We start from the raw sequence: 48,421 nt of genomic DNA, 5'->3' as shown, positions 1-48,421 counted from the left end.
GAAGCTGCCCCTACTGTGCTCTGCTCCGCAAGCTCCGCAGTGTCGCACAGCGGGGGCCCGCCCGGGTTTGGCTGTCCGAGCGAAGTCGGCGCAGCAAGAGGCAGCCTGGTGGTCGCGAGCCCGGAATGATCCGCGGAACACGCCCTAGAGGCGTGCGTACATGCCGGGGCCGATGGGCAGTCCGCCGAAGTAGAACACCGCGAAGACGGCGACCCACATCACCAGGAAGACCAGGGAGAAGGGCAGACAGCGCGCGATCACGGTGCCGATGCCCGCTCTGGGCTCGTAGGACTTGAGGAAGCCGAGGACGATGATCACGTACGGGTTGAGCGGCGAGAGCACGCTGGAGGTGGAGTCGCCGATCCGGTAGGCGGCCTGCACGAACCCGGGTTCGTAGCCCAGGAGGGCGAACATCGGCACGAACACCACGGCGAACAGGGCCCACTGGGCGGAGCCGGAGATGATGAGGAAGTTGATCAGCCAGGCCAGCAGGACGAAGCAGAGGATGGCGCCGAACCCGGTGAACCCGGTGGCCTCCAGGGTCTGCGCGCCCTTGATGGCGATCCACGTGGACAGGCCGGTCCAGTTGAACAGCTCCAGGAACTGCGCCATGACGAAGGCCAGGACGATGAAGCCCGACATCTCCTTGACCGTGTGCCCCATCATCCGCGCCACGTCGGCGCCGCCCCGGATCGCCCGGGTGGAGACACCGTAGGCGACGCCGGGCACGGCCAGGGTGAGGAAGACGAGGAAGACCACCGAGCCGAGCAGCGGGGAGGTGGGGAGGAAGACGCCGTCCTCGTTGCGCATGGGCGAGCCCGCGGGGAGCGTGACCGCCAGGACCGCGATCACCGTGGTCACCAGGGAGATCCCGGCCCAGCGCAGCCCTGCTCGCTCGCTCGCGGTGAGCTCGGAGTCCATCTTCAGGTCGGGACGGTCCTCGCCCTCCCCGCTGACGGCGGCATTCGCTCCCGTCTGTTCACGGCTGACCCCCCGGCGTTCCAGAGCGGGTTCGAGGACGCGGTCGATGAGGAGACCGGCCACGGCGCTGAGCACGACCGCGATGGTGAACGTGAGGAAGTGGTTGGAGATCGGGCTGACGTGGGTGGTGCCCAGGCTCTCCACCGACGCGGCGGCGGTGTTGGTGATGCCGGACAGCAGGGCGTCGGTGCTCGTGATGAAGGGGCTACAGCTGAACGCGGCCATGGCGGCGGCGAAGGAGCCCAGCAGCCCGGCGACGGGGTGTCGTCCCGCCGCCTTGAAGACCATCGCGGCCAACGGGGGGATGACCACCATCGCGGCGTCGCTCATGATGCTGCCCGAGACGGCGACCAGGGCGGCCACGTAGGGGAGCATCCACTTCGGCGCGCCGCCGAAGGCCCGGCGGACCAGGGTGTTGAGCAGGCCGGTCCGCTGGGCGATCCCGACGCCGAGCAGGATGGTCAACACCACGCCCAGCGGCGGGAACCCGATGAAGTTGGGAACCAGGTGGGTGGTGAACCAGGTGAGGCCCCCCGCGGTGAAGAACCCCCGGATCGGCTGGACGCCCTCCTCGCTTCCGGGCACCTCGTAGGTGGCGCCCATCGCCGAGAGGACCGAGGAGGCCACGGCGACCACGGCGAAGAGCAGGAGGAAGAGGACGAAGGGGTCGGGGATCTTGTTGCCGAGACGCTCGATGGTGTCGAGGCCGCGGGTGAGGAGTCCGGGGCGCGCCTCGACGGCGCCGCTCCGCTTCGATCGCGGGGTGCTCATGGGTCACCTCTGGTGGTGGAGGGAGGGGTGGGGCGGGGACCATGGAGGCCGGGTCAGGACGCGGCGCCCGGTCGGCGACCGGTGGTGTCCTTGTGGACCACGCCGTCCTTGATGACGACGGTGACGTTGTCGGGGTCACCGGGCAGGGTGATGTCGGCGAGGGGGTCGCCCGAGCAGACGACGACGTCCGCGCGCTTGCCGGGTTCGAGGGTGCCGATCTCGTCACCGAGACCGAGCAGCGCCGCCGCGTCGCGGGTGCCCGCGAGGAGTGCTCCCATGGGACTCAGCCCGTGTTCCACCAGGAGCGCCAGTTCCCGCAGGTTGCGACCGTGCGGACAGATGCCCGCGTCGGTGCCCAGGGCCACGCGGACCCCCGCCCGCAGAGCGGCGGTGATGTTCTCGCTCAGGTGCTCCTGGAGTCGGAGCTTCTTGGCGACCGCGTAGTCGGCGGACCTCGCCGGGTCGGGCGGGGTGGTGGCGGTGGACAGGGTGGGCACCAGGTAGGCGCCGCGCTCCAGCATGAGTTCGACGCCCTCGTCGTCGATCTCGTACCCGTGCTCCACGCTGGTGACCCCCGCGGTGAGGGCGTTGCGGACGCTGCGGGCGCTCTGCGCGTGGGCGGCCACGGGGATGTCGTGGCTGGCGGCCTCGCGCACGATCACGGACATCTCCTCGATGTTGAGCCCGTCGTGCCAGGGTGTGTCCTGGGGGCTCCACACCCCGCCGCTGGCCATCACCTTGATGACCCCGGCGCCCTTGCGCATGACCTCGCGGGTGGCGCGCAGGGCCTCGGCGGGACCGTCGGTGTTGATCGAGACGGCGCCGTCGGGGCCCAGGACCGTGCCGTAGTCGAAGCCGCAGCAGGTGCGGAAGTCGCCGTGCCCGCCGGTGGGGCCGAGCGCCCGGTAGGCGGTGGTCACACGGGGGCCGGGGACGATGCCCTCGTCGACGGCCCGCACCACGGCCTGGTCGAGACCGGCCAGGTCGCGGACGCTGGTGACCCCGGCGTCGAGGGTGGCGCGCAGGCGCGGGATCGCGGTGAAGTACCCGTAGTGCGGCGGCTGGTCGATCAGGTCGGCCGGGTTCATGCCGTCGCCGGACATGGTCATGTGCACGTGCGTGTCGACGAAGCCCGGCAGGATCGTGCCCCCTGCGGCGTCGACCACCCGGTGCGGTCCGCCGATCAGCGGTGCCCGGTCGGCGGGGCCGACCCAGTCCACCCGGCCTCCACGCAGGACCACCGCTCCGTCGGGCAGGGGCGCGGACCCCGTCCCGTCGATCAGGCTCCCGTTCCGGACCACGACGGTCCTGTCAGCAGGGGTCATCGACGCCACCTTCCTCCCGGCGCCGGGCCCGGGCCCACGGTGGGGTGTCCGGGCGCGACGGCGCGTGAACCAACGGGGAACTCGCAGCTCAGGGCCGCGTTTCTGATCTTGCGGAAACCTACGCGGATGCTCCGGTAACCTTCGGGAATCGCCGGAAATCCCTACTGAGGAGGTGGATTCTGCCGGAATCGAGCATGCCCAACGAGTTCGACCTGACTCTGATCAACGCCCTCCAGTTGGCGCCCCGGGCCACCTGGGCCGAGCTCGGGCCGGTCCTGGACGCGGACCCGACCACGCTCGCCCGCCGGTGGAGGCGCCTGGAGGAGGAGGGACTGGCGCGCATCGCCGCGTTTCCGCGCCGCCGGGTGATGGCCCGTCGGAACCTCAGCTATGTGGAGTTGAGCTGCCGCAACGGATCAGTGGAACGGGTCGCCGCGGCCCTGGCCGAGGACCGTGACACCCTGAGCATCCAGTTCGTGGCCGGGTCGCACCAGCTCATGCTCACCGTGGTGCCGGGCGCCGGGCTGGCGGACTACCTGCTGAACTGGGTGGGCGCTATCCCCGACGTGGTCTCCTACCGGGTCCACGTGGTCACCGAGGTGCCCCGGGAGGCCTACCTGTGGCAGGTTCGGGCCCTCTCCCCCGGCCAACGGCGCCGGTTGCGGGCGCTGTCACCCGCTCTGCGCGACCCGGCGGGCAACGAACGCGTCACCGAACTCGACCAGGCCATCGTGGACCTGCTGTGCGCCGACGCCCGACTCGGCTACCAGGCCATCGCCGAGCGCCTCGACGTCGCGCCCACCACCGCGGCGCGGAGGATCAACCGGCTGCTGCGGGACGGCCTCCTCGGGCTGCGCTGCGACATCTCCCGCGCGCACATGGGGTGGCCCAGCGCCGCCACCCTGTGGGGTACGGTCGACCCCCAGGTGCTGGACGGCGTGCCCGACCTGGGAGAACGCATTCCCGAGGTACGGCTGTGCACGACCATCGCGGGCCCGGAGAACACCCTGTTCATCCTGTGGCTGCGCGACGCGCCCGACCTCACCCGGGTGGAGCGCCGACTGTTGGAGGAGCTGCCGGGGCTGCGTATCGCCGACCGGCGGATGACGCTGCGCACGTTCAAGTTCATGGGCGGCGTGACCGACGCCGAACAGCGTTTCGTGCGCTCGGTGCCGGTCCAGCTGCGCTCCCCGACAGACCCCTAGGCGGCGGGAAGGACGTCCAGCGCCACCAGGAGCTCGCGGCCCAGCGACTCGCGCAGCTCCGCGTCCTCCTCGTCCTCGACCTCCAGACGCAGCGCGAACGTGTGCAGCTCCGCGTCGCGCTCGACCCAGCCCACCCACCAACCGGGCACGGGGTCCACGTCCACACCCAGGCCGGTGCGGCCGAACAACTGGTGGCGCGGCCCCTCCTCGACCAGCAGCAGATCCCGCAGGGCCCGCTGGTGCTCCACGTCGACGGGCAGCTCCTCGCGGGCCAGCTCGGCGACGAAGGTCGCCTGCTCCAGGGCGGAGATCTCCAGGGGGCCCTCCAACCAGAACCGGTCCATCGCCCCCTCATCGCCGATGTTGCGGTTGCCGTAGTCGAAGCGGTCCACCCAGGTGGACATCCGCTCGTAACCGATCCGGTCCGCGACCTCCTGGTGTACCGGGACGTCGGAGGTGGGCAGGGCCTCGCGCAGACTCAGCTCGTCGCCGGACTCGGGGGCGATCACCTCGTCCACGTCGGACACCTCGCCGGTCTGGAGGGCGATCAGCGTGTTCGGGAGCTTGAAGGTCGACGCGGGGACGGCGCGCTCGCCCGCGGCGTCCGGGTTCACCACCACGGCGGACCGGGCACCGGCGTCGAAGAGCACGAACGTCCCCTCCACCCCGGCCTCGGCGAAGACGGCCTCCAGGTCCTCGCGCTCCACGGTCTGCACGTCGCCCAGCTCGATCGGGTTGCCGACCGTGCCCTGCGCGGGCTCCGGATCGTCCGCGCCACCGCAGGCCGCCCCGCCGAGCAGGGTGATCACGCAACCGGCGGCTCCGAGGACGAAGCGGCCGGAGGCGCGCCCGGCCCTGCCGGGAGCGTGTTCGGTGTCGGTACGCACTCGTCTCCTCCACGGGCTGTCCGAACGGGGTCCACCCTCAAAGCTAGATGATGCCCGGAGGTCACACACCCGGGTTCGCGAGGTCGCGCGGGCGTGTCGGCGGCTCGGGCTCCGCGCGCCCGGGCGGGCCCCGGCGGTCGTCCACAACCGCCCGGGTTGTCGTGGGCCTCCGATGTCGCCGCTGCTAGGCTGAGGCTGTCGCAGACCCCGTACGGGAGAGTGTCCGCGTATCCAGCGTGGGCCGCCGAAGGAGCAATCCCTCCCCGAAGACAACCTCTCAGGCACAGCGGACCGTACGGGCGAGACCACTCTGGAAAGCAGGGACGCGTTCCCTCGCCGAAGGTGCAAACCACGCCGAGCGCGCGGTGAAGCTCTCAGGCACCCATGACAGAGGGGGAGGATGGCAACGCCTTACGCACGACACCCATCCTCTCGGGAGTGCCCATGTCAGAGACCGCGCCGCGCCTCACCGCGCTGCACAAGATCCACGAAGAGGCCGGGGCGACCCTCGTCGACTTCGCCGGATGGCTGATGCCGCTCCGCTACGACAGCGAGACCGCCGAGCACACGGCCGTCCGTGAGGCCGCCGGACTCTTCGACCTCTCCCACATGGGCGAGATCCGGCTGAGCGGACCGCAGGCCGCCGAGGCGCTCGACCACGCCCTGGTCGGCTTCCTGTCCAAGGTCAAGGTGGGTCGCGCCCGCTACACTATGATCACCGCCGAGAACGGCGGCGTGCTGGACGACCTCATCGTCTACCGGCTCGGCGAGCAGGAGTACCTGGTCGTGGCCAACGCGGCCAACGTGTCCGTGGTGGCCCAGGCCCTGGTCGAGCGCGCCTGCGGCTTCGACGTCGAGGTCACCGACGAGTCCGCCGACTACTCGCTGATCGCGGTCCAGGGTCCGCGCGCCGTCGAGGTCCTCGCTCCCCTCACCGACGCCAACCTCGACGACATCCGCTACTACGCCGGGTACGAGCACACCGTGGCCGGGGTTCCCGTCCTGCTCGCCCGCACCGGCTACACCGGCGAGGACGGCTTCGAGATCTTCGTCCGCCCCGCCGAACGGGCCCCCGAGGTCTGGGCCGCGCTCATGGCCGAGGGCGCCCCGCTCGGGCTGGTCCCGGCCGGGCTCTCCTCCCGCGACACCCTCCGTATGGAGGCCGGGATGCCGCTCTACGGCCAGGAGCTCTCCGCCGAGCTCACCCCCTTCGACGCCGGCCTGGGCCGCGTGGTCAAGCTCGACAAGCCGGGCGACTTCGTGGGCCGCGCGGCGCTGGAGGAGGCCTCGCGCACCTCGCGCGGCCGCCGACTGATCGGGCTCGCCTCCCGTGGCCGCCGCCCGCTCCGCAAGGGCATGGACGTGCTGCGCGACGGCACCGTCATCGGAGTCACCACCAGTGGCGCCCCCTCCCCCACCCTGGGCCGCCCCATCGCCATGGCCTACGTGGACGGCGACCTCGACACCGCGACCGGCGCGTTCACCGTGGACGTGCGCGGACGGGGCGAGGCCGTCGACGTGGTCGAACTGCCGTTCTACCAACGGCAGTCGTAGGAAGCGGGGCCGCCGGAGCGCGGCCCCGAGGACCTGCACGCACCGCGCGGCCGACGCCCCACGAGGGACCGGCACGGACGGGGCGTGGCCAGGCGTAGGCCGGGCCGGGTCGCCGTACGGGCGCACGGCAGACAAATGGAACACCTCCAAGGAGAGTTGAAGTGAGCGTTCCCACGGAGCTGGGTTACACCGCCAAACACGAGTGGATCGCGGTCAGGGACGGGATCGCCACCGTCGGCATCACGGCGTTCGCCGCCGAGTCGCTGGGCGACATCGTCTTCGTCGAGACCCCCTCGGTCGGCGACGAGGTCACCGCGGGGGAGACCGCGGGCGAGGTGGAGTCCACCAAGTCCGTGAGCGACATCTACTCCCCCGTCACCGGAGAGGTCGTGGAGGTCAACGAGGCGCTCGAGGACGCCCCCGAGACCATCAACTCCGAGCCCTTCGAGGGCGGCTGGCTGTTCCGGGTGCGTGTCTCCGAGGAGCCCGCGGACCTGCTCTCCGCCGAGGAGTACACCAAGCTGACCGAAGGCGAGAACTAGCATGACCAGCGACAACCTGCTCAACCAGACCCTCGGCGAGCTGGACCCCGAGGTGGCGGCCGCCGTCGACGCCGAACTGGCGCGCCAACGCGACACCCTGGAGATGATCGCCTCCGAGAACTTCGCCCCCCAGGCGGTCCTGGAGGCCCAGGGCACCGTCCTGACCAACAAGTACGCCGAGGGCTACCCCGGCCGCCGCTACTACGGCGGCTGCGAGCACGTCGACGTCGTCGAGCAGCTGGCGATCGACCGCGCCAAGGAGCTGTTCGGCGCCGAGCACGCCAACGTGCAGCCGCACTCGGGCGCCCAGGCCAACACGGCCGTGTACTTCGCGCTGCTCAAGCCGGGCGACACCATCCTGGGCCTGGACCTGGCCCACGGCGGGCACCTGACCCACGGCATGCGGATCAACTACTCCGGCAAGATCCTCAACGCCGTCGCCTACCACGTGCGCGACGAGGACGGCACCGTCGACTACGACGAGGTCGCCGCCCTGGCCAAGGAGCACCAGCCGAAGATGATCGTCGCGGGCTGGTCGGCCTACCCGCGCCAGCTCGACTTCGCGCGGTTCCGCCAGATCGCCGACGAGGTCGGCGCGCTGCTCATGGTCGACATGGCGCACTTCGCCGGTCTGGTCGCGGCCGGGCTGCACCCCAACCCGGTGCCGTTCGCCGACGTGGTCACCACCACGACCCACAAGACCCTCGGCGGCCCGCGCGGCGGCATGATCCTGTCCAAGGCCGAGCTGGGCAAGAAGATCAACTCGGCGGTCTTCCCCGGTATGCAGGGCGGCCCGCTGGAGCACGTGATCGCGGCCAAGGCGGTCTCGTTCAAGGTCGCCGCGAGCGAGGAGTTCGCCGAGCGCCAGCGCCGCACGGTGGCGGGTGCCCGCATCCTCGCGGAGCGGCTCACCCAGACGGACGCGGCCGGGGTCGGGGTCAAGGTCCTGACGGGCGGCACCGACGTCCACCTGGTGCTGGTCGACCTGGTCGACTCCCAGCTCAACGGTCAGGAGGCCGAGGACCGGCTGCACGAGGTCGGCATCACCGTCAACCGCAACGCCGTCCCGAACGACCCCCGGCCTCCCATGGTGACCTCGGGTCTGCGGATCGGTACCCCGGCCCTGGCCACGCGCGGGTTCGACGAGGGTGACTTCGCCGAGGTCGCCGACGTCATCGCCGAGGCGCTCAAGCCGGAGTTCGACGCGGCCGCCCTGCGCGACCGGGTCAGCGCGCTGGCCGCCAAGCGCCCGCTCTACCCGAACCTGTAGCAGCCCCGCCGTGTGGGCCGCCCGGGCCCACACGGCGCCGGTCACCACGGCCCCACCCCTGTGCTCAACGAGGAGGACAGCCATGGCCATCAGCGTCTTCGACCTGTTCAAGATCGGTATCGGACCGTCGAGTTCCCACACCGTCGGCCCGATGAAGGCGGCCCGGACGTTCGTGTCCGGACTGCGTTCCGAGGAACTCCTGGCGCGCGTGACCCGCGTGCGGGCGGAGCTGTACGGCTCTTTGGCGCTCACCGGCAAGGGGCACGGCAGCGACACCGCCGTCATCCTGGGGCTGATGGGGCACACGCCCGAGGCGGTGGACGTGGACGCCGTCCCCCGCCTGGTGGACGGCGTCAGGTCCGACCGGAGGCTGTTCCTGGGCGGACCCGACGGTCCCCCGGTGGACTTCGACCCGGCGGTGGACGTCGACTTCCGCCGCAGGGAGAGCCTTCCCGACCACCCGAACGGCATGCGCTTCGTCGCGATGGACGACGCGGGCGCCGAGGTGGCCGCGAAGGTGTACTACTCGGTGGGCGGCGGCTTCGTCGTGGACGAGCGGGCGGCGGGCGCCGACCGCATCAAGGCCGACGACACCGTCCTTCCCCACCCCTTCTCCTCCGCCGAGGAACTGCTGGAGCTGTGTGACCGAACCGGCATGTCGATCAGCGCGCTGATGCTCGCCAACGAGCGGGCCTTCGGTCGTACCCAGGCCGAGATCCGGGCCGAGCTGCTGGAGATCTGGGCCGCGATGCGCCAGTGCGTGCGGCGTGGCGTGTCGACCGAGGGAAGCCTCCCCGGCGGTCTGAAGGTGCCCCGTCGTGCCCACCGGCTCTACCGGCAGCTGGGCGGCAACTGCGACGAACACGGCCTACTCGCCCCCACCCACGTGGACCCGGACCCGATGCGCGGCAGCGACTGGATCACGCTGTACGCGCTGGCCGTCAACGAGGAGAACGCCGCGGGCGGTCGCGTGGTGACCGCGCCGACCAACGGCGCCGCCGGGATCGTCCCGGCCGTCCTGCACTACTACCTGCACTTCAGCCCCGGCGCGGGCGACGACGGCGTGGTGCGCTTCCTGCTGACGGCGGCGGCCATCGGCATACTGTTCAAGCAGAACGCGTCGATCTCCGGCGCGGAGGTGGGTTGCCAGGGCGAGGTGGGTTCGGCCTCCTCGATGGCGGCCGCCGGTCTGGCCGAGGTCCTCGGCGGCTCCCCGGCCCAGGTGGAGAACGCGGCCGAGATCGCCATGGAGCACAACCTGGGCCTGACCTGCGATCCCATCGGCGGTCTGGTCCAGATCCCCTGTATCGAACGCAACGCGCTCGCCTCGGTGAAGGCGATCAGTGCCACCCGGATGGCGCTGCGGGGCGACGGCAGCCACTTCGTGAGCCTGGACAAGGTCATCAGGACCATGCGCGACACGGGCCGCGACATGCACGACAAGTACAAGGAGACCAGTCGCGGCGGACTCGCCGTCAACGTCATCGAGTGCTGACCGGTGTCCCCGAACCCGAGCCGTGTGTGACGCGTCAGAGGGGACGACGCCCCGGCGAGGAAGGCACCACGTGAATCCGAGCGAACGCTTCGCACGTCTGCATGACGGAGTCCGGTTCTCCATCGAGAACACCGACAACGCCTATTACCTGCCGCCGCTGGTGCACCGGGAACTCCGGGGGTGGGTGCTCCGCGAAGGGCGGAGCAGGCGCGAGAGCGTCGACTCGTGCGACACCCCCGGCGACCTGGACGGGGCGACCGGTGGTCTGGTCGAACTGGCCGACACCTACCGGAAGCTGTGCAGGGAGCTCTTCTACGGCCTGGAACTGATGACGGGCACGCACTTCGCCATGGTGTCTCGGGACGCGGCGGACCCGCCGTCGGCGTCGGCGAGTGCCGGTCCGGCCTGATCGAGTGAGCCCACACACACCGAACCATGCCGGGAATGTACCGATTCGCCCCCAGGTTGTACGAGGTGCACGGTCGGCGACCGGGCTCGAGCTCCCACCCGCTCGCCCGCGCTGGCCGTCACCCCGGGTCTGGTGGCTTGAGCTCAGCTCGCCGCCAGACCCGCCCCTTCTGGCCGGTTCCGGCCACGCACGTCCCAGGCCGGTCACCGGTAACGAGGGGCGCGTTTTCCCGGAAACACCGCTTTCCAACCGCCCTATCGGAGAAATGCGGCAGCATTCTCACCACCACTCCCGGAACCCAGCGAATTCACCGCATTCCCCGGTGGGATAGGTTTCGCCCGTGACCCCCACCATCGCCACACCCGCCGTTCGCGCGCTCGCCGTCATGGCGGCGCTGACCCTGTCGCTCTCCGCCTGCGGCCTTCTCGGATCGGACGAACCGGACCCGACGGAGACCGAGGAGGGCGCAACGGCCGAGGAGGCGCCGGACTCCGAGGAGGGTGCGCCCGCGAAGGAGGGCGCCCGGGGTTCGGGCCCCCTGGACGCGCCGGGCATCCTCACCGCCGCGTGCCAGCCCGAGTCCGGGTGGCTGGAGTTCACCCTCTACTCCACCGAGGACGCCCAGGAGCTCGCGCACGCCCGGTTCGACACCGACGGGGTCGTCCACGCCGAGTCCGACGACCTCTCCCACGGCCGTGCGGCCGATCCGCGCGGCGTCACCCTGGAGACCTCGTGTGACGAGGGACCGCCCTCCCTGTTCCCGGAGCGACGGCTCGTCCTGGGCACCTTCGAGGAGGAGGTCGACGGCGTCGCCCTCGCGGGGTTCGGGGTCATGGCCGAGGACGGCACGTTCACCGCGCTCAGCCCGGACCCGGAGGAGGCCGGGTCCGAAGGCCCGCCCGCCTACCAGCACCCCGTGGCCGACCCCGAGCGGGACCGGATCGTCTTCGTGGAGGAGACCGACGAGGGCGAGGGCTCCGTCCAGGCCCTGGACCTGGCGAGCGGGGAGGTCACCGACCTCGGCACCTGCGGAAGGCACAGGCCCTGCGAGAACCTGACGGTCCTGCCGGGACTCGACCGGGCCGCCATCGACGACGGGCAGAGCGCGCCCACGGCCGTGGTCTTCGACGGCTCGACCGTGGTCCGGGGCGACCCCCTCGGCCTCTCCTTCTTCGACATCGGGGACCAGGCCGACAGCGCGCTGGTGGACCTGACCCTCAACTTCGTCAACCGGGACCGCACGACCGAGGTGGAGGTGGACGCCACCGGCACCGTCCACGCGGTCGACGCCACCACGCTTCTGTTCGACGACGGCGCGCTGAGCGTCCTGGCCATCACCGAGGCCGCGCTCTCCGACTACGAGGAGGAGAACGCGAGCACCCCCCGGAACCTGTGGGAGTCCCTGCCCGCCGACCGGACGCTGATCTCCGAGGACGGTTGGGAGAACTCCTCACTCGCGCTCTCTCCCGAGGGCGCGGAGCTCCTCTTCCACGCGACACCGCCCGCCGGCTCCGCGGGCTGGTACACGGTACCCGTGGACGGCTCCGGGGCACCGGAGGAACGTGCGGACCTTCCGGGAGACATCTCGACGATCATCAGCTGGAGGTAGCCCGCCATCCCACGCCTGAACGACGCGGCCTCTCCCACGACGGACGCAGTTCGCCCGAATTCACACCATTCATGATTGGTACGCATTTCCCGTGTCTCCGCTCACCCTTTCCCCCGCCGTCCGATGGTTGGCCCCCGCCACCGCGCTGGCGTTCCTGCTCTCCGCCTGTGGCTCCGACGCCGATGGCTCCTCCCCCGCCGAGAACGAGGGCGACATCTCCGGTGAGGAAGGGACCGAAGAAACTCCGGACCGGCCCTCCATCACCGAATCGGGCCTGTTCACCAGCGAGTGCGACGGCAACGAAAGAGTCTTCACGCTCTACTCCGCCGACGACGGCACCGAGATCACGAGCCTGAGGTTCTCCAGCGAACGGTCCTCCGCGGCCACCTCCGAGGCACTCGGTCACGGGCGCGCCCCCGAGATCGAGCACCTCGAATCGGACCAGAACATCACCGGCTGCGGCGGACAGCTCATCTCGGTGTCCCCGCACGAGCACCTGCTTCTGCGCTCCTACCAGGAGGTCGTCAACGGCAACACCGTGGACGTCTTCGGTGTGATCTCCGAGGAGGGGGCCGTCACCACGCTCTCACCCGAGCAGGAGGTCTCCGACTTCGGGACCCCGGTCACCTACCGCGACCCCATCTACGACCCGGTGAACGAGCGCATCGTCTTCGTGGAGTACGACACGGCCTCCGACGAGGGCACGGTCCAGGCCATGGACCTGCGCGGCGGGCAGGTGAGCGACCTCGGCAGTTGTGAGGGGGTCAACGACTGCGGGCAGATCGCCGTCCTCCCCGAAAGCGGCACCGTGGTCATGGGCGGGCTGGCCCGTTCCTTCTCGCCCGAGGCCGAGTCCGGCGCGGAGAGCGCGGTGGTCGTGGAGTCACCGAACGGCGAGAGGCTGCTCCACGCGAACTACACCAGCGGCTCGACCAGGCTGTCCTTCTACAGCATGGAGGACGCCCTGGCCGAGAACCCCGACATCGTCGTCGGAGACTTCGACGCCGAGTACAAACTGGACCTGGAAGTGGTCGGCGAACCGCGGTTCATCGACGACGACACCCTGCTCCTGAGGAGCAACGAACTCGCGGTGTGGGAGTTCACCGAGGAACTGTTGGCGGAACACGACTACTCCGAGGAGGGGCGGGACCTGATCAACCCGAACTACGTGCCGGTCGAGGAGGCCCTCGTGCCCGAAGGTCCCCGCCGCAACGAGAGCGCCTTCCTCTCCCCCGACCGTTCCGAGATCCTCTTCTACTCCGCGCCGCAGACGGGCGCGGGCAGCTGGTACCGGGTACCCGCCGACGGTTCGGCGGAGCCCGAGGAGGCGTTCGTGCTCGCCGACCCCGACGTCGTGATCAGAACCTGGCAGTAGTCGGGCACCCGTAGGGCCGGGACCCCGGTCGTACCCGTGAGGGGGCGGCGCCGAAGCGCCGCCCCCTCACTGTCCTCGTGGTGCCTCAGGCCAGGCTGCGCCGGGGGTTCTTCGCGGGGGCCGTCATCGACATCCGGATGACGGCGGGCACCTGGTCGAGTTCCAGGGCTCCGCGCAGGTTCGCGATCGCCTCCGACCGCACCCGTCGCCACACCCCGGCCACGTCGGCGTCGTCCTCCAGGGTCAGCGCCAGTCGCAGGTGTGGCCGGTCGCCCGACTCCGTGAGGCGGGCACGGGCGCGGCGCACTCCGGGGTAGTCGGAGACCTCCTGCTCCAGGGCGCCCCGAGCCGCGCCCTCGGTCATCTCCACGTGGCCCGAGTCGTCGTGGTCCAGGTGGAGGCGGCCCACGGTGTCGTTCATGCCCTGCACCAACAGCCATCTCAGGGCCAGGAACCCCGCGACGAAGGCGACGGCGACGGCCGCGTAGGGCACCCACCTCTGCGCGAGCACCTCGTTCACTCGGTCCCCGAGCAACGGGGTGGCGGCCAGTTCGCCGCCGAGGAGCCCCTGCCCCGCGGCGAGGGCGGCCAGCCCCGCCGCCAGCAGGACGACCCCCACGATCACCAGGCCCAGGCGGTTGCCCCGGGCGGACCTTCGCGACCTGTCGCGCACCATGGTCAGCTCTCCGCGTAGCGAACGTGTGTGGCGATCCGCATGCTGCGCAGCGGAGCCAGCTCCTCCAGTCGGTGCTCCACCGCCGAGGTGACCTCGGCGGGCATGCCGTCGGACTCGCGCATACCGGTGCGCACGTGCACCCGGAGCCGGTTGCCTCGGACGACCACGTGCACGTGGTCGACCCCGCTCACGTCCTGGGCGGCCGCCGCCACGGCCCGGCGCAACGCCGGGCGGGTCAGGCCGACCACCAGCGCCGGGTCGTCGGTGCGCAGCGCGGTCCAGCGGCTCCTCCCCGGAGCCAGCGCCACCACGATCAGGGCGAGCCCGATCAGTGCCAGGACCGCCGAGGCGATCTGCACGGAGGGTTCCGACCACGTCGTCGCGGCGGCGTAGTCGGTGGCCTGGCCGACCGGGATCAGCCGCAGCGGATTGCCCGCGAGCGCCGCGATGACCTCGGCGGCGGCGACCACGGCCACCACCAGGATCACCAGACCGGTGAGGACGGCGGGCCAGGACCTGCGCGGTCGGAACGTGTGGACGGCGACCCGTTTGGCGTGGCGGTCGATCCCCTGGCTCGGACGGCCGAGCGCCTCTTCCACGGTGGTCATGTCAGCGCACCAGCTCCGCGATCTCGATGTCGATGTGGTGGACCCGCTTACCGGTGATGTGCTCCACCCGTTCCTTGACGTGGGCGCGCACCTCCCGGGCGACCTGGCGCGCGGGCCTGGGGTAGCGCACCCCCACCCGCAGGCGAAGGAGGACGACCTCCCCGCTCACGCGGGCGCGGGCCGCCCTGGACCGCGCCGCCCGCGCCCCGGTGACCTCGGCGACGGCCCTGGCCGCCACCCGTTCGATGACCGCGCCGGGAATCTCCGTGCGACCACCGGGGTCCCGTCCACGGACGTGCCCGGCGGCCTCCCCCACGGGGACGGGTCCCCGCTGACGGGGGACCGTGTCGCTGCGAACCCCGACCACGACCTCACCCCTGTCTACGCCGACCGCCGTGTGAACATCTCGGCGAGGTCGATCTCACCCTCCATCGCCCGCCCCGCGACGAACCCGACGAGGCCGAGGACCAGGACCAGCGCGAAGGCGGGGAACCCGCCGAACGCCGCCGCGAGCCCGAGTACCGTCCCGTAGGACAGTCCAACGATGGGCCACATGGCTACCCCCTCAATTCAGAACGCGCTGTATGTGCGTCTAGCCGGCGGTGCGTGTGTCGTCGCCGAGACCGGCGACCACGTCCTCCACGGACACGTGGACGGCGCGGCCGCCGGCCAGCGGGGCCAGGCCCCGGCGGATCTCGGCCGCGACCTCCGGCAGCGGACGCCCGTAGCGCAGCACCACGCCGACCTCGACGTGGTCGCCCCGCACCGCCACCCCCCGGACCCGGCCACCCGGAACGGCGGTACTCAGGGTGCCGAAGGAGCCGGAGGACAGTTCCACGACGTCGGAGAAGCGCAGCGCGCCCTCCGCGAGGGCCCGTGCGGTCACGCCGGGGTCGTCGCCGCCGGACACGGCTACTGGACCCTGGGTTCGGAGTCGCCCCTGTCGGCGGACTCGTCGTCCTCGGGCAGGTGGATGTCGTCCACCCGGATGTTGATCTCGGTGACCTCCAGGCCCGTCATCCGCTCGACCGCCTGGGTGACGTTTCGCCGCACCGCTGTGGCGAGGTCCTGGATGGCGGCCCCGTACTCCACCACCAGGTCGATGTCGACGGCGGCCTGGCGCTCCCCGACCTCGACGGACACGCCCTGCGCCACCGAACCCGAGGAGCTTCCCCCGCTCACGGCGTCGCGTACCGCACCGACCATGCGGGCGGCCCCGCCGCCCATGGCGTGGACGCCGCCGATCTCGCGTGCCGCCATTCCGGCGATCTTGGCCACGACGCCGTCGGCGATCTGGGTGTGGCCCTGTTCGTTCCTGCTGGTGCTCTCGCGCCCGCCCTTGGCCTCGCGGGCGCTCGGTACCGCCGAATCGGTCTTCATGTCCGACACTGGTCCCCCTCCGCAGTGCGACGAAGCGTCCTGGACGCCCCTACTTCTTCTTGAAGACGCCCTTGATCTTCTCTTCGGCGGACTCGAACGCGCCCTCGGCCTTGTCCTTGAGCTCCTCGGCCTTGCCCTTGGCCTTGTCCGCGGCGTCCTTGGCCCCGGCCTTGGCCTGGTCGGCCTTGCCCTCGGCCTCGGTGCCCTTGTCGCCGGTCACCTTGCCGAAGGCTTCCTTGCCCTTGCCGGCGGCGTCGTCGAAGTGCTTGCCCATGGATTCCCCCCGATCAGAGCCGATACGGCTCAGGGTTGACGGTCCGAAACCCGCGGCGCTCCAAGCCGGAGCGACCGGAACGGTTTCGACCTCATCACACCCTATACGCACTCTATGTAGCCAACAAGACACTTAGAGCCATGAATTGCAGGTGGAACGGGTCATGGTCACACCATCCCTGCCCCAAAGCCACCTCCGGAACCCCGTGGTAGCCAGAAAAACGTCAGGGGCACCGTGGGTGCCCCTGACGTCCGAAATCGCGTCGTCCCGTTCCGACACGCGCTGTCGGGCCGGGCCGCGCCTACCCGAAGACGACCGTCTTGTCCCCGTTGAGCAGAACCCGACGCTGGGCGTGCCAGTTCACGGCGCGCGCCAGCGCCACCGACTCCAGGTCCCGGCCGATCGCGGTGAGCTGTTCCGGGCTGTGGGTGTGGTCGACCCGGGACACCTCCTGCTCGATGATCGGCCCCTCGTCGAGGTCGGCCGTGACGTAGTGGGCGGTGGCGCCGATCAGCTTCACCCCTCGTGCGTGCGCCTGGTGATAGGGGCGGGCGCCCTTGAAGCTCGGCAGGAACGAGTGGTGGATGTTGATGACGCGGCCGGACATCTTGGTGCACAGCCGCTCCGAGAGCACCTGCATGTAGCGGGCCAGCACCACCAGGTCCACGTCGTAACGGTCGACCAGCTCCAGGACGCGCGCCTCCTGTTCCCCCTTGGTCTCGGGAGTAACCGGCAGGTGGTGGAAGTCCACACCGTAGGAGTCGGCCAGGAAGCCCAGGTCCGGGTGGTTGGAGACCACCGCGGCGATGTCGATGTCCAGCAGGCCGCTGCGCTGTCGGTAGAGGAGGTCGTTCAGGCAGTGCCCGAAGCGGGACACCATCACGAGCATCCGCGGGCGCACGTCCCGCGCCTGGAGGTCCCACTCCACGAACGCGCCGCCGGGACCGCCGCCGAACCCGTGGGCGAGAGCCGAGAAGGCCCCGCGCAGGGTGTCCTCCGCGGTGGCCCCCGCCGGTCCCGCCTCGGCGACGAACTGCGTCCGGAGGAAGAAACGGCCGGTGAAGTGGTCGCCGTACTGCTGACTCTCGGTGATGTTGCAGCCGTGGTCGGCCAGCAGGTTGGCCACCGCCGCGACGATGCCCCGGCTGTCGGGGCAGGAGAGGGTCAGGACGTACTCGCGCTCGTTCATGAAAGGAAACAACTCCCGGGGTCGACCGGCTGATCAGCCGTGACGCCCCAGGATATCCAGCACGCGCATCCCCCGGCGCCGCTCTCCGGGTATCCCGCGTCACCCGGACCGGACCCCGGCGGCACCGAATCCGGACCTCCAGGCAATATGAAACACATTCATGTTCTGGCATCCTCAGGAACATGACGAGACTGCGTGAGAAGTACGAGGCCGCGACACGCGACATCCAGGCCCCCTTCGCCATGGTCGACCTGGCCGCCTTCCGCGCCAACGCCGCCGACCTGACCCGCCGGGCCCACGGCCGCCCCGTCCGGGTGGCCAGCAAGTCCGTGCGCTCCCGGGCCCTGCTGCGCACCGCCCTGGACCTGCCCGGGTACGCGGGCGTCATGGCCTTCACCCTCCCCGAGGCGCTGTGGCTGGCCACCGCCGACACCCGCCCCCTCAGCGACGACATCCTGGTCGCCTACCCCACGGCCGACACCGACGCCCTCGCCGAGCTGGCCGTCTCACCCGCGGCGTCGCGCGTCATCACCCTCATGGTCGACGAACCCGCCCACCTCGACCTCATCCGCGCCGCCGTCGCCCGTGCCGACCGCGCCCGCGACGCTCCCCCGATCCGGGTCTGCCTCGACATCGACACCAGTTGGCAGCCGCTCGGCTCCGCCCTGCGCGTGGGCGCCTACCGCTCCCCCGTCCGCACCCCGGCGCAGGCGGCGGCGCTGGCCCGTGCCGTCGTCCGCTCCCCCGAGCTGGAACTGGACGGCCTCATGGCCTATGAGGGGCAGATCGCCGGAGTGGGCGACGCGCCCCCCGGACGCCCCCTGTACGGGCGCGTCCTGCGCACCGTGCAGCGCCGCTCCGCGATCGAGCTGGCCAGACGTAGAGCGGCCATCACCCGCGCCGTCCGCGAGGTCGCCGACGTCCGCTTCGTCAACGGGGGCGGCACCGGAAGCCTGCACACCACCGGTCGCGAACGCGCGGTCACCGAACTGGCCGCCGGGTCCGGGCTCTACCAACCGCACCTGTTCGACCAGTACCGGTCCTTCCGAGGCCGCCCCGCCGCCCTGTTCGCCCTGCCGGTCGTACGCCGCCCGGCCCCGAACGTGGCCACCGTCCTGGGCGGCGGCTACCCGGCGTCCGGGCCCGCGGACGCCCACCGGCCGCCCGTGCCGTACCTGCCCGAGGGCCTCTCCTACAGCTCCGCCGAAGGAGCGGGCGAGGTCCAGACACCGCTGATCGGCGACGCGGCGCGCGGGCTCCGTGTGGGCGACCGCGTGTGGATGCGCCACGCCAAGGCCGGGGAGCTGTGCGAACGCTTCGACACCCTCCACCTCATCGACTCCGACACCGGCACCTACGAGGGGGCCGTCCCCACCTACCGGGGCGAGGGCCGCGCCTTCCTCTGAACCCCGGAAGACGACGGCGGGGCCCGTGCGAGCTCTCGCACGGGCCCCGGTTCCGCTCGGGTGGACGACGGCCTATCGGCGCCTGCGCCGGACCGCCCAGGCGACGACGCCCACGGCGACGACCGCACCCACGCCGGCCATGAGGATGAACGCCTCGGGCGGCAGCTGGCCCCGCGACTGGTAGGTGGTCACCACCTTGTCGTCGCCCTTGAGCACGATGCTGCCCTCCTCGGGCCGCACGAGGTGGCTTTCCACGCGCACGGCGCCGCCGCCGAACACGAGGGCACGCGCCTCGTCGAGGATTCGGGTACCCCGGTCCTTGGCCCTGTCGATCTGGCGCCGCGCGATGTTGGCCGGGTGGGCCTGGACCCCGAGCTCCTCCAGAGTCTCGGCGAGCCGACGCTGCTCACGGGTGATCTCGGCCTGGATCTGGGCGGGGGTCTGGCGCGGTTCGGTCTCGTGTCCCGTCATAGGGTGCCTCTCTTCACTGGCGCGCGGTCGTCTGAGAGTCCGAGTCCGAGCCGGTGTCCCGACCCTGTTCCTCCGCGCCGTCGGACGGACCGGAGAATCTCAGGGCGCCATCGATTCCGTCGACCACGCGGAAGAAGTCCCGCGTGGACAACCACAGTTTATAGATGATGGCGATCTCGAAGGCGAGCAGCAAAACGCCGACGAACGCCGTGATCCAGCCGATCACCGGCGGGCCGACGAGCACGGCCGCGACCGGCGCCACCACGAAGACCGCCATCTGGAACTCGATCCCGCCCACCAGGTGGGTACGGACCCGGCGGGCGTTGAGCGCCGACCAGAACCGCTGGTACCAGGGGAAACGTGTACGGAACTCCTGGTGCAGGTCCACCTTGGGCAGGGTGAGGTCGGGCTGTTTGCCCGCCGTTCGCTGGTTGCGGGCCTCGCGCTCGTTCTGGCTGCGCAGGATCTGCTCCAGCACGCCGATACCGTGCCGCAGCACCGCCTGCTCGCCGCCGTCGCTCATGGTGCGGCCACCGCCGCCGGTCGCGCTGCCCGTGGCGTCGCCCTCCGGCTCGAGCATGGACAGGGTGGCGCGGGCCCGCTCCAGCGCCGCCGCCAGGTGCGAGCGCATCTCCCGGCGGACCTTGTACACCTGGAGCGCGTTCAGGTAGCGCAGCATGTCGAGGAAGACCACGGCCAGCGCGAGCCAGACGAAGGCCACGTGCCCGGTCTCCCGGTACTGGCCGCCCATGAGCGCGACCACGCACACCAGGACCCGGAACCGGTCCGAGACGTAGTCCATCCACGCGCCGAACAGCGACTCCGAACCGGTGAGGCGGGCGAGCTTGCCGTCCGCGCAGTCCACGAGGAAGCACGCGTAGTACAGCGCCGCGCCCAGGAGCAGCAGCTGCCAGTAGCCGAACGCGAAGCACACGGCCGCGCCCAGTCCGAGGAAGAGGGCGACGACGGTGAGCTGGTTGGGGGTGACCGAGGTACGGTTCGCGACCACACGCACGAGCCGGACCGCGACCGGGTCGGCCAGGTACACCGTCAACCAGGAGTCGCGCTCCTTGAGGGTACGAGCCCTGACCTCGTCGAGTGTGTATCCAGGCATCGTGACGAACTACTCCCAAAGCGAAGCGGATGTGCCCGGTCCGTGGCCGCCGGACGCGCGACCGGGTCGCGGGCGGCCCGCGCACGCTGCGCCACGTCCCAGAGGACGGCCAACCTATAGCACACGGCCCACAATAGGTGATCGAATCGTTGGTCGATCCCAAAGCGGATGAACCGAACCGGAATCGCAACCGAAGTCCCCGCGCGCCGACGACCTGGGGCGACGGACCGGCTCTCCCGCCGTGCGGGCGCATCTCGTACTGTGAGGCGTGAAACGGAGCGGACCGCCGAACGCGGACCGCCAGCAGTAGACAGGAAGACACAACGTGAGCGAACCCATCCGCCTCGAGCCCGGCGACCAGGCCCCCGACTTCACCCTCAGCGACGCCGACGGCCAGCCCGTCACCCTGAGCAAGGTCCTCGCCGACACCGGCAAGAGCGTCGTCCTGTACTTCTACCCGGCCGCCATGACGCCCGGGTGCACCACGCAGGCCTGCGACTTCCGCGACAACGTCGCCGAGTTCGCCGCCGCGGGCTTCACCGTGCTGGGCGTCTCCCCGGACGAGCCCGAGAAGCTCGCCGAGTTCCGCCGACAGGAGAGCCTGACGTTCACCCTGGTGGGCGACCCCGAGAAGGACACCCTGCGCGCCTACGGGGCCTTCGGGGAGAAGAAGAACTACGGCCGCGTCGTCCAGGGCGTCATCCGCTCCACCGTCATCGTGGGCGCCGACGGCAGGGTCCAGAAGGCGTTCTACAACGTGAAGGCCACGGGCCACGTGGACCGGATCAAGAGGGAACTGGGCGTCTGACCCCCTCGGCCGCCCGGTCCCGTGGCCACGGGACCGGGCGGCCGGTCGGGTCCCCGATCCCGGTAGAGTGGCCCCGTCGGGGCCGTAGTCCAACTGGCAGGAGACGGCAGCTTTAGGTGCTGTACAGTGCGGGTTCGAATCCCGCCGGCCCCACCCCTCGTACCATCGCCGAACCCCGTCCCGCGTTCTCGCGGGGCGGGGTTTCGTCGTGTGCGGCCCCCGGTCGTGCGGGCTCAGGACGTCCAGGGGTGACGCGTCGTCACCGGTTCGGGAGCGGGCGGCGCCCCCGGCGCGGGCCCGTCGTCCGGTCGGGGCGCGGGACCGATCCGCAGGACGCGCGTACGCTCGCCGATCCGAACGCTGGCGAACGCGCCCCGTTCCGGCACCTCGTCGGGGACCTCGACGAGGTGGGTCCCGGCCGGAAGCTCGCCCTCGCTCACGGTGATACTGCGGGGAACCGGTTCGGACGGCGTGTACTCGGCCCAGTGCCCGGTGACGACGACGCGGGCCGATCGGGAGAGCGTCATGCCCAGGGTTCGGGTGTGCGGTTCGTGGGCGATCCCCGGGGCCGTGCCGTGGGTGTGTTCCTCGACCTGGGCGACCAGCAGGGACCCGATGCCGCCCAGCCCGCTGAGGAACCGCGTACGCGGGTTGGTGCCGGCGATCGCCGCTTCCAGCCGCGCACGGAGATCGTGCGGCACCTGGCCGCCGAAGAGCACGAGGTCGAGGTCGGTCGCGTCGTAGTCGTCCAGCACCCGGTCGAACCGGTTCGTCGCGTTGGCTCCGTAGCCCCGCGCCCGGAGCGTCGCGACGGCCTCCCGCATCGGTCGGGCTCCGCGTCCCACGATGAGTGTCCGCGGTCTGGTCACGTGCGTCATCGGCCGTCCTCAATGTTGGCAATACCAATGTTGGTCGGGCCAACATACACGGGAGTCCGGTCCGACACCAGGTACGTAGGATGGCGGGGTGAGCGACTACGGAGACCCCGACCGCACCCCGGACCGGCTCAGGGACCGTCCGAGCTGGCTGCTCGGGCGCGCGGCCTCCCGGTCCCACGCGCTGCTGCGCGAGGGCTTCGCCGAACACGGCGGCGGACTACGCGGCTACCACTACCGGCTGCTCGCCGCGCTCGACCAGTGGGGACCGGCGAGCCAGGCCGAACTCGGGCGCGACACGGGTATCGACCGCAGCGACGTCACGGCCGCGCTGTCCGAACTGGAGGCGCTCGGGCTCGTCGAACGCGAGGTGGACCCCGCCCACCGCAGGCGCAAGATCGTCTCGATGACGGCCGCCGGAACCGAACGGCTGGAGCGCCTCGACTCCGTGCTCGACGGAATCCAGGAGTCGTTGCTCGCACCCCTGACACCCGCGCAGCGCCGGCAGCTCCTACCCATCCTGGAACGCCTCGCCCATCGGTGAGGGGCGGCCGGGCGCGTGCCCGGGCACCACCGGGGGAGGCACCGGACGACGCGAACGCCACCGCATCTGTGTGAGCCCGCAGGACGGGACCGCGCGCGGGCGTCCACGGCGGACCGAGTGCCTACAGGCCGAACAGAGCCCACACGACCAGGGCCAACAGGGCGACCACACCCAGCCCCACGGCGGCCGCCACGGTCAGGTGGCTGCGCTCGGAGTGCTTGCCCGACGTGGTCAGCCCCAGCGTCTCCGTGGACTCACGGATCGACAGCATGATCGAGTTGACCGCCTCCGGGCTGTTGCGCAGCCGCTCACTGATGGACTCCGCCAACACGTGCGCGCCCGCGCGGAAGTGCTCCCGCGCCGACTCGCGCTCCTCGGGAACCCCGCCCTCCTCCTGAAGCGCGGCCGCGGACGCCTGCTCCGACCCGACGTGCTCGGGCGACCAGGGGGCCAGCGCGGCGATCCGCAGCATCTTGGCGGCATTCTCCGCGCTCAACCGCTCACTCGGCTCCACCCGCAGCATCCCGGCCAGCACCGGGGCGAGCGGACCGGCGTTGGCGGCCTCCTTGGGCTCGTCCAACGGCTCCTGGCGCAGGATCTTGATGTAGCCCTTGCGGTCGTAGGGCGGATAGCCCTCCACCGCCGCGTACAGGGTGGCGCCCAGGGACCAGATGTCGGACTCGGGGCCGACCGGGCCCGCCTTGGCCCGCTCCGGCGGGATGTAGGCGGGCGAACCGATGATGCGCCCGGACGCGCTCAGCGCGGATTCGCCGTTCCAGGCGGCCAGGCCGAAGTCGGTGAGCACCACCCGCCCGGCCTCGCTGATCATCACGTTGTCGGGCTTGACGTCGCGGTGCACGATGCCCTCGTTGTGGGCGACCTTGAGCGCGTCGATCAGCTGGAGCCCGATCTCGGCCACACGCTGGTACGGCAGCGGCCCGCCCACCTGGATGATCTCCTCCAGGGTGGAGGCCTCCAGCAGCTCCATGACGATCCACGGCCGCTCGTCCTCGTCGACGACGTCCAGGACGGTGACCAGGCTCGGGTGGGTCAGGCGTCCGGCGACCCGGGCCTCGCGCGTGGTCCGCTGGACCAGGGACTCGCGCTCGGAACGGCTCAGGTCGGAGGGCAGGCGCAGCTCCTTGACCGCCACCTCGCGCTTGATGACCAGGTCGGTGGCGCGCCACACGGTACCGACACCGCCGCGGGCGATCTCGGAGGTCAGCTGGTAGCGCCCCTTGAGCAGCCGACCACCGCCCTCAGGCTCAGCCACGGCCGCCTCGGGGAGCGCGGGGTCCGGCGACGCCTGGGGCCGCTCGGTGTGCGGGTTTTCTAGGGAGGACACGGTTATCCACGGGTCCATTCACCGGCCACGGTGGCCTCCTGCGGAGCATTGCGGTCGCTGTCACCACTTAGGTGCACGGATCACTCGTTATACCAGCATGACGCCGGGGCCACGCCGCTGGTTGTCTGATGGCTGACACATAGGTTCGGTTTCGTTATGTCCGGCAGAGAGCCACACATGCCATGACGAGGCTCTCCTTGCCAATCCTTGACCCGGGCGACGTGACGTGCGCGACCGCGCGCGTCGCGCCGCCCCGCGGATCAGCTCCAGAGGGTCTCGGGGGCCCGCACCTCGACCGGCCCGACACCGGTCTTCACCAGCGGTTCACGCAGGCTCTCGGCGTCGCCGACCACCACGACCACGGACTCCTCAGGACGAAGGTACTCGACGGCGGCGGAGTTGAGGGCCTCGGCCGTGAGCTTCTCGTACCCGGCGCGCACGCGGTCCACGTTGTCGTCGGGGAGGTCGTGCACGACCATGTCGACCAGGGCACCGGCCATGGCCCGGGCGGTGGAGTAGGTGACCGGCAGACCCACGGTGTTGGACTCGCGCACCGCCGCCAGCTCGTCCTCGGTGACACCCTGGTCGCGCAGCTTGCGGACCTGCTCCAGGGAGGACGTCACCGAGTGCGCGGTGGTCCCGGCCTCCACCTGGGTGCTCATGAAGAACACACCGCTGTCGCGGCGCAGGTCGAAACGGCTCCCCGCGCCGTAGGTGTAACCCAGGCGCTCGCGCAGTTCCATGTTGAGGCGTGAGGTGAACATGCCGCCCAGGATCTCGCCGATGCCCTCGGCGCGCGGCAGGTCCACCTGCGAGCGCGACGGTGCCCGGTGCGCGATGACCAGGGCCGACTGCACGGAGCCGGGCCGGTCCACGATGAGCACGCGCGGCACCTCTCCGGGCGGCGGCGCGGGCTCGGTGTCGCGGCGCTCGGGCGCGGGAGCGGCGTCACCGAAGACGATGCGGCCCAGTTCCTCCAGGTCGACGTTGGCCAGGTCTCCGACGACCACGAGGGTGCCGGCCACCGAGGCGATGGAGTCGGCGTGGAACCGCGCCACGGTCTCGGGGGTGATGTCGGCCAGTTTCACCGGCCCGCCCGCGAGCGGCGTGGCGTAGCGGCCGCTGAACAGCTGACCGCCGAGGGAGCGCATGGCCAGGGTCGAGGCGGAGGAGGCGTCCAGCCAGAAGCGTTCCAGCAACTGCTCGCGACGGCGCACGACGTCGTCGGGGGCGAGTGCCGGGCGGCGTACGGCGTCCGCGAACAGGTGGACGGCGTCGCCGAGGCGGTTGGTCGGCGCGTCCAGGCCGGTGATGAAGCCGTCCCAGTTGACGCGGGCGACCCACTCGGCGCCGTGGCGCTCCAGGGCGGGGGCCAGGGAGCTGTTGCCACCCGGGCCGTCCTCCAGGGCCTCGCTGGTCAGGGCGCTGACGCCCATGGCGTCCAGCGGCTCCACCGCACCGCCGAAGGGGTGCACGAGACGGAGCGAGGCCAACCGTTGGCCGGGGACGTCGAGGGCGACGACGGTGCCGCCGCCCACGGTGATCCGCTGGGGCTTGGGAAAGGTGAAGGACGCGGGGGCACCGAGGTCCGGACGGTTCTGCTGCATGCTGAGGCTCTTTCTGCGGCGGGTCGGGAACGGGGCGGCTACGCCTGCGCGGCGTGGGCCGCGGCGTCGGCCTCGGCCTCCGCCTGGAGCGTCTCGGCGGAGGTCTCGGGTTCGGGGTCGAACCGGACCACCAGCATGTTGTCGTCGACGAGCAGCCGCTCGGCGGCCGCGCGGACCTCTTCGGCGGTGATGTCGGACCAGCGCTCGGGCCAGGTGAAGGCGAGCTCGGGGTCTCCAAGGAGCTGGGTGCAGCTGCCGATGGTGTCGGCCAGGCCGGAGGGGCTGGCGATGGTGTGCAGGTGTTCCCGTTCCAGGACGGCGCGGGCCCGGTCGAGCTCCTCGTCGGTGATGCCGTCGGCCAGCTTGGCGACCTCCTCGCGGATGGCCTGCTCCAGGACGTCGCCCTCCACCCCCTCGCGGGCCAGCATGTTCACCAGCAGGAGGCTGTCGGTGTAGCGGAAGGCCAGGATGTCGGCGGAGCCGCCGCCGTCGTCGGCGGCGATGGGCCGCTCCACCACCAGCGAGCGGTACAGGCGGCTGCCCTGGCCCTGGCCGAGGACCGCCGCCGCCAGCTGGGCGGCGTCGTGGTCGCGTTCGCCGTAGGAGGGGACCCGGAAGCCGATGAACACCCCGGCGGCCGGGACGGTCTCGGTGACCGCGTCCCGTACGGGGCCGCCCAGGGGGGCGCGCAGCGCGGGGTCGGGCGTCGAGGGGATCTCCTCGCGGGCGGGGATACCGCCGAAGTACGTCTGGACCCGCGCCAGGACGTCTGCCGCCTCCAGGTCGCTGACGATGGTCAGCACGCAGTTGTCGGGGCCGTAGTGCGCCTTGTGGAAGGACTTGACGTAGTCCAGGTCGGCGGCGTCGAGGTCGGCCATGGAGCCGATGGTGGAGTGGTGGTAGGGGTGGCCCTCGGGGTAGGCCAGGCGCAGGATGCGCTCCAGGGCCGTGCCGTAGGGCTGGTTGTCGTAGCGCTGACGGCGCTCGTTCTTGACCACGTCGCGCTGGTTGTCGAGGACCTCCTGGGTCATGCCCTCGCGCAGGGTCGCCAGGCGGTCCGCCTCCAGCCACAGGACGGTGTCCAGGGCGTGGGTGGGGACCGTCTCGTAGTAGTTGGTGCGGTCGGTGGAGGTGGAGGCGTTGATGTCGCCGCCCAGCCGCTCCACCACGTCGAAGTGCTCGCCCTTGGTGACGTTCCCGCTGCCCTGGAACATCAGGTGCTCGAACAGGTGCGCGAACCCGGTACGGCCGGTCACCTCGTGCCGCGAGCCCACCCCGTACCAGAGGTTGACCGAGGCGACCTGCCCGGTGGAGGCCGGAGCCGTCACCAGGCGCAGCCCGTTGTCCAGCGTGTACTGCTCGACCCGTCCCGCAGCTCCCATGGTGGTCACCTGCGCATGCACCCCATCAAGTTCCGTTGACTGCTTCACCGGACACGACCCTATGTCCTCGGGACCCTCTGGGGACACTCGGTTGGAGCAATCCACATACACGCGTCTGTCGACCGGCCCGGTCACCGGACCCGCGCCGAAGGTGCTGCCCGTTCGGCGCCGGAGGTGCGGCCCGTTCGGCGCCGGAGGTTCCTCCGCGAGGGCGCCGGACCGGACCGAAGCGCGGCGCGGATGCCAGAAGGCGCCTGGGCCGCTAGCTACTGCGGTACTCCGTCGTGTCCATCGACGCGGCGATCTCGTCGTAGACGGCGCTGTACTGGGCGTCGACGGACCACACGTAGAGGAGGACGTCGCTCTCGGGGAGGAACCACATACGCACCTCGAAGGTGTCGTTGTTGTCGCAGGTGACCGACCAGATGGAGTAGTGGGACTTGCGTTCGTCGGCGTGCTCGAAGACGCTTCCGGCCCCGGTCTGGAGGCTGGCTCCGGAGACTCCGATGTTGCCGGAGGCGGCGGTGTTGAGGCTGCGGCAGCTGTCGGTGTCGTCCGCCCAGCCGTTGTCGTCGTTGAAGGACTCGTCCTTCTTCGGCCAGCCCTGGGGGTGCTTGTCGGCCTGTTTGGGGACGAGTTGGATGGACCCGTAGGCGCAGGAGCTCTGGCCGGGCGGGGTCATGCACAGCTGGGCGCCGTCGTTCTGCACGTCCCAGTCGTCGGGGGTGTCGATCCGCACGCCCATCACGTCGGCGCTCCCGAAGCCCTCGGGACCGGGGGGTTCGATCGCGGGCATCATGCCGCTCTCGCCGCGCTCCAGCTCGATCTCTCCGGTGGCCTCGTCGGAACCGCAGGCGGTGAGCGCCAGCAGGGCCGCCGCCGCGACCGCCGCGACACGGCCGCCACGCCGCCGGTGCCGAACCAGGTCCGTCGTGCCCGCCATTGTTCGTTCCGCCCTTCTCGCCGGTCCCCGACCCCGTGTCTGACAGATCGGAGCACAGTCGACCATAGCGCCCTCGACACACCCTCCGCGCCGGGCCGCGGCCGCGACTACCCTGGGTCCATGGTGGACCTCGCGAAGATCACTGAGCCCTTGTCCCTCAACCGGTTCGGCCCCCGTTCCCGGGGCCCGTTGGTCCTGGAGCTGGACCTCACGGAGGGTGTCGCCGACGAGGCGCCGGGCGACCCCCTCACGCAGATCATGAACAGGCGCAAGCAGCACTACCTGGAGGTCCTGGAGGGTATCCGCAGAGGTGCCCGGGACCCGGAGGTGGGCGGTCTCGTCGTGCGGGTGGACTCGCGTTCCCTCGGGATCGCGAAGATCCAGGAGCTGCGTGACACCGTCGCGGACTTCCGTTCCACCGGCAAGCCCGCCGTCGCCTGGGCCGACACCTTCGGCGAGGCGGGCGACGGGAACCTGTCCTACTACCTGGCCACCGCGTTCTCGCGTGTGGTGCTCTCCCCGACCGGTCTGGTGGGGCTGGGCGGCCTGATGTCGCGCACCACGTTCCTCAAGGGCGCCCTGGACAAGTTGGACGTGCGGTTCGAGGGCGGGGCGCGCCACGAGTACAAAAACGCGCTCGACCCGTACACCCAGACGGGCTACACCGACGCCCACCGTGAGGCGGTGGGTCGGATCGTGCGGTCGATGAACGACCAGATCGTCGCGGCGGTCGCGCGGGGCCGCGGGCTCACGGAGGAGCGCGTTCGGGAGCTGATCGCCACCGCACCGATCCTGGCGGGGGAGGCGTTGGAGGCGGGGCTGGTCGACCAGTTGGCCTACCGCGACGAGGTGTACGCGGAGTTGAACGAGCAGGTGGGTGCCAAGGGAGGGGACTCCGCCAAGCCCGCTCTGCAGTTCGTCACCCGGTACCACCGCAAGCACGTGCCGCCGCCCCGCCCGAAGTTCGCCGACGGCGGCGACCACATCGCCCTGATCTCCGCCAACGGCGGTATCAACCTGGGCAGGAGCCGCCGTTCGCCGCTGGGTGGCAGCGTGATGGGTTCGGACACCGTCTGCGCCGCCTTCCGCGCCGCCCGCCAGGACCCCCGGGTGCGGGCCGTGGTGTTCCGGGTGGACAGCCCGGGCGGTTCGGCGATCGCCTCGGACCTGATCCGCAGGGAGAGCCAGTTGACCCGCGAGGCGGGCAAGCCGGTCATCACCACGATGGGCGACGTCGCCGGGTCGGGCGGATACTACGTCGCTCTGGGCTCGGACGCGATCGTGGCCCAGCCCGCGACCATCACCGGGTCCATCGGCGTGCTGGTCGGAAAGCCGGTCCTGGGCGCGCTGCGCGAACGGTTCGGGATCACGTCGGACTCGGTGAGCGAGGGCCCGCACGCGGGCATGTTCGGTACCGACGAGGGGTTCAGCGAGTCCGAGTGGGAGCGGATCAACCTGCTCCTGGACACCATCTACGAGGACTTCGTGGCCAAGGCGGCCGCCGCGCGCGGTCGGACCTGGGACGAGCTCCACGCGGTCGCCAAGGGCCGGATCTGGTCCGGGGCGGACGCCCTGGAGAACGGTCTGGTCGACGAGTTGGGCGGGGTCGAGACGGCGGTGCGGCTGGCCCGGGACAAGGTGGGCGCCGGGGCCCTGCCGGTGCGCGTCTTCCCGCGCGCGCACCCGCTGGACCGGCTCCGTCAGCACGAGTCCAGCGAGGACGTGGCCTCGGCCGAACCGCAGACGGTGCTCAGTGCCTGGGGTTCCCTGGAGCACGTGGCGGCCCGCCTGGGACTGCCCGCCGCGGGTCCGCTGAGCATGCCCGGCTCGTGGGAGGTCCGTTGAGCGTTTCGGGCGGCGCCTACCTGGAGGCGGTGGCGTTGCTGCCGACGGGCGTCACCGTGGTGACCGTCGCGGACGGGCGCGACGACATCGGGGCGACGGTGAGCGCGCTGGTGTCGATCTCCGCCGAACCGCCGGTGGTGATGGTGAGCGTGGCCGCCGAGGGCTACGTGGCCGAGGTGCTCGGCGAGGTGGGGGCCTTCGCGGTGAGCGTGCTCGCCGCCGACCAGCGCGCGGTGGCGGGCCGGTTCGCCGCCGAGGGCCGCCCGAGCGCCCGGCACCTGGTGTCGGGGCTGGCCCACCACCGGGGCGGGCACACCGGAGCGCTGGTCCTGGACGACGCGTTGACCGCACTGGAGTGTTCGGTGCGCGAGCGGGTGGAGGTCGGCGACCACACGGTCTTCTTCGCGGACGTGGTGGGCCTGCCCTCCGCGGGCGCGCGCCGCGGTCCGGCGATGGTGCGCTGGGACGGCCGCTACCACGCGCTCGGCTGACCCCGGGGACGTGACCACGCGGGCCCCGGAACCGGGTGAGGGTTCCGGGGCCCGCGCCGTGCGGGCCGGATCAGACCAGGCCCTGCGCCTCCAGCCACTCCTGGGCGACGTCGGCGGCGTTCTCGTTCTCGATCACGACCCGCTCGTTGAGCTGGGTGAGCTCCTCGGTGGTCAGGGCCGCCGAGACCGCGTTGAGAGCGTCCCGGGCGGTGTCGTCGACCTGCTCGGCGTTGATGAGCGGGGTGATGTTCTGCGACCCGAAGAGGTTCTCCGGGTCCTCCAGGACCACGAGGTCCTCGACGGCGATCTGCGGGTCGGTGGTGAACAGGTTGGCCGCCTGGATGTCGTCGTCCAGCAGCGCCTTGGTCAGCAGGGCGACCTCCAGCGAGCGGAACTCGCGGAACTCGATCCCGTAGACCGACTCCAGACCGACCACGCCCTGGTGGCGGGTCTCGAACTCGGGCGGTCCGCCCAGCACGAGCTGGTCGGCGACGCCGGCCAGGTCGGTGAGGCTGGCCAGGTCGTGCTCCTCGGCCGTCTCGCTGGTGACGGTGATCGAGTCCTTGTTCTCCGCGCTGGAGGAGTCGAGGATCTCCAGCCCGTCCGGCAGCGCCTCGCGCACCAGCGCGTTGGTCTCCTCGGCGTCGGCGCTGGGGGCCCCGTCGTCGAGGTAGGCCAGAGTGGCGCCGTTGTACTCGGGGAAGACGGAGAGGTTGCCCGACTCGATCTGCGAGTAGTACACCTCGCGGCTGCCGATGTTGAGCTGGTACTCGACGTCGACGCCCTCGGCGGCCATGGCCCGGCCGTACAGTTCGGCGAGCAGGGTGCTCTCGGGGAAGTCGGCGGAGCCGATGACGACCGAGCCGGAGGCGCCGCCGTCTCCGCCGCCGTCCTCCTCGAAGGGGTCGCTGCCGCCGCACGCGCTGAGGAGCAACACCAGGGGAAGCCCGGTGAGGGCGAGCCTCTTGTGCATGTCTGAATCCTTCTCTCTGGGGAGTCCTACTTGGCTGGCGGTGCCCGAAGACCGCCCGGTCAGCGCGCCGCCGCGGATTCGGCACGCAGCCCGGGAGCGACGAGGACGCGTCGCAGCCCGGCGAACAGGAGCGTGCTGACCACGGCCAGTGCCACCACGAGAACGGAGCCGCCCAGCATCATCGTGAGGTCCTGGCGGGCCTGGCCGTCGACGATGTAGCGGCCCAGGCCGCCCACTCCCACGTAGGCGGCGATGGTGGCGGTGGCCACCACCTGGACGGCGGCGGTGCGCATTCCGATGAGGACGAGGGGCAGGGCCACGGGGAGTTCGAGTCCGAACAGGACCTCGCGGCCGCGCATGCCCATGCCCAGTGCGGCGTCCCGCAAGCGGGGTTCGACCCCCCGGACCCCCTCGTGGGTGTTGACGAGGATGGGAGGTACGGCCAGGGCCACCAGCGCGGCCACGACGGGGACCAGCCCGATCCCGGCGGCCAGCACGATGAGGAAGAGCACGCCGATGGTGGGCAGGGCGCGGGCGAAGTTGGCCAGGCTCGCGGTGAGGAACCCGCCCACCCCGGTGTGCCCGGTGTACAGGCCGATGGGCACCGCGATGACGGCCGCGATCAGCAGCCCGAGCAGCGAGTAGTAGACGTGTTCGCCGAGCCGGGCGGGGATGCCCGCCGGGCCGCTCCACTGGGCGGGGTCGCCGAACCAGGCCAGGAGTTCGTTCAGGATGTCCATGTCTACTCCCCCGCCGTGGCTGGGTCGGGTCGCACGGTCGTGTCCGCCGGGGTCGCGACGGTGGGCGCGGGTGGGGCGGCCCCTCCGTGTGGGCGTGCGGCGCGCCGCCGGGCCGGTCGGCCGGAGCCGCGGGTCCAGGGGGTGAGCAGGTACTGGGCGGCCACCAGCAGGGCGTCGGTGACGAACGCCAGGAGCACGACCAGCACGATGCCGACCACGATGGGCGCGTCGAACTGGCGGCGGAACCCGTCACTGAGGATGAGCTGCCCCAGACCGCCCAGGCCCACGAGCGAGGCGACGCTGACCATGCTGATGGTGGCCACCGAGGCCACGCGGAGTCCGGCGATGATCACCGGGACTGCCACGGGCATCTCCACGGTGACCAGTCGGCGCAGCGGACCGAAGCCCATGGCCACGGCCGCCTGGCGCACGTGGTCGGGCACCTGGCGCAGTCCGTCCACCACGTTGGGGAGCAGGATCACCAGGGTGTACAGGGACAGCGGCACGATCGCGGTCCAGTCGCTGAACCCGGTGTAGGGCAGCATGAGGAAGAACAGGGCGATGGAGGGCACCGCGTAGAGCACGTTCACACCGGTGAGCACCGGGGGGTAGAGTCCGCGCCAGCGCGCGCACGCCAGCCCCAGTGGCACGGCCACGACGAGTCCGATGAGGATGGACAGGTAGGACAGGCGCAGGTGTTCCATGAGCAGGGGTCGGATGCCCCGCCCCGGCTCGTCGGGGTAGCTCCAGTTGGACACGCCCCAGTCGGCGACCCGGACGACCCACTCCCAGGCGCCCACGACCGCGTTCGCGTCGGCGGCCGTCACTCGGACACCGACCAGATCGCGGCGCCCAGGTCGTCCTGCGAGACCACGCCGACGACCCGGCCCTCGTCGTCCACGCCGACGGCCCGGCCCGCGGGCGAGAGCACGGCGGCGTCGAGGGCGGCCCGGAGGGAGTCGACCCCCACGTCGAAGGTGTGGCCGTAGGGTGCCAGTTCCAGGGAGCCGAGCGGGACCCCGGTGGGCGCCCGGTCGAGCTGTTCGGCGCTGACCCAGCCGAGCGGCATGCGGTCGCCGTCGACCACGAGCGCCCACGGCTGGGCGTCCACGGTGACGACGTCCTTGGCGCGCTCCACGCGGTCCTCGTCGTCGAAGACGACGTCCTCGCGCGGGGAGAGCGCGCTGGCGGGGAAGAAGGACAGGCGGCGCACACCCCGGTCGTAGCCGATGAACGACTCGACGAACGCGTCCACGGGTTCGGCCAGCAGGCGCTCGGGGGTGTCGTACTGGGCGAGTTCCCCGCCGGGCCGGAAGACCGCGATCCGGTCGCCGAGGCGCACCGCCTCGTCGATGTCGTGGGTGACGAACACGATGGTCTTGTGCAGCTCCTGTTGGAGGCGGAGCAGCTCGTCCTGGAGGCTGGTGCGCACGACGGGGTCGACGGCGCTGAAGGGCTCGTCCATGAGCAGGACCGGCGGGTCGGCGGCGAGGGCGCGCGCGACGCCGACCCTCTGTTGCTGGCCTCCCGAGAGCTGGTGCGGGTAGCGCTTGGCCTGGGCGGGTTCGAGGCCGACCAGTTCCATGAGCTCGGCCGCGCGGGCGCGCGCCTTCCCCTTGCGCCACCCCAGGAGCAGGGGCACGGTGGCGATGTTGTCCAGCACGGTGCGGTGCGGGAAGAGGCCCGCCTGCTGGATGACGTACCCGATGGAGCGGCGGAGCAGGGCCGGGTCCTGGGCGCGGACGTCGGTGCCGTCCACGAGGATGGTGCCGGAGGTGGGCTCGACCATCCGGTTGATCATCCGAAGGGAGGTGGTCTTGCCGCTGCCGGAGGGGCCGACGAACACCGTGGTTCCGCCGGTCTCCACGGTCATGTCCAGGCTGGCGACGGCGACGGTGCCGTCCGGGTAGGTCTTGGCGGCGCCCTCGAATGTGATCATCGCGGGGTCGTCTCCGTTCGGGGGCCGGTTGGTGGTACCGCGGGGTGCCGCGCAGGTTCGCAGCCTTCCCCTGGGCTCGGGGATCAAACGGGAGGAGGCGGGCACCGTGACCGGACCGCGACCCCGGTCGGCCCCGGGCGTGCGGGGAAGGTTACCCGAGGCCGGAGGGCGGCGAACACGCTGACACGCCGCCGGAATCGAACAGGAGTATGACCCGGCACACGTGTCCGGGCGTCGGGACTCAGCTCTGGGCGGCGATCCAGTCGACCAGCTGGTGCAGGTCGTCGACGACCACGTCGGCCCGTTCGGCGTCGGGGGTGGCGGCGTGGCGGTAGCCGTAGATGCCCCGGCGCAGCAGGGCCGTGCGCATCCGGGCGCGGCGGGCGGGCAGGACGTCGTTGTCGACGCGGTCGCCGACGTAGAGGATCTCCTCGGCGGTGACGCCGGGGCGGCTGCGTCCGGCCAGTTCCAGGGTGAGGTCGAAGAACTCCGGTTGGGGCTTGTGGACGCCCCACACGTCGGAGATGCCGATGCCGTCCACGCCCAGGCCCATGGCGGCCAGCGCGGGCCCGGCCTCGGGCGGCTGGTTGCCCGCGATGACCAGGGAGAGCCCGGCCTCCTTCATGGCGTTGAGGGCGGGGCGCACGTCGGGGTAGAGGTCGCGCTCGTCGAAGTGCTCGCGCGCCCCTTGCGGGTCCTCGGTGCGCCAGCGGGCGCTCTCGGCCTCCAGGTCGAACCCGGGCACGAGCAGCCGGAAGCCGTCGGTGAGGGTACCCCCGGCGCCGAGCACGGCGCCGATGGTGCCGAAGAACGCCATGTGCGGGATGGCGAACCGATCCGCCCAGCGAGCGAAGATCCGCGTCTCGTCGACGAGTGTCTCGCCGACGTCGAACACCACAGTACGAATTGCCACGGTTAGGGAGTGTACAAGGCGTGTCGGGGGGCGGCCCCGGGGCGGAGCGGCCGGGCCCGCACGGCACGGCGGCGCGGGCTTCGGCCCTCGGCGGTCGGTGCCCCGAGGGCCGACCGTGGTCAGCGCCCCGGCGGGCGGAGCACGGCGAAGGCGTCGGTAACCTCCAGCTCGCGCGCGCGGAAGCGGAAGAGGGCGGCGGGGCGGCCGCCCGAGCGCCCGGAGGGGACGGATCGTCCGGTCTCCTCGATCTGCCCTCGGCGCAACAGGACCCGGCGCAGGTTGGTGGCGGCCACGTCGTGCCCGAGGGCGGCGCGGTAGTGCGCGGACAGCTCCGACATGGTGAACTCAGGGGGCGCCAGGGCGAACCCCACGTTGGTGTAGCTGAGTTTGGAGCGCAGGCGGTGGCGGCCGGAGCGGACGATGGAGGCGTGGTCGAAGGCCATCGGGGGGAGGTCGGCGGCCGGGTGCCAGCCGGTGTCGGCGGGGACGACGGGGTCGATGTGGGCTGGGACCAGCCCGAGGTAGGCGGTGGCCAGGGTGCGGCGCTGGGGGTCGCGGTGGGGGTCGCTGCGGGTCTCCAGCTGTTCCATGTGGCTGAGGTCGCGGACGTCGACCTTCTGCGCGAGCTGACGGCGGATCGAGGCGCCCAGGCTCTCCCGGGCTCCGAGCCGACCGCCCGGGAGCGCCCACTCGCCCTCGCAGGGCGGCAGGGCGCGCTTCCACAGCAGGACGCACAGTTCGCCCGCGCGGATCTGGAGGACGACCGCGATCGCCTCGTGTGCGGAGAGTTCCGACGCCCCCGTCCTCACGACGGGGTCGGCCGTGGCGGTCGGTCCCGCTCCGGCTGTCACGGCCTGTCCGTTTGCTTCCGGGATATCCACCCTGTCCCTTCCGTTCCACGCCATGTTAAGCTGCACCAGGTTTGTGCCTGGCAGACAAAAACTTGGTCGCCGCACTCATCTCCCCTGGCACGGCGCCCGCACGGCGTGCCCACAGCCTCAAGGAAGTAGACGGACATGGCATCGGTCACCACGACGGCGGACACCATGACCAGGCAGGAGTGGGCCACCGAGGTCCGCCGCCTGGCAGAGGAGCGCGACGCTGTCATCCTCGCGCACAACTACCAGCGCCCGGAAATCCAGGACGTCGCCCACCACACCGGCGACTCCCTGGCGCTGTCCCGGCTCGCCGCGAGCGTCGACGCCAGCACCATCGTCTTCTGCGGTGTGCACTTCATGGCCGAGACCGCGAAGATCCTCGCGCCGGAGAAGACCATCCTGCTGCCCGACCCGAACGCCGGGTGCTCGCTGGCCGACACCATCACCGCCGAGGACGTGCGCGCCTGGAAGGCCCAGCACCCCGGGGCGGTCGTGGTCGCCTACGTCAACACGACGGCGGCGGTCAAGGCCGAGACCGACATCTGCTGCACCTCCTCCAACGCCGCCGACGTCATCCGGTCCATCCCGGAGGACCGGGAGATCCTCTTCCTGCCGGACCAGTTCCTCGGCGCCCACGTGAAGCGGGTCACCGGCCGCGAGAACATCCACGTCTGGATGGGCGAGTGCCACGTGCACGCCGGGATCGACGGCCACACCCTGCGCGAGCGGGTCGCGGCCGAGCCCGACGCCGAGGTGTACGTGCACCCCGAGTGCGGCTGCGCCACCTCCGCCCTCTACCTCGTGGGCAGCGGCGCGGTCCCCGAGGAGCGGGTGAAGGTCCTCTCCACCGGCGGGATGCTCAGCGCGGCCGAGAACACCACCGCCAAGAAGGTGCTCATCGCCACCGAGACCGGCATGCTGCACCAGCTGCGCAACGCCAACTCCACCACGGAGTTCGAGGCGGTCAACTCACGCGCCGAGTGCCACTACATGAAGATGATCGACGCCGACAAGCTGCTGAACTCGCTGCGCCACGGCACCACCGAGATCCTGGTGGACCCCGCGACCGCCGAGCGGGCCCGCCGCTCGGTGGAGCGGATGGTGGCCATCGGACAGCCCTCCCGGGGCGGCGAGTAGCCGGGGCGGCGGTGGGCGTGACCCGCGCGTGCGCGCGGCGCCGCACGCGCGGGGCGGTAACAGAAGTCTCACCTTCGGGCCACAGCTGTTCCATTCGCCCACACCAGGCGCCTCCCCTCGCTAGCGTCACCTCAGGAGCGGGGGGAGAATCGTGACCAGAGGTAACGAAACAGACGTACCAGCGGCGGAGGCCGTCGAGGAGCTGTGCGACGCGTTCGCGCACTCGCTGCACCGGTACGCGTGGTCCCTGCTCGGCGACCCCGACCGGTACACCGGCGGAGGCGACCGGACCGTCGGCGACCCGGTCGCCGACGCCGTCCACGAGGCCCTCGTCGCCGGGGTCGCGCTGGAGTCGCGCCTCTCCGACCCCGCGGACCGCGGCCCCTGGCTCTTCGCCCTCGTCCGCGCCGCCTGCCAGCGGCGCGGGTTCGCGCACACCTGTCCCTACACGCGCCTGGCCACCGTGCCCGCCGAGGCCCCCGTGGCGGAGATGTTCTCCCGCCTGCCCGCCAGCCACCGCGAACTCGTCGAGCTCAACCTGCGCCACGCGCTGCCCACGGCCGCCGTCGCACGGGTCCTGGGCCTGGAGCCGAGGATCTGCGGCGAGCTGTCCCGTTCGGCGATCCGGCGCGCGGCGGAGGGGCTGGCCGGACCGCCCCGACCCGAACCCGACGAGGACAACACCCCCGGCGGCGCCTGGCTCACCCAGGTGCACCGGGTCTCCTCCGCGCTGACCCTGCTGCGGCCGCCCGGCGCCCCGCCCGGGCTGCGCGACCGGGTCGTGCACACCTGCACCTCACCCGACACCGCCGACGAGCGGGCCCGGATCACCGCCGCCACGCACCCGCTCACGGCGGACGGCTACCCCGTCCACCGCTCCGGTCCGCCCGGCACCGCCGTGGTCGAGACCGACGCGGTCACCGAACCCGTCGAGGTCCCGCTCCCCCGTGCCCTGCCACGCGACCTGCTGACCACCGCCGACCACCCGGTGCGCGACGACGCGCGCTCACCCCTGCCCTCACCCGGCCACGACCCGCTGGACGAGGCCGCCGACCCCGGCCCCCGGCGTTGGCCGCTGCCCGCGATCTCGGGGGTGGCCACGGTCGTCGTGGCGTTCGGGCTGTGGTGGTGGGCCAGTCACGTGGGGGGACCCACGACGCTGATCGAGTCCGGTCCGGCGCTTCCGGGCCAGCGCTCGGGCCTGACCGGTGTGGAGGCCGTCTCCACCGCCTCCGACGGTAAGCCCGGCACGGAGCCGACCTCGGTCACCGTCACCGACGCACCGGGGTCCGGGAGCCCCGAACCCGACGCACCCGAGGACGCCCCCAGCGGGGGACCGACCGGCCCCCAGGACCGTGAGCCCGAGGAGCCGTCCGGCGAGGGCGGCGACGCCGAAGCTCCGCGGGGACCCGAGGAGACGCCTCGACCCCCCGAACCCCCGGCGGACGAGCCCGACCCCGAGCCGGGTGAGGACGGGGGCGGCGCCCCGGACCACGGGGGCGGGAACCCGGGCAACGGCTCCCCCGGCCTGCTCGGCGGCCTGCTGGGGCTGTTGTTCGGTAGCGGCAAGGCCGACCCGGGGGAACCGGCGGAGTAGGTTCCGGCGCGTCCGACTCCTCAGAAGGAGGCGAGCAGACGGTCGGCGGCGGTCCTCAGACGCCCCTCGACCTCCTCGATGTCGCGTCGCCCCTTGAGGATCTCGACCAGCTCGAAGATCCACACGCTGGTGAGCGCCCCGGCCAGGACGTACCCCGTGCTGTCGCGGTCCACCTCGGTGTCGTCCGGTGACCCGCCGTCACCCAGGTTGCCGGTGGCCACCCGCCACACCAGGTCGCTGATGCGCACGTCGAGCTCGATCTTGACCTCGGCCATGATCAGGGAGCGCACCAGGGCGTCGGCCAGCTCGGGCTCGCGCATGAGACCGCGCGTGGCCCTCAGCAGGACGTCGACGGCGCGGCCGGAGGGGTCGTCCGCCGTGGGCGGGCGACGGACGATGCCGCCCTCCAGGAGGTCGAGTTCCTCGGTGACCACGGCCACGACCAGGTCCATCTTGGAGGGGAAGTAGCGGTAGAGCGTGCCGAGGGCGACCCCCGCGCGTTCGGCGACCGAACGCATCTGCATGGCCTCCACGCCGCCGCGCACGGCCAGGGCCGCCGCGGTCTGGACGATGCGCCGACGGCGTTGGGTCTGACTCCGCGTCATCGTTCCGATCGGTGCCTGCACCGCCACAGGGTCTCTCCCATTCGTCATCGGTCCGCGCGTCGGCAGCGCCGGACCCCGGCTCACGAGAACACGTTATCCAACGGGCCGCCTCGACCACAGCGGCTCGAACCCATGATCCTCGCCTCATTGCCCGACGTGGCAGAGGCAATACGAGAGCTTGGCGAGAACTTTCAGGATGGCATCCAGGTCTTTGTAGAATATGTTCTATTTTGTCAGCCCGAAATACGCGGGCCGCTTCCGGCCACCGTGGGCGCGGACCCCGCGCCCCCCTTCCCTAGAATCGAACCAGATTCGGTTTCCAGTGGAGAGGTCGGGCCAGGCATGCGTGAGGTTCCCCCAGTCGAGGACCTGGGCGAGGGGTTGTGGAGCGTCCCCGTGCCGGTCCCCCACAACCCCGTCGGGTTCACCTACGTCTACGTGCTCGGCACCCCCGGCGGCCCTGTGCTCGTCGACGTCGGCTGGGACCACGACGCCTCCTGGGACGCCCTGGTCAGCGGCCTGGAACAGACGGGCCACCGGGTGGACGAGGTCCGCGGCGCCGTCCTCACCCACTTCCACGCCGACCACTCCGGGCTCACGGGCCGCCTGCGTGCGGCCTCCGACGCCTGGGTGGCCGCGCACCCCGCGGACGCCCGGGTGCTGCGCCGGCAGTCGGAGCGCACCGACGACCAGCGCGCGGCCTCCGTCGTCGAACAGATGACCCGCGCGGGCTTCCCGGAGGAAGACGTGGAGGCCTACCGCGCCTCTCCCACCGTGTTCCGTCCCCCCGCGCTCCCTGACCTCGCCCTGGACGACGGCCAACGCGTCGACGCCCCCGGGCTGGACCTGCGGGCCGTGTGGACCCCGGGCCACACTCCCGGACACCTGTGCCTGCGCCTGGCCGGACGCGAACTCCTCTTCACCGGCGACCACGTGCTCCCGCGCATCACGCCGCACGTGGGCCAGTTCCCCCTGGACTCCGCCGAGGGCGACCCCCTCGGGGACTTCCTCGCCTCCCAGGACAGGATCGGCCGTCTGCCCGGGGCCGACCGCCTCCTATGTCTTCCCTCACACGAGTCCCGCTTCTCGGGGCTGCCCCGACGCGCCCGGGAGATCGTCGACCACCACGAGGAGCGCCTGGAGGGCATGACCGCGCTGCTCGGGCAGGGGCCCGCCACCCTGTGGGAGCTCACGTCACGACTGGAGTGGCGCCGCCCCTGGGCGGACATGCGCCCGCTGGCACGGCACATGGCCGCCTCCGAGACCGCCGCGCACCTGCGGCTCCTGGAGGAGCGCGGACGCGCCCGCCGTGAGGGCCCGAGCGACCGGCCGCGCTGGGCCTGCGTCATCCCGGGCACGACGCCCCGAATATGATCCCCTGTACCCGATGCCCGGCGCCGACCTCGAGTGAACTCACGAGTAACATATGGGGGCGCACCAGCTCCGGCCAGGACCGGAGCGCACGGCGGCGACCGGGCACGCGACCCAACGAAGAGGTGGACTCTTGACCCAGTCGGGCACCAGCACGGGACCGACCCCACGGCCCTCCGGCGACCGCCCCCTGCGCGTCGCCCTCCTGTCGTACCGCAGCAAACAGCACGTCGGCGGCCAGGGGGTCTACGTCCGCCACCTCTCCCGTGAACTGGCCGCGCTCGGTCACGAGGTCACCGTCTTCTCCGGACAGCCCTACCCCGTCCTCGACGAGGGCGTCACCCTGGAGAAACTCCCCTCCCTCGACCTCTACAACGACGCCAACCCCTTCGTCGCCCCGCCGGTGCGCGAGTGGCGCGACTGGATCGACGTCCTGGAGGTCGCCACCATGTGGACCGCCGGATTCCCCGAACCCCTCACCTACTCCCTGCGCGCCAACCGCGAACTCCGACGCCGCCTCGGTGACTTCGACGTCGTCCACGACAACCAGACCCTGGGCTGGGGCCTGCTCGGCATCAGGTCCGCCGGCCTGCCCCTGGTCACCACCATCCACCACCCCATCAGCGTGGACCGCCGCATCGAGATCGAGGAGGCCCGGGGCCTCCAGAAGCTCTCCAAGCGCCGCTGGTACGGCTTCGTCAAGATGCAGGCGCGCGTGGCACGCCGCCTCGACCCGATCCTGGTTCCCTCCCAGTCCTCCGCCGACGACATCGCCCGCGAGTTCGGCGTCGACCCCGCCACCATGGAGGTCACCCCGCTCGGCGTGGACACCCGCTACTTCCACCCCCGCCCCGAGGTGGAACGCGTCCCCGGACGCATCGTGTGCACCGCGAGCGCGGACAGCCCCCTCAAGGGGGTCTCCGTGCTCCTGCGCGCCGCCGCCAAACTCGCCACCGAACGCGACGTCACGCTGCGGATCGTCAGTCGCCCCAAGCCCGGCGGCCCCACCGACCAGCTCGTCGACGAACTCGGTCTACGCGACAGGGTCGAGTTCGTCAGCGGCATCGACGACCAGCAGCTCGGCGAACTCGTCTCCAGCGCCCAGGTCGCGGTCGTCCCCTCCTTCTACGAGGGCTTCTCCCTACCCGCTGTGGAGGCCATGGCCTGCGGCACCCCCCTCGTGGCCAGCCGCGCCGGAGCCCTTCCCGAGGTCGTCGGCACCGACGGTGACGCCGGCCGCCTCATCCCCCCGGGCGACCCCGAGCTCCTGGCCGCCGAACTCGCCTCCCTGCTCGACGACGACGCCGAACGGGAGCGCATGGGCGCGGCCGCCTGGCGCCGGGTCCAGGAACGCTTCACCTGGAGGGCCGTGGCCGAACTGACCGCCCAGCGCTACGCGACCACCATCGGTCTGACCCCACGACCCACACAAGGGAGCCTCCACTGATCACCGTCGACTTCAACCTCTTCCCCGTCCGACCGGGGCACCGCGTCCTCGACCTCGGCTGCGGCGGCGGACGCCACGCCTTCGAGATCTACCGGCGCGGCGCCGACGTGGTCGCCTTCGACCAGAACGTCAGCGACCTCGCCGACGTCGAGACCATGTTCGCGGCCATGGCCCACGAGGGTGAGGCTCCCGCCTCCGCCAAGGCGGAGACCGTCAAGGGCGACGCCCTCGACATGCCCTTCGACGACGACAGCTTCGACCGGGTCGTGGCCGCGGAGATCTTCGAGCACCTGCCGCACGACACCGCCGCCATGAAGGAGCTCTACCGGGTGCTCAAGCCCGGGGGCATCGCCGCCGTGACCGTGCCCAGCTTCCTGCCCGAGCGCATCTGTTGGGCCCTCTCGGAGGAGTACCACACCAACGAGGGCGGCCACATCCGCATCTACACCCGCGCCGAACTGGAGGCCAAGCTCAAGGCCACCGGCTTCGAGATCGGCCCGCACCACCACGCGCACGCCCTGCACGCCCCGTACTGGTGGATCAAGTGCGCCGTGGGCACCGACAACAACGACCACCCGGCCGCGAAGGCCTACCACGACCTCCTGGTCTGGGACATGCTCCAGGCCCCCAAGGTCACCCGTGTGGCGGAACGGCTCCTCAACCCGGTCATCGGCAAGAGCGTGATCGTGTACGTGCGCAAGCCCGCCACGGACGTCTGATGGCCTCCCCCCTCCACCTGCCCGGGGTCCTCAGCGCCGAACAGCTGCACCGGTCCGCGGACTACCTCGCGCGCGCCCAGGAGGAAGACGGGGTGATCCCCTGGTTCCCCGGCGGCCACGCCGACGTGTGGGACCACGTGGAGTGCGCCATGGCGCTGACCGTCACCGGCGTGCTCGACCCCGGGCACGCCGAGGCGGCCCGCCGCGCCTACCTGTGGCTGGACGGCAGCCGTCACCCCGAAGGCGGTTGGTACGCCAAGTACCGCCAAGGCGCGCCCGTCACCGCCCTGCGCGAGGCCAACCACGCCGCCTACCCGGCGGTCGGCCTGCTCCACCACCTGCTGACCACCGGCGACACGGCGTTCGCCGAGCGGCTGTGGCCCGTGGCGGAGAGCGGACTGGAGTTCGTGCTGGGCCTACGCGGCGAGCACGGGGAGATCCTGTGGGCCCGGTCCGAGGACGGTTCCCCCGGCGACCACGCGCTCCTCACCGTCTGCGCGAGCGTTCACCACGCCCTGCGCTGCGGAGCCGCCCTGGGCACCCGGCTGGGCCGCGAGCGCCCGGAGTGGGTCAAGGCCGCCGACCGCCTGGCCGAACTCATCACCCACGAGGAGGGGCTGTTCTCGGACCGTTCCCGCTTCTCGATGGACTGGTTCTACCCGGTCCTCGGCGGGGTGCTGAGGGACGACGCGGCCCGGGCGCGCGTCGCGGAACGGTGGGACGCCTTCGTCGTACCCGGTCTGGGCGTGCGCTGCGTGAGCGACCAGCCGTGGGTGACCGCCGCCGAGTCCTCCGAGCTGGTCATGGCCCTGGCCGCACTCGGCGAGACCGAGCGGGGAACCCGGGTCCTGCGGGACGTCCAGCACCTGCGTGACCCCGACGACGGCGTCTACTGGACCGGCTACCAGTTCGCCGAGCAGGTGCGCTGGCCGGTGGAGCGCAGCACCTGGACCTCGGCCGCGGTCGTCCTCGCCGTGGACGCGCTCACCGGCACCACTCCCGGGTCCCGGGTCTTCCTGCACACCTGGGACTGAGGACCGGCGGGCCCGGACGGGGCCGGGTCCGCGCCCTTCGGGTGGGGCGGTGCACCCGCGTATCCCACGGGCGGGGAAGAAGCCCCCCACGTCCCGGAAGACACGAGGAGGGCCCCTCGGGGCCCTCCTTCGCGTCAGCCTTCCTCGCCCCTGCTGGGCGGGACCTCCGGTATCCCCGGTTCGACCGGATCACCCGTTCCGGGGTTGTCCGGCACGGTCGGGTCCTCCGGGATGTCCGGCTCCGGGTCGACCGGCTCCACGGGCTCCTCCGGCGCGACCGGGACGTCCGGCTCGCCGCCCTCCGGCTCCTGCGGCTCCTGGGGAGCCTGCGTGGACGGCTCGGGCGCCCAGTTCTCGGTGGTGCCACCGAACTCCGGGCTGGGGAACGAGGCCCGCTCGTAGCCCTCCATCGCGCGGGTCATGTAGGCCCTCCACATCTGCGCCGGCAACCTGCCGCCGGAGATGTCGTGCCCCGGGATGTGGAAGCTCTCGTTGTTGCCGCTGTAGACACCGACCGCCGTGGACAGCTGCGGGGTGTACCCCACGAACCAGGCCGCGACGCTGCCGTCGGTGGTACCCGTCTTGCCCGCCACGGGGTGGTCCCACAGCGCCGCACCGGTGCCCGTACCCGATTTGACCACCTGCTCCAGGGCGTAGGTGACGTCCGCCGCGGTCGACGCCTCCAGGGCGCGCTGGCCCTCGATCTTCGGCCGCTCGTTGTCACCGTCCTGGTTGACGATCTCCTTGATGACGTGCGCCTGCATGTGGACGCCGCCGTTGGCGAAGGTCGCGTAGCCACTCGCCTGGTCGACCGGACGCACACTCGTGGCGCCCAGGGGCATGACCGGGACCAGCTGGTTGTCGGCGATGCTGCCGTCGGGCAGGCCCACGTCGTAGGCGGTCTGCCTGATCTCCTCGAAACCGACCTCCTGGGCCAGCTCGACGAAGCCAAGGTTGTTCGAGACCGTCGTGGCCTGGGTGAGCGTCATGATCCCGCCCGCGGCATCACCCGCGTTCTGCACCCGCGAACCGGCGATCTGACGCGGTCCCCGGCCGTCCACCGTGGAGTTCAGGCCGTAGCCCTGCTCCAGCGCCGTCGCCAGGACGTACGGCTTGAACGCCGACCCCGCCTGGGCCGCGCCCAGGAAGGAGCTGTCGTACTGGTTCAGGTGGTAGTCGTGTCCTCCGTAGAAGGCCAGCACCTCGCCGGTCTTCGGGTCGATGGTGCTCAACCCGATGTTCACGCCCTCCGGCAGGGCCTCCGGGTCGACCATCTCCTCCACCGCCTCGTAGGCGGCGTCCATCATGTCCTTGTCGAAGGTCGTGACGATCGTGAAGCCCTGGCGGTTGACGTGGTCCTCGGTGTACCCCAGCTTCGACAGCTCGTTCATGGCCTCCTGGAGCATGTATCCCCGGTAGCCGCTGAGGTCCTCCGTGGTCTTCTCCGGCTCGGGAGCCGGGAACTCCATGGCGTCCGCCTCGGCCTGGGTGATCGCCCCGGTGGTGACCATGCCGTTGACCACGTACTGCCAGCGGTTCTCCATGTCGGGCGTGGTCTCCACGTCCGCCTGGCCGAACCGGGTCGGCTGCTGGATGGCGGCCGCCAGGAAGGCCGCCTCCTCGGCGGTGAGCTCGTCGACGTCCTTGTGGTAGTACGCCTGCGAGGCGGCCTGCACCCCGTAGGACATGCGACCGAAGTAGATGGTGTTGAGGTACTGCTCCATCACCCACTCCTTGTCCTCGCTCTGATCCACCTTGATGGAGATGATGATCTCCTGGATCTTGCGGGACACGGTCTGCTCGAAGGAGACGCCCTCGTAGTAGTTGCGCACCATCTGCTGGGTGACGGTCGAACCGCCCTGGACCTGCTCCCCCGTCACGGTGGACCACACCGCGCGCATGGTGCCGCTCAGCGAGACGCCGGGCTCGGTCCAGAACCCGCGGTCCTCCGCGGAGATGACCGCCTCGACGACATGGTCGCCGCCTTCCGTCATCTCCTCGTAGCTGATGACCTCGCGGTCGGTTCCCCGGTAGGCGAACTCGGTCTCACCGTCCGCGAAGTAGAAGGTCGACCCCTGCTCGACGGCGTCGGCCTTGGCCGCGTCGGGCACCTCGACGGTCATGTAGAAGTACGTGAAGACGCCGCAGCCCAGGATGACGCCCAGGCCCGTCACCGCCAGGAAGCCCAGCAGGAGGCGGAGCCAGAGCGGCTTCTTCTTCGCCTTCTTCTTGCCCTTGCCGCTCTTGCCGGATTCTCCGGGCGTCTCCGCGCCGCCCGGCGGCCCAGCGGGACCACCGGGACCACCGGTGTTCCCAGGGCCCCCGGGCACACCCCCGGCCCCGGCCGCACCGGCGGCAGCGCCGGCTCCGGCCGCACCGGCAGCAGCGGTCGGGCCGCTGGCAGCGCGAGAACCGTCCGACACGACATCGGACATGCGCCGAGGTGTCGGCCACATGGCGGCCGCGGGTTCCTCGGCCGGTCTTTCCCCGGGTTCACCCGGCGCGGCGGACTCCTCGGGTGGAGCTCCGGCGAACGCGGCCCCGGCCGGAGCGGGCATCGCCCGGGTCGGCTGGTCCTGTTCCTCCGTCGCGGTGGAGACCGGAGCGGTCTCCTCTGCCGGACGGGCGGAGGGCGCCTCCCCGGGCCGTTCGGCCGAGGTGACAGCGGGCGCTTCCTCTGGCTCGGCGGGGGCGACAGAGGGAGACTCTTCGGAACCGTCCTCCTCCCGTCCCGCCGTCTCCGGCACTCCGCCCGCCGGAGCCTCGACCTCAGGAAGGGGCGTCGCGTCGGTGGTGGGCTTCGCGTCGAAACCCTCCGATGCCTCGGTGGCCTCGTTTCCCTCAGGAGTCGCGGCGCCCTCGGAGCCCTGGCCGGTCTCGGAAGACGCGTCCTCGTGCGTCGAAGGGTCCTCGCCCTCATCCGGGGTGTCGGCAACGGACGCGGCCGCCACCGCCGGTTCGACCCCGTCGGGCTCGGGCTCGGTTTCGGTCACCGCCGGGGAGACCGTCGCCGACTCCTGCTCCTTCTTCACGGAGTCCTCGAAACCCTGTTCGGCGAGGGTCTGCGCCACGCGGTCACGTAGGAACGTGCCGCTCGTCTTGAAAGCGATGGGTCCAGCGATGAACTCCGGTTCGGGTTGGCCGTTGGGCTCGGTACCCGACTCCGAGGTCTCCCCGTCGGACTGATTCTCACCACTGGTGGGTAGATCATCACCCTGGGGGGTCGCTTGACTGGACAGCTCCTCAGCAGAGGTGTCGTTCGTCTCCGGTGTGTTCGAATCGGGACGCTGTCCATCCGTCCCGTCACTACCGTGTGTGCTCTTGCTCAGCTCCCCGCCCCCAAGGCAAATCACGTCCGGCACCGTGCCGTCCTGGTGTTTGACGCGCGAGTGCCCCTGATCGGTTCAGTTCGATTCGGGACCGAAGCGGCATTCGGGGGAAAATCACCACCATCGCTTCGCCCTCAAAGCCACGATACCCGCACATAACCGTGTCAAGGCCGAGTCCGTAACCTCACGGTCACTTCTTACCGAAGGCTTACCCTTCGAAGACGTGTCCATGTCCGGGTGTTGGCTCACTCACATTCCCGTTCAATATTGCCATACCCGGGGGCGGTGACTGAGCGTGCGCATTATCGAACGCGAATTGGTCAGGCGACGCGCTCCAGTACACGCAGGGAACCCACCACCCGCACGTCCTTGAACTCCCCCGATTCGAGCGCGCGACAGTAGATCTCGTACGGTGGGCGACCACCGTCCTCGGGGTTGGGGAACACGTCGTGGATGACCAGCGCCCCGCCCACGGCGACGTGCGGGGACCAGCCCTCGTAGTCGTTCCTGGCCGCGACCTCGCTGTGCCCGCCGTCGATGAAGAGCATCCCGAGCCTCGTCCCCCAGAGGGCGGCGACGTCCAGGGAGGCACCCGTCACGGCGATGACGACGTCGTCCAGTCCAGCTCGGGTGATCGTGTGTCGGAAGTGCGGCAGGGTGTCGAACTTCCCGGTGACCGGGTCGATCAGCGAGCTGTCGTGGTACTCCCACCCCTCCTGGTGCTCCTCGGAACCCCGGTGGTGGTCCACGGTGACGACTCTGGCGCGCCCAGCCCCACCAGCCTCAGCGACCCGGGCCGCCGCGCCCAGGAAGATGGTCGACTTGCCGCAGTAGGTACCGATCTCCACCACGGGACCGCGATCGGCGTACTCCAGGGCCGTCTCGAAGAGCGCCAGCCCTTCGTCGGTGGGCATGAAACCGTTCGCGGCTTCGGCAGCGGCCAGCAGGTCAGCGGGCATCGTTTTCGTCATAGGACAATTCTCCCACCCCAGCCCACGCCACTCCGGTCAGGGGACCCCCGATCGAAACCGCGGGCCAGCGACGCGAGAGCGCCCAGGCGTGCGTGGAGGCGGAGTCCGTTGTGGTGGTCGTGGGCCGTGGGTTCCGGGCCCGTGCACACAAAAAAAGGGGCCCCGAAGGACCCCCGACAACACAACAACCCACCCACCCACACCACCATTCACAAACGCACAAACCCCAACAAAAAAAGAGAGGAAAGAGAAAGAACCCACCCAACGGCGGACACTTCCCCTTCCCTCTCCCTCAAGAAAAACCGTGGCAGCGACCTACTCTCCCACCCCATCACAGGGCAGTACCATCAGCGCAAGGAGACTTAACGACCGGGTTCGGAATGAGAC

General features: G+C 71.2%; 46 protein-coding genes, 1 tRNA gene and 1 riboswitch. Of the genes, 20 read left to right on the top strand and 27 right to left on the bottom strand.

The window, feature by feature from the left end; all coding sequences use genetic code 11:
- Positions 1-144: 144 nt before the first annotated feature.
- Both ACFYL4_RS25965 and ACFYL4_RS25960 read right to left on the bottom strand, forming a co-directional pair.
- A complete protein-coding gene (locus tag ACFYL4_RS25965) occupies positions 145-1,752 on the bottom strand; it encodes an AbgT family transporter (RefSeq protein ID WP_387521800.1) in 1,608 nt (535 codons plus the stop codon).
- 53 nt (positions 1,753-1,805) lie between these two features.
- Positions 1,806-3,077 carry an amidohydrolase family protein gene (locus tag ACFYL4_RS25960; protein ID WP_387521798.1) on the bottom strand — a complete coding sequence of 424 codons (1,272 nt, stop codon included), beginning with the start codon at positions 3,075-3,077 and terminating at the stop codon, positions 1,806-1,808.
- Positions 3,078-3,271: 194 nt separating this feature from the next.
- Here ACFYL4_RS25960 and ACFYL4_RS25955 point away from each other — a divergent pair, with 194 nt between their 5' ends.
- On the top strand, positions 3,272-4,282 hold the full coding sequence (locus ACFYL4_RS25955; RefSeq protein ID WP_387521797.1) for an Lrp/AsnC family transcriptional regulator: 1,011 nt from the start codon (positions 3,272-3,274) through the stop codon (positions 4,280-4,282).
- Here ACFYL4_RS25955 and ACFYL4_RS25950 read toward each other — a convergent pair.
- On the bottom strand, positions 4,279-5,169 hold the full coding sequence (locus tag ACFYL4_RS25950; protein WP_387521795.1) for a penicillin-binding transpeptidase domain-containing protein: 891 nt from the start codon (positions 5,167-5,169) through the stop codon (positions 4,279-4,281). The two genes, ACFYL4_RS25955 and ACFYL4_RS25950, sit on opposite strands and share 4 nt — an antisense overlap.
- Positions 5,170-5,371: 202 nt before the next feature.
- A riboswitch (glycine riboswitch) is annotated at positions 5,372-5,473 on the top strand.
- Positions 5,474-5,613: 140 nt separating this feature from the next.
- Between ACFYL4_RS25950 and gcvT the strand changes: the two genes are divergently transcribed.
- From gcvT to ACFYL4_RS25915, 7 genes are all read left to right on the top strand, one after another.
- The gene (gene gcvT, locus ACFYL4_RS25945) at positions 5,614-6,723 is read left to right on the top strand and encodes a glycine cleavage system aminomethyltransferase GcvT (protein ID WP_387521793.1); all 1,110 of its coding nucleotides are present in this window, start codon (positions 5,614-5,616) and stop codon (positions 6,721-6,723) included.
- Positions 6,724-6,884: 161 nt separating this feature from the next.
- Positions 6,885-7,265 (top strand): glycine cleavage system protein GcvH, encoded by a 381-nt coding sequence (gene gcvH / locus ACFYL4_RS25940; RefSeq protein WP_357769601.1) that lies wholly within the window; start codon positions 6,885-6,887, stop codon positions 7,263-7,265.
- 1 nt (position 7,266) lies between these two features.
- Entirely contained in the window at positions 7,267-8,535 is a 1,269-nt protein-coding gene (gene glyA, locus ACFYL4_RS25935) for a serine hydroxymethyltransferase (RefSeq protein ID WP_387521791.1), read from the top strand.
- Between the two features lie 82 nt (positions 8,536-8,617).
- On the top strand, positions 8,618-10,030 hold the full coding sequence (locus ACFYL4_RS25930) for an L-serine ammonia-lyase (RefSeq protein ID WP_357769605.1): 1,413 nt from the start codon (positions 8,618-8,620) through the stop codon (positions 10,028-10,030).
- Positions 10,031-10,100: 70 nt separating this feature from the next.
- Positions 10,101-10,439, top strand: coding sequence for a hypothetical protein (locus ACFYL4_RS25925; protein ID WP_387521789.1), 339 nt, complete (start codon positions 10,101-10,103; stop codon positions 10,437-10,439).
- Positions 10,440-10,779: 340 nt separating this feature from the next.
- Positions 10,780-12,048, top strand: coding sequence for a hypothetical protein (locus tag ACFYL4_RS25920; protein WP_387521788.1), 1,269 nt, complete (start codon positions 10,780-10,782; stop codon positions 12,046-12,048).
- Between the two features lie 91 nt (positions 12,049-12,139).
- Positions 12,140-13,423, top strand: a complete 1,284-nt coding sequence (locus tag ACFYL4_RS25915; RefSeq protein ID WP_387521786.1) for a hypothetical protein — start codon at positions 12,140-12,142, stop codon at positions 13,421-13,423.
- A gap of 85 nt (positions 13,424-13,508) precedes the next feature.
- On the opposite strand, the gene amaP is transcribed toward ACFYL4_RS25915, so the two are convergent.
- The 8 genes from amaP to purU all read right to left on the bottom strand — a co-directional run bounded on the left by amaP (position 13,509) and on the right by purU (position 17,550).
- Entirely contained in the window at positions 13,509-14,099 is a 591-nt protein-coding gene (gene amaP, locus ACFYL4_RS25910) for an alkaline shock response membrane anchor protein AmaP (protein WP_357769612.1), read from the bottom strand.
- A gap of 2 nt (positions 14,100-14,101) precedes the next feature.
- The gene (locus ACFYL4_RS25905; RefSeq protein ID WP_357769614.1) at positions 14,102-14,707 is read right to left on the bottom strand and encodes a DUF6286 domain-containing protein; all 606 of its coding nucleotides are present in this window, start codon (positions 14,705-14,707) and stop codon (positions 14,102-14,104) included.
- A gap of 1 nt (position 14,708) precedes the next feature.
- The gene (locus ACFYL4_RS25900; RefSeq protein ID WP_357769616.1) at positions 14,709-15,074 is read right to left on the bottom strand and encodes a hypothetical protein; all 366 of its coding nucleotides are present in this window, start codon (positions 15,072-15,074) and stop codon (positions 14,709-14,711) included.
- Between the two features lie 14 nt (positions 15,075-15,088).
- Positions 15,089-15,262 carry a hypothetical protein gene (locus ACFYL4_RS25895; RefSeq protein ID WP_017546417.1) on the bottom strand — a complete coding sequence of 58 codons (174 nt, stop codon included), beginning with the start codon at positions 15,260-15,262 and terminating at the stop codon, positions 15,089-15,091.
- 37 nt (positions 15,263-15,299) lie between these two features.
- A complete protein-coding gene (locus tag ACFYL4_RS25890) occupies positions 15,300-15,617 on the bottom strand; it encodes a hypothetical protein (protein ID WP_357769618.1) in 318 nt (105 codons plus the stop codon).
- A gap of 2 nt (positions 15,618-15,619) precedes the next feature.
- Positions 15,620-16,087 carry an Asp23/Gls24 family envelope stress response protein gene (locus tag ACFYL4_RS25885; protein ID WP_387521782.1) on the bottom strand — a complete coding sequence of 156 codons (468 nt, stop codon included), beginning with the start codon at positions 16,085-16,087 and terminating at the stop codon, positions 15,620-15,622.
- A 49-nt stretch (positions 16,088-16,136) separates the two neighbouring features.
- Positions 16,137-16,361, bottom strand: coding sequence for a CsbD family protein (locus ACFYL4_RS25880; RefSeq protein WP_357769623.1), 225 nt, complete (start codon positions 16,359-16,361; stop codon positions 16,137-16,139).
- 301 nt (positions 16,362-16,662) lie between these two features.
- A complete protein-coding gene (purU, locus tag ACFYL4_RS25875) occupies positions 16,663-17,550 on the bottom strand; it encodes a formyltetrahydrofolate deformylase (RefSeq protein ID WP_387521780.1) in 888 nt (295 codons plus the stop codon).
- A 182-nt stretch (positions 17,551-17,732) separates the two neighbouring features.
- On the opposite strand from purU, the gene ACFYL4_RS25870 reads away from it, so the two are divergent.
- Positions 17,733-18,956 carry an alanine racemase gene (locus ACFYL4_RS25870; RefSeq protein ID WP_387521778.1) on the top strand — a complete coding sequence of 408 codons (1,224 nt, stop codon included), beginning with the start codon at positions 17,733-17,735 and terminating at the stop codon, positions 18,954-18,956.
- A 72-nt stretch (positions 18,957-19,028) separates the two neighbouring features.
- Here ACFYL4_RS25870 and ACFYL4_RS25865 read toward each other — a convergent pair whose 3' ends face one another.
- Entirely contained in the window at positions 19,029-19,427 is a 399-nt protein-coding gene (locus ACFYL4_RS25865) for a DUF3618 domain-containing protein (protein WP_357769630.1), read from the bottom strand.
- Positions 19,428-19,440: 13 nt separating this feature from the next.
- Positions 19,441-20,541, bottom strand: a complete 1,101-nt coding sequence (locus ACFYL4_RS25860) for a CDP-alcohol phosphatidyltransferase family protein (RefSeq protein WP_387521776.1) — start codon at positions 20,539-20,541, stop codon at positions 19,441-19,443.
- A gap of 325 nt (positions 20,542-20,866) precedes the next feature.
- Between ACFYL4_RS25860 and bcp the strand changes: the two genes are divergently transcribed.
- Positions 20,867-21,349 (top strand): thioredoxin-dependent thiol peroxidase, encoded by a 483-nt coding sequence (bcp, locus tag ACFYL4_RS25855; protein ID WP_357769634.1) that lies wholly within the window; start codon positions 20,867-20,869, stop codon positions 21,347-21,349.
- Positions 21,350-21,427: 78 nt separating this feature from the next.
- Positions 21,428-21,502: transfer RNA gene (locus tag ACFYL4_RS25850), tRNA-Leu, on the top strand.
- An 80-nt stretch (positions 21,503-21,582) separates the two neighbouring features.
- Here the strand turns inward: ACFYL4_RS25850 and ACFYL4_RS25845 are convergent.
- The gene (locus ACFYL4_RS25845; RefSeq protein ID WP_387521774.1) at positions 21,583-22,173 is read right to left on the bottom strand and encodes a hypothetical protein; all 591 of its coding nucleotides are present in this window, start codon (positions 22,171-22,173) and stop codon (positions 21,583-21,585) included.
- 142 nt (positions 22,174-22,315) lie between these two features.
- On the opposite strand from ACFYL4_RS25845, the gene ACFYL4_RS25840 reads away from it, so the two are divergent.
- Complete coding sequence (locus ACFYL4_RS25840) at positions 22,316-22,768, top strand: MarR family winged helix-turn-helix transcriptional regulator (RefSeq protein ID WP_387521772.1); 453 nt, start codon at positions 22,316-22,318, stop codon at positions 22,766-22,768.
- Between the two features lie 121 nt (positions 22,769-22,889).
- Here the strand turns inward: ACFYL4_RS25840 and ACFYL4_RS25835 are convergent, their stop codons facing one another.
- The 4 genes from ACFYL4_RS25835 to ACFYL4_RS25820 form a co-directional block, all read right to left on the bottom strand.
- Positions 22,890-24,113 carry a serine/threonine-protein kinase gene (locus ACFYL4_RS25835; protein WP_387521770.1) on the bottom strand — a complete coding sequence of 408 codons (1,224 nt, stop codon included), beginning with the start codon at positions 24,111-24,113 and terminating at the stop codon, positions 22,890-22,892.
- Positions 24,114-24,373: 260 nt separating this feature from the next.
- Positions 24,374-25,720: a pitrilysin family protein gene (locus ACFYL4_RS25830; RefSeq protein WP_357769198.1), complete on the bottom strand. Its 1,347-nt coding sequence runs from the start codon at positions 25,718-25,720 to the stop codon at positions 24,374-24,376.
- 38 nt (positions 25,721-25,758) lie between these two features.
- Positions 25,759-27,102 carry a pitrilysin family protein gene (locus ACFYL4_RS25825; RefSeq protein WP_357769197.1) on the bottom strand — a complete coding sequence of 448 codons (1,344 nt, stop codon included), beginning with the start codon at positions 27,100-27,102 and terminating at the stop codon, positions 25,759-25,761.
- Between the two features lie 262 nt (positions 27,103-27,364).
- On the bottom strand, positions 27,365-28,045 hold the full coding sequence (locus ACFYL4_RS25820) for a hypothetical protein (RefSeq protein ID WP_357769196.1): 681 nt from the start codon (positions 28,043-28,045) through the stop codon (positions 27,365-27,367).
- A gap of 120 nt (positions 28,046-28,165) precedes the next feature.
- On the opposite strand from ACFYL4_RS25820, the gene ACFYL4_RS25815 reads away from it, so the two are divergent.
- Together ACFYL4_RS25815 and ACFYL4_RS25810 are read left to right on the top strand one after the other, a co-directional pair.
- Positions 28,166-29,890: a S49 family peptidase gene (locus ACFYL4_RS25815; RefSeq protein ID WP_387521767.1), complete on the top strand. Its 1,725-nt coding sequence runs from the start codon at positions 28,166-28,168 to the stop codon at positions 29,888-29,890.
- Positions 29,887-30,381 (top strand): flavin reductase family protein, encoded by a 495-nt coding sequence (locus tag ACFYL4_RS25810; RefSeq protein WP_357769194.1) that lies wholly within the window; start codon positions 29,887-29,889, stop codon positions 30,379-30,381. The genes ACFYL4_RS25815 and ACFYL4_RS25810 overlap by 4 nt, the downstream gene beginning before the upstream one ends.
- A gap of 70 nt (positions 30,382-30,451) precedes the next feature.
- Here ACFYL4_RS25810 and ACFYL4_RS25805 read toward each other — a convergent pair whose 3' ends face one another.
- The 6 genes from ACFYL4_RS25805 to ACFYL4_RS25780 all read right to left on the bottom strand — a co-directional run bounded on the left by ACFYL4_RS25805 (position 30,452) and on the right by ACFYL4_RS25780 (position 35,827).
- On the bottom strand, positions 30,452-31,354 hold the full coding sequence (locus tag ACFYL4_RS25805; RefSeq protein WP_387521765.1) for an ABC transporter substrate-binding protein: 903 nt from the start codon (positions 31,352-31,354) through the stop codon (positions 30,452-30,454).
- 59 nt (positions 31,355-31,413) lie between these two features.
- On the bottom strand, positions 31,414-32,094 hold the full coding sequence (locus tag ACFYL4_RS25800) for an ABC transporter permease (protein ID WP_387521763.1): 681 nt from the start codon (positions 32,092-32,094) through the stop codon (positions 31,414-31,416).
- Between the two features lie 2 nt (positions 32,095-32,096).
- Positions 32,097-32,921 carry an ABC transporter permease gene (locus ACFYL4_RS25795; RefSeq protein WP_357769191.1) on the bottom strand — a complete coding sequence of 275 codons (825 nt, stop codon included), beginning with the start codon at positions 32,919-32,921 and terminating at the stop codon, positions 32,097-32,099.
- Complete coding sequence (locus ACFYL4_RS25790) at positions 32,918-34,033, bottom strand: ATP-binding cassette domain-containing protein (RefSeq protein ID WP_357769190.1); 1,116 nt, start codon at positions 34,031-34,033, stop codon at positions 32,918-32,920. Before ACFYL4_RS25790 ends, ACFYL4_RS25795 begins: the two co-directional genes overlap by 4 nt.
- 241 nt (positions 34,034-34,274) lie before the next feature.
- Positions 34,275-34,931 (bottom strand): HAD family hydrolase, encoded by a 657-nt coding sequence (locus tag ACFYL4_RS25785; protein ID WP_357769202.1) that lies wholly within the window; start codon positions 34,929-34,931, stop codon positions 34,275-34,277.
- Positions 34,932-35,065: 134 nt separating this feature from the next.
- On the bottom strand, positions 35,066-35,827 hold the full coding sequence (locus ACFYL4_RS25780; RefSeq protein WP_387521761.1) for an NUDIX domain-containing protein: 762 nt from the start codon (positions 35,825-35,827) through the stop codon (positions 35,066-35,068).
- A gap of 135 nt (positions 35,828-35,962) precedes the next feature.
- Between ACFYL4_RS25780 and nadA the strand changes: the two genes are divergently transcribed.
- Both nadA and ACFYL4_RS25770 read left to right on the top strand, forming a co-directional pair.
- Positions 35,963-36,961 carry a quinolinate synthase NadA gene (nadA, locus tag ACFYL4_RS25775; RefSeq protein WP_357769188.1) on the top strand — a complete coding sequence of 333 codons (999 nt, stop codon included), beginning with the start codon at positions 35,963-35,965 and terminating at the stop codon, positions 36,959-36,961.
- A 151-nt stretch (positions 36,962-37,112) separates the two neighbouring features.
- Positions 37,113-38,558: a sigma-70 family RNA polymerase sigma factor gene (locus ACFYL4_RS25770; protein WP_387521759.1), complete on the top strand. Its 1,446-nt coding sequence runs from the start codon at positions 37,113-37,115 to the stop codon at positions 38,556-38,558.
- 20 nt (positions 38,559-38,578) lie between these two features.
- Here the strand turns inward: ACFYL4_RS25770 and ACFYL4_RS25765 are convergent, their stop codons facing one another.
- Positions 38,579-39,190, bottom strand: a complete 612-nt coding sequence (locus ACFYL4_RS25765) for a TetR family transcriptional regulator (protein ID WP_387521757.1) — start codon at positions 39,188-39,190, stop codon at positions 38,579-38,581.
- A gap of 315 nt (positions 39,191-39,505) precedes the next feature.
- On the opposite strand from ACFYL4_RS25765, the gene ACFYL4_RS25760 reads away from it, so the two are divergent.
- The 4 genes from ACFYL4_RS25760 (at position 39,506) to ACFYL4_RS25745 (ending at position 43,734) form a co-directional block, all read left to right on the top strand.
- On the top strand, positions 39,506-40,537 hold the full coding sequence (locus ACFYL4_RS25760; RefSeq protein WP_387521755.1) for an MBL fold metallo-hydrolase: 1,032 nt from the start codon (positions 39,506-39,508) through the stop codon (positions 40,535-40,537).
- 130 nt (positions 40,538-40,667) lie between these two features.
- Positions 40,668-41,981 (top strand): glycosyltransferase family 4 protein, encoded by a 1,314-nt coding sequence (locus tag ACFYL4_RS25755; protein WP_387521753.1) that lies wholly within the window; start codon positions 40,668-40,670, stop codon positions 41,979-41,981.
- Positions 41,978-42,700, top strand: coding sequence for a methyltransferase domain-containing protein (locus ACFYL4_RS25750; protein WP_357769201.1), 723 nt, complete (start codon positions 41,978-41,980; stop codon positions 42,698-42,700). The genes ACFYL4_RS25755 and ACFYL4_RS25750 overlap by 4 nt, the downstream gene beginning before the upstream one ends.
- The gene (locus ACFYL4_RS25745) at positions 42,700-43,734 is read left to right on the top strand and encodes a prenyltransferase (RefSeq protein WP_387521751.1); all 1,035 of its coding nucleotides are present in this window, start codon (positions 42,700-42,702) and stop codon (positions 43,732-43,734) included. Before ACFYL4_RS25750 ends, ACFYL4_RS25745 begins: the two co-directional genes overlap by 1 nt.
- Positions 43,735-43,868: 134 nt before the next feature.
- Here ACFYL4_RS25745 and ACFYL4_RS25740 read toward each other — a convergent pair whose 3' ends face one another.
- Both ACFYL4_RS25740 and ACFYL4_RS25735 read right to left on the bottom strand, forming a co-directional pair.
- The gene (locus tag ACFYL4_RS25740) at positions 43,869-47,096 is read right to left on the bottom strand and encodes a transglycosylase domain-containing protein (protein WP_387521749.1); all 3,228 of its coding nucleotides are present in this window, start codon (positions 47,094-47,096) and stop codon (positions 43,869-43,871) included.
- A 287-nt stretch (positions 47,097-47,383) separates the two neighbouring features.
- Positions 47,384-48,034 carry a class I SAM-dependent methyltransferase gene (locus ACFYL4_RS25735; protein WP_387521747.1) on the bottom strand — a complete coding sequence of 217 codons (651 nt, stop codon included), beginning with the start codon at positions 48,032-48,034 and terminating at the stop codon, positions 47,384-47,386.
- Positions 48,035-48,421: the final 387 nt, after the last annotated feature.

It is taken from the genome of Nocardiopsis sp. NPDC006938 (assembly GCF_042869555.1).
In the GTDB taxonomy this organism is placed as follows: Bacteria; Actinomycetota; Actinomycetes; order Streptosporangiales; family Streptosporangiaceae; genus Nocardiopsis.
The sequence above is the reverse complement of the archived record's forward strand: the minus strand, read 5'-3'. Positions and strand labels throughout refer to the sequence as shown.

Excerpts from the sequence above, each read along its gene's own strand:
- ACFYL4_RS25845 (WP_387521774.1), bottom strand. The coding sequence starts at position 22,173 with ATGCGGGAGGCCGTCGCGACGCTCCGGGCGCGGGGCTACGGAGCCAAC.
- ACFYL4_RS25860 (WP_387521776.1), bottom strand. The coding sequence starts at position 20,541 with ATGCCTGGATACACACTCGACGAGGTCAGGGCTCGTACCCTCAAGGAG.
- ACFYL4_RS25905 (WP_357769614.1), bottom strand. The coding sequence starts at position 14,707 with ATGACCACCGTGGAAGAGGCGCTCGGCCGTCCGAGCCAGGGGATCGAC.
- ACFYL4_RS25805 (WP_387521765.1), bottom strand. The coding sequence starts at position 31,354 with ATGCACAAGAGGCTCGCCCTCACCGGGCTTCCCCTGGTGTTGCTCCTC.
- ACFYL4_RS25930 (WP_357769605.1), top strand. The coding sequence starts at position 8,618 with ATGGCCATCAGCGTCTTCGACCTGTTCAAGATCGGTATCGGACCGTCG.
- ACFYL4_RS25760 (WP_387521755.1), top strand. The coding sequence starts at position 39,506 with ATGCGTGAGGTTCCCCCAGTCGAGGACCTGGGCGAGGGGTTGTGGAGC.
- ACFYL4_RS25825 (WP_357769197.1), bottom strand. The coding sequence starts at position 27,102 with ATGGGAGCTGCGGGACGGGTCGAGCAGTACACGCTGGACAACGGGCTG.
- purU (WP_387521780.1), bottom strand. The coding sequence starts at position 17,550 with ATGAACGAGCGCGAGTACGTCCTGACCCTCTCCTGCCCCGACAGCCGG.
- ACFYL4_RS25735 (WP_387521747.1), bottom strand. The coding sequence starts at position 48,034 with ATGACGAAAACGATGCCCGCTGACCTGCTGGCCGCTGCCGAAGCCGCG.
- ACFYL4_RS25745 (WP_387521751.1), top strand. The coding sequence starts at position 42,700 with ATGGCCTCCCCCCTCCACCTGCCCGGGGTCCTCAGCGCCGAACAGCTG.
- gcvT (WP_387521793.1), top strand. The coding sequence starts at position 5,614 with ATGTCAGAGACCGCGCCGCGCCTCACCGCGCTGCACAAGATCCACGAA.
- nadA (WP_357769188.1), top strand. The coding sequence starts at position 35,963 with ATGGCATCGGTCACCACGACGGCGGACACCATGACCAGGCAGGAGTGG.
- ACFYL4_RS25960 (WP_387521798.1), bottom strand. The coding sequence starts at position 3,077 with ATGACCCCTGCTGACAGGACCGTCGTGGTCCGGAACGGGAGCCTGATC.
- ACFYL4_RS25830 (WP_357769198.1), bottom strand. The coding sequence starts at position 25,720 with ATGCAGCAGAACCGTCCGGACCTCGGTGCCCCCGCGTCCTTCACCTTT.
- ACFYL4_RS25870 (WP_387521778.1), top strand. The coding sequence starts at position 17,733 with ATGACGAGACTGCGTGAGAAGTACGAGGCCGCGACACGCGACATCCAG.
- ACFYL4_RS25895 (WP_017546417.1), bottom strand. The coding sequence starts at position 15,262 with ATGTGGCCCATCGTTGGACTGTCCTACGGGACGGTACTCGGGCTCGCG.
- amaP (WP_357769612.1), bottom strand. The coding sequence starts at position 14,099 with ATGGTGCGCGACAGGTCGCGAAGGTCCGCCCGGGGCAACCGCCTGGGC.
- glyA (WP_387521791.1), top strand. The coding sequence starts at position 7,267 with ATGACCAGCGACAACCTGCTCAACCAGACCCTCGGCGAGCTGGACCCC.
- ACFYL4_RS25885 (WP_387521782.1), bottom strand. The coding sequence starts at position 16,087 with ATGAAGACCGATTCGGCGGTACCGAGCGCCCGCGAGGCCAAGGGCGGG.
- ACFYL4_RS25820 (WP_357769196.1), bottom strand. The coding sequence starts at position 28,045 with ATGGCGGGCACGACGGACCTGGTTCGGCACCGGCGGCGTGGCGGCCGT.
- ACFYL4_RS25790 (WP_357769190.1), bottom strand. The coding sequence starts at position 34,033 with ATGATCACATTCGAGGGCGCCGCCAAGACCTACCCGGACGGCACCGTC.
- ACFYL4_RS25865 (WP_357769630.1), bottom strand. The coding sequence starts at position 19,427 with ATGACGGGACACGAGACCGAACCGCGCCAGACCCCCGCCCAGATCCAG.
- ACFYL4_RS25815 (WP_387521767.1), top strand. The coding sequence starts at position 28,166 with ATGGTGGACCTCGCGAAGATCACTGAGCCCTTGTCCCTCAACCGGTTC.
- ACFYL4_RS25800 (WP_387521763.1), bottom strand. The coding sequence starts at position 32,094 with ATGGACATCCTGAACGAACTCCTGGCCTGGTTCGGCGACCCCGCCCAG.
- ACFYL4_RS25965 (WP_387521800.1), bottom strand. The coding sequence starts at position 1,752 with ATGAGCACCCCGCGATCGAAGCGGAGCGGCGCCGTCGAGGCGCGCCCC.
- ACFYL4_RS25955 (WP_387521797.1), top strand. The coding sequence starts at position 3,272 with ATGCCCAACGAGTTCGACCTGACTCTGATCAACGCCCTCCAGTTGGCG.
- ACFYL4_RS25880 (WP_357769623.1), bottom strand. The coding sequence starts at position 16,361 with ATGGGCAAGCACTTCGACGACGCCGCCGGCAAGGGCAAGGAAGCCTTC.